Annotated in this window: 55 protein-coding genes and 1 riboswitch; of the genes, 14 read left to right on the top strand and 41 right to left on the bottom strand. The window is 76.5% G+C overall.

Going from position 1 to position 56,490, the window contains the following annotated elements; translation table 11 throughout:
• Positions 1-548, top strand: a 548-nt coding sequence (locus tag BM048_RS18325; RefSeq protein WP_175499593.1) for an HNH endonuclease signature motif containing protein, incomplete at its 5' end; no start/stop codon positions are given.
• A gap of 293 nt (positions 549-841) precedes the next feature.
• Here BM048_RS18325 and BM048_RS18870 read toward each other — a convergent pair.
• Positions 842-2,497: a molybdopterin-dependent oxidoreductase gene (locus BM048_RS18870; protein ID WP_239079018.1), complete on the bottom strand. Its 1,656-nt coding sequence runs from the start codon at positions 2,495-2,497 to the stop codon at positions 842-844.
• A 203-nt stretch (positions 2,498-2,700) separates the two neighbouring features.
• Positions 2,701-3,162, bottom strand: a complete 462-nt coding sequence (locus tag BM048_RS18875) for a hypothetical protein (protein WP_175499594.1) — start codon at positions 3,160-3,162, stop codon at positions 2,701-2,703.
• Positions 3,163-3,329: 167 nt separating this feature from the next.
• Here BM048_RS18875 and BM048_RS16235 point away from each other — a divergent pair, with 167 nt between their 5' ends.
• Entirely contained in the window at positions 3,330-4,253 is a 924-nt protein-coding gene (locus BM048_RS16235; RefSeq protein ID WP_175499595.1) for a hypothetical protein, read from the top strand.
• Between the two features lie 11 nt (positions 4,254-4,264).
• Here the strand turns inward: BM048_RS16235 and BM048_RS16240 are convergent, their stop codons facing one another.
• Positions 4,265-4,729 carry a hypothetical protein gene (locus BM048_RS16240; RefSeq protein ID WP_090034699.1) on the bottom strand — a complete coding sequence of 155 codons (465 nt, stop codon included), beginning with the start codon at positions 4,727-4,729 and terminating at the stop codon, positions 4,265-4,267.
• Between the two features lie 191 nt (positions 4,730-4,920).
• Here BM048_RS16240 and BM048_RS16245 point away from each other — a divergent pair, with 191 nt between their 5' ends.
• Positions 4,921-5,580 (top strand): hypothetical protein, encoded by a 660-nt coding sequence (locus tag BM048_RS16245; RefSeq protein WP_090034700.1) that lies wholly within the window; start codon positions 4,921-4,923, stop codon positions 5,578-5,580.
• 79 nt (positions 5,581-5,659) lie between these two features.
• Here BM048_RS16245 and BM048_RS16250 read toward each other — a convergent pair whose 3' ends face one another.
• Positions 5,660-6,304 (bottom strand): TetR/AcrR family transcriptional regulator, encoded by a 645-nt coding sequence (locus BM048_RS16250; protein ID WP_239079017.1) that lies wholly within the window; start codon positions 6,302-6,304, stop codon positions 5,660-5,662.
• 1 nt (position 6,305) lies between these two features.
• A complete protein-coding gene (locus BM048_RS16255) occupies positions 6,306-6,938 on the bottom strand; it encodes a sugar O-acetyltransferase (RefSeq protein ID WP_090034797.1) in 633 nt (210 codons plus the stop codon).
• Between the two features lie 53 nt (positions 6,939-6,991).
• On the opposite strand from BM048_RS16255, the gene BM048_RS16260 reads away from it, so the two are divergent.
• The gene (locus BM048_RS16260; RefSeq protein ID WP_139224508.1) at positions 6,992-8,371 is read left to right on the top strand and encodes an MFS transporter; all 1,380 of its coding nucleotides are present in this window, start codon (positions 6,992-6,994) and stop codon (positions 8,369-8,371) included.
• A 52-nt stretch (positions 8,372-8,423) separates the two neighbouring features.
• Here the strand turns inward: BM048_RS16260 and BM048_RS16265 are convergent, their stop codons facing one another.
• From BM048_RS16265 to BM048_RS16285, 5 genes are all read right to left on the bottom strand, one after another.
• Positions 8,424-8,798, bottom strand: coding sequence for a DUF202 domain-containing protein (locus BM048_RS16265; protein ID WP_090034799.1), 375 nt, complete (start codon positions 8,796-8,798; stop codon positions 8,424-8,426).
• Positions 8,799-8,838: 40 nt separating this feature from the next.
• Positions 8,839-9,225: a YidH family protein gene (locus tag BM048_RS16270; RefSeq protein ID WP_090034704.1), complete on the bottom strand. Its 387-nt coding sequence runs from the start codon at positions 9,223-9,225 to the stop codon at positions 8,839-8,841.
• A gap of 66 nt (positions 9,226-9,291) precedes the next feature.
• The gene (locus BM048_RS16275; RefSeq protein ID WP_090034707.1) at positions 9,292-9,963 is read right to left on the bottom strand and encodes a hypothetical protein; all 672 of its coding nucleotides are present in this window, start codon (positions 9,961-9,963) and stop codon (positions 9,292-9,294) included.
• Positions 9,964-10,134: 171 nt separating this feature from the next.
• Complete coding sequence (locus tag BM048_RS16280; RefSeq protein WP_090034709.1) at positions 10,135-10,803, bottom strand: response regulator; 669 nt, start codon at positions 10,801-10,803, stop codon at positions 10,135-10,137.
• Positions 10,800-12,050 (bottom strand): sensor histidine kinase, encoded by a 1,251-nt coding sequence (locus BM048_RS16285; RefSeq protein ID WP_175499596.1) that lies wholly within the window; start codon positions 12,048-12,050, stop codon positions 10,800-10,802. Before BM048_RS16285 ends, BM048_RS16280 begins: the two co-directional genes overlap by 4 nt.
• Positions 12,051-12,318: 268 nt before the next feature.
• Here BM048_RS16285 and BM048_RS16290 point away from each other — a divergent pair, with 268 nt between their 5' ends.
• The 3 genes from BM048_RS16290 (at position 12,319) to BM048_RS16300 (ending at position 15,509) form a co-directional block, all read left to right on the top strand.
• The gene (locus BM048_RS16290; protein WP_139224510.1) at positions 12,319-13,110 is read left to right on the top strand and encodes a hypothetical protein; all 792 of its coding nucleotides are present in this window, start codon (positions 12,319-12,321) and stop codon (positions 13,108-13,110) included.
• A 155-nt stretch (positions 13,111-13,265) separates the two neighbouring features.
• Positions 13,266-15,197 carry a putative bifunctional diguanylate cyclase/phosphodiesterase gene (locus BM048_RS16295; protein ID WP_090034717.1) on the top strand — a complete coding sequence of 644 codons (1,932 nt, stop codon included), beginning with the start codon at positions 13,266-13,268 and terminating at the stop codon, positions 15,195-15,197.
• A gap of 114 nt (positions 15,198-15,311) precedes the next feature.
• Complete coding sequence (locus tag BM048_RS16300) at positions 15,312-15,509, top strand: hypothetical protein (RefSeq protein ID WP_090034719.1); 198 nt, start codon at positions 15,312-15,314, stop codon at positions 15,507-15,509.
• Here BM048_RS16300 and BM048_RS16305 read toward each other — a convergent pair whose 3' ends face one another.
• Both BM048_RS16305 and BM048_RS16310 read right to left on the bottom strand, forming a co-directional pair.
• Positions 15,510-16,055 (bottom strand): hypothetical protein, encoded by a 546-nt coding sequence (locus BM048_RS16305; protein WP_090034722.1) that lies wholly within the window; start codon positions 16,053-16,055, stop codon positions 15,510-15,512.
• A complete protein-coding gene (locus BM048_RS16310; protein WP_090034801.1) occupies positions 16,052-16,954 on the bottom strand; it encodes a DUF5996 family protein in 903 nt (300 codons plus the stop codon). The genes BM048_RS16305 and BM048_RS16310 overlap by 4 nt, the downstream gene beginning before the upstream one ends.
• Positions 16,955-17,118: 164 nt before the next feature.
• On the opposite strand from BM048_RS16310, the gene BM048_RS16315 reads away from it, so the two are divergent.
• Positions 17,119-17,832 (top strand): AMIN-like domain-containing (lipo)protein, encoded by a 714-nt coding sequence (locus BM048_RS16315; RefSeq protein ID WP_239079016.1) that lies wholly within the window; start codon positions 17,119-17,121, stop codon positions 17,830-17,832.
• Positions 17,833-17,880: 48 nt separating this feature from the next.
• On the opposite strand, the gene BM048_RS16320 is transcribed toward BM048_RS16315, so the two are convergent.
• The 7 genes from BM048_RS16320 to BM048_RS18335 form a co-directional block, all read right to left on the bottom strand.
• Positions 17,881-18,222 (bottom strand): hypothetical protein, encoded by a 342-nt coding sequence (locus BM048_RS16320; RefSeq protein WP_090034725.1) that lies wholly within the window; start codon positions 18,220-18,222, stop codon positions 17,881-17,883.
• Between the two features lie 153 nt (positions 18,223-18,375).
• Positions 18,376-18,969, bottom strand: coding sequence for a GNAT family N-acetyltransferase (locus tag BM048_RS16325; RefSeq protein WP_239079015.1), 594 nt, complete (start codon positions 18,967-18,969; stop codon positions 18,376-18,378).
• On the bottom strand, positions 18,966-21,218 hold the full coding sequence (locus BM048_RS16330) for a putative bifunctional diguanylate cyclase/phosphodiesterase (protein WP_090034726.1): 2,253 nt from the start codon (positions 21,216-21,218) through the stop codon (positions 18,966-18,968). Before BM048_RS16330 ends, BM048_RS16325 begins: the two co-directional genes overlap by 4 nt.
• Before the next feature lie 59 nt (positions 21,219-21,277).
• Positions 21,278-22,945, bottom strand: a complete 1,668-nt coding sequence (locus BM048_RS16335) for a CYTH and CHAD domain-containing protein (RefSeq protein ID WP_090034729.1) — start codon at positions 22,943-22,945, stop codon at positions 21,278-21,280.
• An 88-nt stretch (positions 22,946-23,033) separates the two neighbouring features.
• A complete protein-coding gene (locus tag BM048_RS16340; protein ID WP_239079014.1) occupies positions 23,034-23,423 on the bottom strand; it encodes a DUF8129 domain-containing protein in 390 nt (129 codons plus the stop codon).
• A gap of 74 nt (positions 23,424-23,497) precedes the next feature.
• Positions 23,498-24,667 (bottom strand): zinc-dependent alcohol dehydrogenase, encoded by a 1,170-nt coding sequence (locus BM048_RS16345; RefSeq protein WP_090034730.1) that lies wholly within the window; start codon positions 24,665-24,667, stop codon positions 23,498-23,500.
• Complete coding sequence (locus tag BM048_RS18335; protein WP_175499597.1) at positions 24,664-25,173, bottom strand: hypothetical protein; 510 nt, start codon at positions 25,171-25,173, stop codon at positions 24,664-24,666. Before BM048_RS18335 ends, BM048_RS16345 begins: the two co-directional genes overlap by 4 nt.
• A 184-nt stretch (positions 25,174-25,357) precedes the next feature.
• Here BM048_RS18335 and BM048_RS16355 point away from each other — a divergent pair, with 184 nt between their 5' ends.
• Together BM048_RS16355 and BM048_RS16360 are read left to right on the top strand one after the other, a co-directional pair.
• Positions 25,358-25,933 carry an OsmC family protein gene (locus BM048_RS16355; protein WP_139224511.1) on the top strand — a complete coding sequence of 192 codons (576 nt, stop codon included), beginning with the start codon at positions 25,358-25,360 and terminating at the stop codon, positions 25,931-25,933.
• A gap of 103 nt (positions 25,934-26,036) precedes the next feature.
• Positions 26,037-26,840 carry a hypothetical protein gene (locus BM048_RS16360; protein ID WP_175499598.1) on the top strand — a complete coding sequence of 268 codons (804 nt, stop codon included), beginning with the start codon at positions 26,037-26,039 and terminating at the stop codon, positions 26,838-26,840.
• A 50-nt stretch (positions 26,841-26,890) separates the two neighbouring features.
• On the opposite strand, the gene BM048_RS16365 is transcribed toward BM048_RS16360, so the two are convergent.
• A complete protein-coding gene (locus BM048_RS16365) occupies positions 26,891-27,892 on the bottom strand; it encodes an aldo/keto reductase (protein ID WP_090034733.1) in 1,002 nt (333 codons plus the stop codon).
• A gap of 121 nt (positions 27,893-28,013) precedes the next feature.
• Here BM048_RS16365 and BM048_RS16370 point away from each other — a divergent pair, with 121 nt between their 5' ends.
• Both BM048_RS16370 and ddaH read left to right on the top strand, forming a co-directional pair.
• Positions 28,014-28,529: an SRPBCC family protein gene (locus BM048_RS16370; protein ID WP_090034735.1), complete on the top strand. Its 516-nt coding sequence runs from the start codon at positions 28,014-28,016 to the stop codon at positions 28,527-28,529.
• 42 nt (positions 28,530-28,571) lie between these two features.
• Positions 28,572-29,402 carry a dimethylargininase gene (gene ddaH / locus BM048_RS16375; protein ID WP_090034738.1) on the top strand — a complete coding sequence of 277 codons (831 nt, stop codon included), beginning with the start codon at positions 28,572-28,574 and terminating at the stop codon, positions 29,400-29,402.
• Between the two features lie 81 nt (positions 29,403-29,483).
• Here ddaH and BM048_RS16380 read toward each other — a convergent pair whose 3' ends face one another.
• The 4 genes from BM048_RS16380 to BM048_RS16395 form a co-directional block, all read right to left on the bottom strand.
• Positions 29,484-30,638 (bottom strand): universal stress protein, encoded by a 1,155-nt coding sequence (locus BM048_RS16380; RefSeq protein WP_090034739.1) that lies wholly within the window; start codon positions 30,636-30,638, stop codon positions 29,484-29,486.
• Between the two features lie 124 nt (positions 30,639-30,762).
• Positions 30,763-31,221 carry an HNH endonuclease gene (locus tag BM048_RS16385; RefSeq protein ID WP_090034811.1) on the bottom strand — a complete coding sequence of 153 codons (459 nt, stop codon included), beginning with the start codon at positions 31,219-31,221 and terminating at the stop codon, positions 30,763-30,765.
• Positions 31,222-31,512: 291 nt separating this feature from the next.
• Entirely contained in the window at positions 31,513-32,358 is an 846-nt protein-coding gene (locus tag BM048_RS16390) for a C40 family peptidase (protein ID WP_090034742.1), read from the bottom strand.
• 3 nt (positions 32,359-32,361) lie between these two features.
• Positions 32,362-32,524: riboswitch (cyclic di-AMP (ydaO/yuaA leader) on the bottom strand.
• A 311-nt stretch (positions 32,525-32,835) separates the two neighbouring features.
• Positions 32,836-33,726: a metal-dependent transcriptional regulator gene (locus tag BM048_RS16395; RefSeq protein ID WP_090034744.1), complete on the bottom strand. Its 891-nt coding sequence runs from the start codon at positions 33,724-33,726 to the stop codon at positions 32,836-32,838.
• A 218-nt stretch (positions 33,727-33,944) separates the two neighbouring features.
• On the opposite strand from BM048_RS16395, the gene serC reads away from it, so the two are divergent.
• A complete protein-coding gene (serC, locus tag BM048_RS16400) occupies positions 33,945-35,075 on the top strand; it encodes a phosphoserine transaminase (RefSeq protein ID WP_090034747.1) in 1,131 nt (376 codons plus the stop codon).
• A 37-nt stretch (positions 35,076-35,112) separates the two neighbouring features.
• Here serC and BM048_RS16405 read toward each other — a convergent pair whose 3' ends face one another.
• The 4 genes from BM048_RS16405 to BM048_RS16420 form a co-directional block, all read right to left on the bottom strand.
• Complete coding sequence (locus BM048_RS16405) at positions 35,113-35,751, bottom strand: LPXTG cell wall anchor domain-containing protein (protein WP_090034750.1); 639 nt, start codon at positions 35,749-35,751, stop codon at positions 35,113-35,115.
• Between the two features lie 302 nt (positions 35,752-36,053).
• Positions 36,054-38,039, bottom strand: coding sequence for a DUF4012 domain-containing protein (locus tag BM048_RS16410; RefSeq protein ID WP_139224512.1), 1,986 nt, complete (start codon positions 38,037-38,039; stop codon positions 36,054-36,056).
• Between the two features lie 22 nt (positions 38,040-38,061).
• A complete protein-coding gene (locus BM048_RS16415; RefSeq protein WP_090034755.1) occupies positions 38,062-39,402 on the bottom strand; it encodes an MFS transporter in 1,341 nt (446 codons plus the stop codon).
• Positions 39,399-39,902, bottom strand: coding sequence for a MarR family winged helix-turn-helix transcriptional regulator (locus BM048_RS16420; protein WP_090034757.1), 504 nt, complete (start codon positions 39,900-39,902; stop codon positions 39,399-39,401). Before BM048_RS16420 ends, BM048_RS16415 begins: the two co-directional genes overlap by 4 nt.
• 122 nt (positions 39,903-40,024) lie before the next feature.
• On the opposite strand from BM048_RS16420, the gene BM048_RS16425 reads away from it, so the two are divergent.
• Positions 40,025-40,630: a VanZ family protein gene (locus tag BM048_RS16425; RefSeq protein ID WP_090034761.1), complete on the top strand. Its 606-nt coding sequence runs from the start codon at positions 40,025-40,027 to the stop codon at positions 40,628-40,630.
• A gap of 101 nt (positions 40,631-40,731) precedes the next feature.
• On the opposite strand, the gene BM048_RS16430 is transcribed toward BM048_RS16425, so the two are convergent.
• The 13 genes from BM048_RS16430 to BM048_RS18990 all read right to left on the bottom strand — a co-directional run bounded on the left by BM048_RS16430 (position 40,732) and on the right by BM048_RS18990 (position 56,440).
• Complete coding sequence (locus BM048_RS16430; RefSeq protein ID WP_090034764.1) at positions 40,732-42,057, bottom strand: UDP-glucose dehydrogenase family protein; 1,326 nt, start codon at positions 42,055-42,057, stop codon at positions 40,732-40,734.
• A gap of 242 nt (positions 42,058-42,299) precedes the next feature.
• On the bottom strand, positions 42,300-43,853 hold the full coding sequence (locus tag BM048_RS16435) for an NCS2 family permease (RefSeq protein ID WP_090034767.1): 1,554 nt from the start codon (positions 43,851-43,853) through the stop codon (positions 42,300-42,302).
• Positions 43,854-43,967: 114 nt separating this feature from the next.
• Positions 43,968-46,313, bottom strand: coding sequence for a LamG domain-containing protein (locus BM048_RS16440; protein WP_090034769.1), 2,346 nt, complete (start codon positions 46,311-46,313; stop codon positions 43,968-43,970).
• A 191-nt stretch (positions 46,314-46,504) separates the two neighbouring features.
• Positions 46,505-46,993 (bottom strand): hypothetical protein, encoded by a 489-nt coding sequence (locus BM048_RS16445; RefSeq protein ID WP_090034771.1) that lies wholly within the window; start codon positions 46,991-46,993, stop codon positions 46,505-46,507.
• A gap of 11 nt (positions 46,994-47,004) precedes the next feature.
• Complete coding sequence (locus BM048_RS16450) at positions 47,005-47,364, bottom strand: response regulator (protein ID WP_090034812.1); 360 nt, start codon at positions 47,362-47,364, stop codon at positions 47,005-47,007.
• A gap of 40 nt (positions 47,365-47,404) precedes the next feature.
• Positions 47,405-47,857 (bottom strand): chemotaxis protein CheX, encoded by a 453-nt coding sequence (locus BM048_RS16455; protein WP_090034775.1) that lies wholly within the window; start codon positions 47,855-47,857, stop codon positions 47,405-47,407.
• The gene (locus BM048_RS16460; protein WP_090034777.1) at positions 47,854-48,249 is read right to left on the bottom strand and encodes a response regulator; all 396 of its coding nucleotides are present in this window, start codon (positions 48,247-48,249) and stop codon (positions 47,854-47,856) included. The genes BM048_RS16455 and BM048_RS16460 overlap by 4 nt, the downstream gene beginning before the upstream one ends.
• Positions 48,246-49,511: a CheR family methyltransferase gene (locus BM048_RS16465; RefSeq protein WP_175499599.1), complete on the bottom strand. Its 1,266-nt coding sequence runs from the start codon at positions 49,509-49,511 to the stop codon at positions 48,246-48,248. Before BM048_RS16465 ends, BM048_RS16460 begins: the two co-directional genes overlap by 4 nt.
• Positions 49,502-50,791, bottom strand: a complete 1,290-nt coding sequence (gene cheB / locus BM048_RS16470) for a chemotaxis-specific protein-glutamate methyltransferase CheB (RefSeq protein WP_203708990.1) — start codon at positions 50,789-50,791, stop codon at positions 49,502-49,504. The genes BM048_RS16465 and cheB overlap by 10 nt, the downstream gene beginning before the upstream one ends.
• Positions 50,792-51,078: 287 nt before the next feature.
• Positions 51,079-51,492 carry a chemotaxis protein CheW gene (locus BM048_RS16475; protein WP_090034779.1) on the bottom strand — a complete coding sequence of 138 codons (414 nt, stop codon included), beginning with the start codon at positions 51,490-51,492 and terminating at the stop codon, positions 51,079-51,081.
• The gene (locus BM048_RS16480) at positions 51,489-54,050 is read right to left on the bottom strand and encodes a chemotaxis protein CheW (RefSeq protein WP_090034782.1); all 2,562 of its coding nucleotides are present in this window, start codon (positions 54,048-54,050) and stop codon (positions 51,489-51,491) included. Before BM048_RS16480 ends, BM048_RS16475 begins: the two co-directional genes overlap by 4 nt.
• A 144-nt stretch (positions 54,051-54,194) precedes the next feature.
• Positions 54,195-55,847: a methyl-accepting chemotaxis protein gene (locus BM048_RS16485; RefSeq protein ID WP_090034784.1), complete on the bottom strand. Its 1,653-nt coding sequence runs from the start codon at positions 55,845-55,847 to the stop codon at positions 54,195-54,197.
• Positions 55,844-56,440 (bottom strand): substrate-binding domain-containing protein, encoded by a 597-nt coding sequence (locus BM048_RS18990; protein WP_275407359.1) that lies wholly within the window; start codon positions 56,438-56,440, stop codon positions 55,844-55,846. The genes BM048_RS16485 and BM048_RS18990 overlap by 4 nt, the downstream gene beginning before the upstream one ends.
• Positions 56,441-56,490: the final 50 nt, after the last annotated feature.

Below are 56,490 nucleotides of genomic sequence, written 5' to 3' on the forward strand. Positions count from 1 at the left end.
CCGTCACCACCCGCCAGCTCCTGGCCGGCGCGACGTGCTTGACCCGCGTCCTGACCGACCCGGTCACCGGGGACGTGCGCGCGGTGGACGGCACGTCCTACCGGCCCCCGGCAGCCCTGCGACGGTTCCTGCAGGCCCGCGACGGCACCTGCCGCTTCCCCGGCTGCGGACGCGTCGTGACCGGGTGCGACAACGACCACGTCCAGGACTGGGCCCGCCGCGGCCCCACCACCGCCGGCAACCTGCTGAACCTGTGCCGACACCACCACCGCCTCAAGCACCTCGGCGGCTGGTCGGCCACCCTGCACCCCGACGGCCGCGCCACCTGGCGCTCACCCCGAGCACGCACCTACACCACCGAACCAGCCTGGACACCACCACCCACCCCACCACCCACCCCGGCGGGCACCACGAGCAGCACCCGGACCGCCGGAACGGGCTCCCCGAACGGGAAGACGTCGCCGGACGGACCAGACGCGCTCGCACCCCTGCCGGGACAGGGCCTGCCCTCGTCCCGGCCCGGGCCGGACGACCCACCGCCCTTCTGACCAGCACCGCCACCGGGCCGCCGCGCCCGGGCGACGCCGCGCCATGCGGTCGTCATGACCAGCCAGGCCGTCGGGACGCCCACGTTGCGTCAGCCGCGCCGTCGGCAAGCGGCGACCGATCAGGCACGCCGTCGGCATGCGGCGCGCCGATCAGGCACGCCGTCGGCATGCGGCGCGCTGATCAGGCACGCCGTCGGCAAGCGACACGCTGATCAGCCATGCCGTCGTCGTGCCGGCGCTCATCAGCCATGCCGACGTCACGGCAGCGTCCCGTCGGCGCTGCGCCCTGCTGGCTACTCCACCGTCACCGACACGGAGTGGTGGCCCGTCGACCCGTCCGGGACGGTGTCGACGCGGTCCGCCGTCTGGACCTCTCCGGTGCCGTCCGTGGCGCGGACCGTGAGCTGGTGCGTGCCCGGGGTGGCGTCCCAGACGAAGGACCACTGGCGCCAGGTGTCGACGTTCGCCTCGTCGGCCAGGGTCGCCGGCTGCCAGTCGCCGCCGTCCACCTTCACCTCGACGGCCGTGATGCCGCGCTGCTGGGCCCACGCCGTGCCGCCGACGGCGACCTGGCCGGCCGGGAGGCGGGCGAACGACCCCGGGACCTCGATGCGCGAGGCCGTCTTGATCGGGCCCTTCTCCGACCAGCCGCGGTCCGTCCAGTACGCGCGGGCGTCGGAGTAGCGGGTGACCTCGAGGTCGACGACCCACTTCGTCGCCGAGACGAACCCGTACAGCCCCGGCACGACCATGCGTACGGGGTAGCCGTGGACGGCGGGGAGCGGCTCGTCGTTCATGCCGATCGCCAGGAGCGCGTCGCGGTCGTCGGTCAGCGCCTCGAGCGGGGTCGAGGCCGTGAAGCCGTCGATGCTCGTCGACAGCACCATGTCGGCACCGCCGGTCGGCCGTGCCCGGGCCAGGAGCTCCCGCACCGGCAGGCCGAGCCACTTGGCGTTGCCCGCCAGGTCGCCGCCGACGACGTTCGACACGCACGTCAGCGTCACCCAGGACTCGACGAGGTCGGCGTCGAGGAGGTCCTGGTAGGAGATCTCGATCTCCTCCTCGACCATCCCGTGCACGCGCACGCTCCACGTCGAGGCGTCGACCTGCGGGATGTCCAGCGCCGTGTCGATCCGGTAGAAGCCGTCGTTGGGCGTGACGAACGGCTCGGCGCCCTCGACGCCGGACTCCACCCCGGCGGGCAGCGCCGGCGCGCGTCGCGCGGGGGTCGGCAGCCGCAAGGCCCGACGAGCCGCCTCGACGCTCTGCGTCGCCTGGCTCAGCAGCTGCGCCCCGGCACCGGCCGCGGCGGCGAAGGCGGCCGTGAGCAGCGCCGTCGCCAAGAAGGTCCGGCGGGTCGAGCCGGTGCCGACGGGCTGGGCCGTCGTCGCGCCGTCCGTCGCGGCGTTCTCGTCGTCGGCGCCGCGGACGCGACGCCCATCCGGACCCGCGAGCGGGCGGAGCTCGTCGGCAGCCGCCACACGGCGTTCGGCGCGACCACCGGGCAGCTGGGAGAGCAGGAGACGCAGGGCGACGAGCCCGACGAGGCCGCCCACGAGGCTCGGGGCGACCGCGAACGTGCCGGCGTTCGCGCGGGTGGCCCCCGCGGTCGCCCCCACGGCCGCCAGGACCACGACGACGGCGCCACCCAACCAGAAGCGCCGCCGTGCGAGCACCCCCGCGACGGCGGCCGCCACCGCGATGACCACGCCCATGCCGATGAGCAGGACCAGTTTGTCGTTGGTCCCGAAGGTCTCGATCGCGAAGTCCTTGAGCGCCGGCGGCGTCGCGTCGATGAATGCGCCACCGACGGCGACGAGCGGCGCCGCCCGGGGCGCGACGAGCACGGCGACGAGCTGCGCCACCGCGAGGGTCGTCGCCGCGGCCAGGACCCCCGACAGCGCCGCCCCCGGCCAGGTGCGGCGTCGCGGCTGACGCGTGGCGGTCACCGCCGACGCCCCTGGGGACGTCCGGCGCCGGAAACGGCGTCGGCCGTGCTGCTCGAGCCGACGAGACCGAGGTGGTGCGTGCCCATCAGGACTCCGTTCCGGGCGGGCGCCCCCGGCTCGCGCCGGGGTGCTGCTGACACCACAGGTTCGGACCTGGGGACCGCCCGGACGGGTCGGCGATGAGCGCCAGGCGGCCAGGTCGCCTAGCCCGGGTCGGTCGCGAGCCCCGCCCACTCCCGCAGCCGGGGCACGAGCACGGACGGCGGCTGGTCGAGGTCCTTGAGCGTGAGCGTCGCGTCGGCGCTCTCGACGAGCGTCGCGTGGGACCACGTGAGCCTGCCGACGACGTCCCCGCGCACGTCCGTGACGTCCTCGCGCCGGACGACGAGCGGCCGCCGCCACCGCTTCTCCAGCCGCACCTCGTCGTCGGTCAGCCGCAGCAGGGCCGGCGGTGCCCCGCGCTGGGCCGCGCCCGTCACGACCGCGCCCAGGCCGCACACGACGACGAGGAGCCAGCGCAGCGTCCCACCCTCCGCGAGCGCCTGCAGCAGCCACGACGCCGTCTGCACCACGAAGATCACCACCAGCCACCACAGCCGGGGCGCGCGCGGCCTCGTCGCGAGCACCTCGCTCGCCTGCGCCGTGCCCCTCGCACCCCAGCCCATGCCGCCGATCCTCCCGCGGGCGGCTCCCAGCTCTCGTCGAAGTGCCGGTCCGGACGCGGGGCGAACGCTCAGGGCGTCCCGGACCGGCGTCTCGGCGGGGGGCGGTGCAAGGATCGGGGGCGCCGGGACAGAGACGGTGCGACGGGGCTCGATCGAGGAGGTGCGTCGTGCGGGTGCTGAGGGCGACGTCGTCGGTGGCGGCGCTCGTCGTGCTGGGGCCGCTCGTCGTCGGGTGCGCGGGCCGGGCGGGGTCGTCGCCCACCCCGCTGGCCACCGCGTCCGGCACCGGACCCGCCATCGCCGCGGCGTGCACGGGCGGCGCCCCGGTGCGGCAGACGGTGGACTTCGGTTCGGAGCCCGTGGTGGAGGACCTCTCGCCGGAGGGTCTCGCCGCCGCCGCGGCCCAGGACCTGGCCGTCGGCGAAGTCCAGCGGCTCGGCGGCGACCGGATCGGTGCGTTCTGGCTCGACGGCGACCCACCGAAGACCCTCGTCGTCGACCTCACCGTCGGGCCGCCGGTGCCGGAGCTCGAGGTCTACGCCGCGACGGCGCCGGTTCCCGTCGAGGTGCGCTACACCGCCGCCCTGTCGCGCGAGGAGCTGGCGACCGCGGCGGACCTGGCACGCGACGCCGTCGCGGGCGATCCGCAGGTCGCGGGCTCCTCGAACGACGAGGTGAACAACCGCGTCGTCTTCTTCGTCCCCGCGGGCGAGGACGGCGGCCGCAAAACATGCACCCGCCTCGCCGCGGCCCTGGACCCCCTGGGCGTGCCCTACGCCTTCGACGTCTTCGACGGGCCCGACGAGAGCACGGTGCGCGGGCCGGTCCGGTTCTCCCCCGCGAACCCCTTCACCGCGGCCGGTTCCACCGAGATCCACGTGCACCCCTCCTCGTGCAACGGCGAGCCCGAGGTGACGCGGCTCGAGGAGAACCACGACGAGGTGCGCCTCGAGATCACCTCGACCACGGCGGCGCCGGGCTGGGGCAGCGACGAGTGCCTCGACGGCCTCGCCGTGACGCTGCAGGAGCCGCTGGGCGACCGCGCGCTCGTCGACCTGTCGTCCGGCGAGACCGTGCACGCCGCTCGCTGAGCGCAGGAGGATCAGACGGCGGGCGGGCGGTCCGTGTCGGCGGGGATCAGCGCGAGGGCCCCGGCGAGGAGACCCGCCAGGACGCCACCGCGGGTGTGGGCCCAGGCGACGCCGACCGCCGCCCGGCGCTCGCCGCGGCGGTACATCCAGCGCTCCCCCGCGACGGTCAGGGCGACGGACCCGCCCAGCAGCAGGGCCGCGGCGCCGGCGCCCGCCGCCTTGCGGGAGGCCGGCACCTCCGCCAGGAGCTGGGCCGGCGTGCGGCTCTCCTCGCGCTCCCACCGCTCACGGGCGGCGGCACGCCCGCGGCGGAATTCGGGGATCGACGACGCCGTGAGGAGCGCCGCGATGCCGGCCTTCGTCCAACCGCGGGCCGTGCGTGAGCGGATCAGGTCGGGGGTGGCGTAGTAGGCGGTCGTCGCGACACCCGTGAGCAGGGCGATCGCGATACGGGCGGGCGTGGGTGCTGCCGTCATGCCCCCATCCTGCCCAGGACACCCTGCCCAGCAGCAGCTGGCAACGCCGTCCCGACGACCTGCTGCCGGCCCCGCTCCCTGCGCCTCCGGCTCTGACCGCGTCGACATGCTCGCCACAGGTCCGGCCCAGGCACGGGCCGCACGGTGAGGGCCTGCTCGAGACCGCTCGAGCCCGACACCGAGGGACCGACATGAAGATCACGCGCACCATCGCCGCCGCCGGCGTCGCCGGCCTGCTGGGGCTCACCGGAGTCGTCGTCGCCGTGGCCCCCGCCGTGGCGGCGACCGACACGGACAGCGGCCTCGGCGGCCGCGTCGCCGCCATCACCGAGGCCCTGGCCGGGCTCGTCACCGACGGCACGCTGACCCAGGACCAGGCCGACGCCGTGGCCACGACCCTGGAGGACTCCGACGCGCTCCGAGGGCCCGGCGGTCCCGGCGGTCACGGGCACGGGGGCGTAGACCTGGCGGCCGCCGCCACCGCGCTCGGGATGACCGAGGACGAGCTGCGCACCGCGCTGGAGGCCGACGGCACGACCCTGGCGGACGTCGCCGCGGCGCAGGGGGTGGAGACCTCGACCCTGGTCGACGCCCTCGTCGCCGCGCAGACGGAGCGCCTGGAGACCGCCGTCACCGACGGGCGCCTCACGCAGGAGGAGGCCGACGAGCGCATCGCCGCGCTGCCCGAGCGCGTCGCCGCCCTCGTCGAGGAGGAGCTGCGTCCAGGGGTCGGGCGGGGTCCCCGCGGCGAGCGTCCCGGCGACGGCGGCACGACCGACGGCGGCCCGACGGACGACAGCACGACCGACGACAGCACGACCGACGACGCCACGACCGCGGACCCCGCCTGACGCCGGGCGGCGCCGTCAGGCCCGGGTCACCGGTGCCGGCCGCCGGGGCGAGCCGAGAAGGCGTGCTCGTTCCGGCGGCTCAGCGCTGGTCGCCCTCGCCGACCACGGCCCGGACGGCGGCGAGCGTGACCGTGCGGTCGACCGGGTCCTCGTCGAGGGCGCGGTGCAGGGACATGCCCTCGATGAGGGCGTCGAGCCGGCGGGTGATGCGCGGGTCGAAGTGGCGCTCGAGCTCGCGGCGGCTGCGGGCCATCCACGCGGTCGTCAGGGCTCGATAGCGGGGGTCGCGGGCCGCGAGCGCGTAGAGCTCGTAGGACAGGACGTTGCCGCGCGTGCTCGTCGGGCCGCCGTCGGAGAGCTCGTGGATGAGGTCGACGACCGCCTCCACCGCCTCCTCGTGGTCGCGAGCCGCCCCCAGCCGCGCCTCGAAGCGCGCGGCCACCGCGTCCGCCAGGCGCGTGAACGCCTCGTGCAGCAGCTCGTCCATGCTGGCGAAGTGGTAGGTCATCGAGCCCAGGGGCACGTCCGCGCGTGCGGCGATCTTGCGGTGGGAGACGCCCGCGACGCCCACCTCGGCGACGAGGTCGAGCGTCGTGGCGAGGATGCGCTCGCGGCGGTCCGGGTCGGTGCGCCGGGTGCGCGCCGTGCCCGTCGCCGGGGCGCCCGGGGCGTGCGCCAGGTCGATCGGGACCTTGTCCGCGGCGGCCACGTCAGAGGCGGCCACGTCAGAGGCTGCGGACCACGCGCGCCGGGCTGCCGACGGCCAGGCTGTTCGGCGGCACGTCCCGCGTCACCACCGACCCCGCGCCGACCACGCTGTTCTCGCCGATCGTCACGCCCGGGCAGACGATGACGCCGCCCCCGAGCCAGACGTTGTCCTCGATCGTGATGGGCCGTGCCGCCTCGAGCTTGTCGCGCCGCGGGCCCGGCTCGAGCGGGTGCGTGGGCGTGAGGAGCTGGACGTTCGGGCCGATCTGGCAGTCGGCACCGATCCGGATCTCGGCGACGTCCAGCGCGGTCAGCCCCGCGTTGATGAACGTGCGGCGGCCGACGTGGATGCGGCTGCCGTAGTCGACCGTCACGGGCGCGCGGACGAAGGCGGTCTCGTCGAGGGTGCCGAACAGGGCGCGGGCGGCGTCCTGGCTGGTGAAGGGGTCCTCGTCGTAGGCGCGCCGGAAGGCGGCGGCCCGGCGGACGGCCTCCGCCTGCGCCGCGAAGATCGCGGGGTCGTCCGCGATGTACAGGTCCCCGGCGAGCATGCGCTCGGCGTTGGTGCGGGGGTCGCCGGCGAAGTGGTCGGGCGTCGGGCTGAGCGACGAGCTGGGCGACGAGGTGGGCGACGAGGTGTCGGACGACATGTGGACGAGCGTACGCGGCGACACCGATCCTCGTCGCCACGGAGCACCCGCCCATGACCACCGCCGCCGGCACCGCTCCCGCGTCCGTGCCCGCCGTCGCCCGCCGCGCCCGCGCCGCGGTCTCGGGCCTCTTCCTCGTCAACGCCGTGCTCTACGCGAACCTCGTGCCGCGCCTGCCCGAGGTCAAGGACCGCCTGGATCTCAGCAACGCGGCCTTCGGCACCGGCATCGCCGCCATGCCGGTCGGCGCGCTGCTGGCGGGGCTCCTGGCACCGATGGCGATCCGGCGGTTCGGGTCGGGCGTCGTCGCCTCCGTCGGCCTCGTGCTCCTGTCCGTCGCCGTGCTCGCGGTGCCGTTCACCGGGTCGTGGTGGGCCTTCGTCGGCGCCCTGGCCGTCGCGGGGGCGCTCGACAGCCTCGTCGACGTCGGCCAGAACGCCCACGGCTTCCGCGTCCAGCGGCTCTACCGGCGCTCCATCGTCAACGCCTTCCACGGGCTGTGGAGCATCGGCGCGGTGCTCGGCGGTCTCATGGGCTCCCTCGCCGCCGGCGCGGACGTCCCCCTGGGCCTGCACCTGGCGGTCGTGGCGGCCGTGTTCAGCACGATGGCGCTCGTGGGGATGCGGTTCCTGCTGCGCGGGCCGGAGGACGCCGAGCGCGAGGTGGCGACGGAGGCGGCTGCCGGCTCCCTCGCCGCGGCCCCGACGGGCCCGCCCGACGAGGCCGGCGGCGCCGCGACGACCGGCACGAACGGCACGTCCTGCGCGTCCAACGCCGTCCGCGACCCGTCCCCCCGCGGCCGTCGCGGGTTCGGCGGCGCGAGCCGGGCGACCCTGCGCCTGCTCCTCGTCCTCGGCCTGCTGGCGGTCGCCGGCGCCTACGTCGAGGACGCGGGCGCGTCGTGGGGCGCGCTGTGGCTGCGCACCGAGGTCGGCGCGGCGGCGGCCGTCGGCGGGCTGGCCTTCGTCGCCCTCCAGGTCGCGATGACCGTCGGCCGGCTCACCGGCGACCGGGTCACGGACCGGCTGGGGCAGGCCCGCGTCGCCCGCATCGGCGGCGTCCTCGTCACGGTCGGGCTCGGCGCGATGCTGGCGTTCCCGTCCGTCGCGACGACCCTCGTCGGGTTCGCGCTCGCGGGCCTCGGCGTCGCGACCCTCATCCCCGCGGCCATGCACGCGGCCGACGAGCTGCCCGGCCTGCCGCACGGCGTCGGCCTGACGGTCGTGAGCTGGCTGCTGCGCGTCGGCTTCCTGGTGTCGCCGCCGCTCGTCGGCGTCATCGCGGATGCCGCGGGGCTGCGGGTGGGCCTGCTGGTGGTCGTCGTGTCCGGCGTCCTCGTCGTGCTGCTCGCACCGGCCCTGCGCGCGCACGGCACGCCGGGTGCCGCGGCCGCGGCTGCCCCTGCGACGACGAGCGGGTCCTCGCGCGGCTGAGGTCGCTCGCCCGGGCAGGCCCGCGGTGGTCGGGCCGCCGGTCGCGCCTCCGCTACCGGCCGCGCTCGAGCACCACCACCGCGACGAGGCACACCGCGGCCCCGACGGAGACGACGGCCGACAGCGCCGCCAGCAGGGCGCCGGCGGCGGGCAGCGCCCCGGACGGCCGCAGGCGCAGCGCGCTCTCGACCGCACGGGTGCGACGCGTCCCCAGCAGGGCCAGCAGCAGCCCGGCGGCCGTCCCGCCCAGGCCGGCGGCCAAGCCCCAGCCGCCCAGCGCCGGCGGCAGCACCCGCAGCGCGACGAGCCCGCCGACCGTGACGGCGAGCCCGGTCCGCCGCCACGCCAGCGCGGTGCGCTCGGGCTGCAGGCCGTCGTCGAGCACCGCGCCGCCGCGGCCTGGTTGCGCGCCCTCGTCGCCCGTCACCACCACCCTCCCCCGCCGCACCCCGGCCTCACGGCCGAGCTCACGGCCCGACGAGCAGCGCGAGGAGGACCAGCGCCGTCACCACCAGCAGCCCGCCGGCCAGCAGCCCCGAGATCCACGCGGACGGCAAAGGGTCGCCGGTGCGCATCGCCCGCTCGGTCTGCCCCCACCGCACCCACACCGCCACCGGCAGCACGAGCGCCAGCACGAGCAGCAGCACCGACGCCGCCAGCCGCAGCCGCGGCTCGAGCGGCAGGGCCAGCGCCTCCAGCGCGACCCCGGCCGCGACGAGGGCGAGCGCGGTCCGCACCCACGCGAGGAACGTGCGCTCGTTCGCCAGCGTGAACCGCGAGTCCGGCTCCTGGCCGTGGCGGTACACCCAGCGCGGGAACCGCCGGCGGTCCGTCGGCGGCGTGGACGGAGGCATGCCGTCAAGGTCTCACACGCCCCGCCCCGGCAGCCCGCGGCGACGGCCGTCGCCGCGGGCACGGGATCACGGGTTCACCCAGTGCTCGAGCACGGCGGGGACCTCCTCCTCGGGCACCGTCACGGTCAGCACCGAGTCCGCGGTGTGCCACAGCACGACGACGTCGGCGCCCGCGCGGACGGTGCGGTACTCGCCGACCTCGACACCGTCCCGGACGACCGCGCCGGTCGCGAGGACGGCCGCGGGGTCCCGCTCGGCGTTGCTGTTCTCCGCCTGCTCCTGGTAGCGCGCGACGACCGCCGTCGGGTCGTCCCACCGGCCCGAGACCAGCACGGCGGTGCTGCCGTTCGGGGCCGAGTACGTGTCGCGCAGGGCCTCGGTCGCGCCCCACACCTCGAGCCACGCCTGTACGGGCTCGCTCGCGGTGAGCGTCCGGCCGGGCAGCGGTGCCGGCAGCGCGGCCGCGAACGCCGTCGCGGGGCGGACGGACGGGGTCGACGGCTCGGTGGTGGGCTCCGCCTCGTCGGCCGGGCGGGAGGGGGACGCCGAGGGCGTCGTCGGTGACGGCATGCCCGGCGCGGCCGTGGTGGCCGATGGTCCCGGCACGCTCGGTGCCGCTGCCGTGTCACCGGTCGACGCGCAGCCGGCGAGGACGGCGACGGTGGCGGCCGCCACGGCCACGGCCCGCGTCAACGGGAAGGGCCGGCGGCGGGCGTGCTGCTGCGTGGGGTGCCCCATGGTCGTGCTACCTCTCGGGGGGGTGGTCCCCGCGCCGGGTGATCCCGGTGCCGGGTGGTCGCCGCCGCGGGCGCGGCGGAGCGCTCGGCAGGACGGGTGTCCTGCCGAGGACGTGGGTGACCGCGCGCCGTCGCGTCGACGGCGCGGTCGAGCAGGGCGGTGCGGGCCGGCTCAGCCGACCAGGCCGCTCTCCCAGGCGAAGGCGATCGCCGCCGGGCGGTCGCGGAGGCCGAGCTTCGTGAGCACCCGGCCCAGGTGGGTCTTGACGGTCGCCTCGCCGAGGTAGAGCTCGGCGGCGACCTCGGCGTTCGACAGCCCGCGCCCGACGAGGCGCAGGACGTCCGTCTCCCGCTCGGTCAGCAGCCCGAGCCGCGGGGACGCGGCCGTCGGACGGGGTCGCTCCGCGAACCGCGCGATGACCCGCCGCGTCACGGCCGGGTCGAGGTGGCCGTACCCGGCGGCGACCCGCCGGACCGCGGCGAGCAGCTCCTCCGGCGGCGCGACCTTGAGCAGGAACCCGCTCACCCCCGCGGACAGGGCGGCGTCGACGTGCTCGTCCTCGTCGAAGGTCGTCAGCATGACCACACGCACCTCCGGCCAGGCGGCCAGCACGCGGCGTGCGGCCTCGAGACCGTCGCAGCGCGGCATGCGGATGTCCATGAGCACGACGTCGGGCCGCGTCCGGGCCACCACGTCGACGACGGCCACGCCGTCGGCGGCCTCCCCGACGACCTCGACGTCCGGCTCCCCGTCGATGAGCATGCGTAGGCCGGCGCGCACCATCGCCTCGTCGTCGGCGAGCACGACCCGGACCGGCCGCCCCGGCGCGGGCGCGCTCATCGTCGCCCCCGCGGCAGGGGGAACCTCGCGGTCACGGCGAAGCCGCCCTCCGCGCGTGGGCCGGCGTCGACCGCACCGCCGAACGCCGTCGCGCGCTCCCGCATCGTCGCCAGGCCGTGGCCGCCACCGCGGCGGGACGGGGCGGCACCGAGCGTGCCGTCGGCACCGGCGTGCCCGACCGCGGCCGCGACCGGCGCGCGGTCGGGCACGGCAGGGCTGACGGACGAGGCGACCGAGGAGGTGACGGGCGCGCCGTCGTCCTCGACCCCGACGACGAGCTCGTCGGGCGTCCAACGGAGCCGCACCCGGGCCCGCGCGCCCGGCGCGTGCCGCAGCACGTTCGTCAGCGCCTCCTGCAGCACCCGGTACGCGGACAGGTCGAGTCCCGGCGGGAGCGCGACGGGCGTGCCGTCGACCCCGACCGTCACGTCGAGCCCGGCGGCGCGCACGGGGTCGAGCAGCTCCTCGAGACGGGCGAGCGACGGCTGCGGGGCCAGCGGCTCGGGGCCGGCGTCGTCGGCCCGCAGGATCCCGACGAGGCGGCGCAGCTCGTCGACGGACTGCCGCCCCAGCGCCTCCACCGCGAGCAGCACGTCCCGCTCGGCCGTGCGGTCGTCGAGCCGGTGCCGCACCGCGCCCACCTGCAGCACCATGACGCTCACGGAGTGCGCGACGGCGTCGTGCAGCTCCCGCGCGATCCGTGCGCGCTCCTCGACGACGGCCGCCCGGGCGGACGCCTCGCGCTGCGCCGCGAGCTCGGCGGCCAGCCGGCGCAGCTGGCCGGCGCGCTCGCGCTCGCGGCGCAGCAGCAGACCGACGAGCCAGCCGACCGTGTAGATCACCGTGTAGAACACAGCCTCCCAGACCGAGCCGAGCGCGATCAGCGAGAGGCCGACGAAGACCAGGCACACCGCCGCGAGCGCTGCGGCGGACCGCCGGGGCCGCACCGCCGCGCCGGTCCACGCGAGCAGCACGAGCATGACGACGAGGTGGGCTCCCCCCGCCGCGTGCAGGCCGAGCGACAGGTTCAGCACGGCCGCCGCGACCGCGACGACGAGCGCGAGCAGCGGCTGCAGCGGCGCGAGGAGCACCGCCGCGCCGGCCAGCACGGCCCACGCCAGCGCCGGCGTGCGCACGTCGCCCGTGCTCGGCTCGGAGAGGACCTCCAGGACGCCCGCACCGGCGAGCAGCACGGCCGCCGCCGTCGCGGTCAGCCACCGCGTCGGGCGTGTCCACCTGGCGCGCATCGCGTCCCTCCCTCCGTGCTCGTCCCGCTGCGTCCGTCCGGGCCGTGCCCGTGCTCGTCGTGCTCCCGACGAGCACAGCGCCGACCGTACCGACGGGCTGCCCTGCCCGGCGTCCGATCCGGAGATGACCCTGGGGCCCTCCGGGTCCACCGCAGATCGGACCCGGACGAGCCGGCACGGGGACGTGGCGGCGGTGCCCGCGTCCCTAGCGTCCTCGCCTGTCGCGCCGCCCGGTGCGACGCCCGCCATCTCGACCAGGAGGTCCGCCATGAGCACCACCACCCCCGGCACCGACGCCGCCACCACCGGTCCCCGCACGAGGCACCAGCCGGTGGACGGCTCGGTGCACGAGCCCGCCCCCGAGACCACCCGCGAGGCCACCCACGAGGCCGCCGACCTGCGGCGCCTCGGACTGGTCGGGGGCGGGGTCGCGCTCCTCGCCTCGGCCGCCCTCATGTGGGTCGGCAACCTCACCTCGCCGGAGCAGACCGCACCGGACGACGCCGGCTACCTCGCGTCGCTGGCACGCGACACGACGCTCAGCGCCGTCTCCGCACTCGCCTACCACTGGTCCTGGACGCTCCTGGCGTTCGGGCTGGTGGCCTCGATGCTGCTGGTGCGGCGCAGGCGCGGCAGGGCTCTCGTCGCGTGGGGCGCCGTGCTGGGGGCTGTCGGCGCCGTGTCGATGTCGGGGCTGCTGCTCTCGGACTGGTTCGGCATGGCCGCGGTGGAGGTGGTCGGCACGGACGCCGCCGTCGAGGTGTTCCGCGCGGCGACCGGGGAACCGCTCGTGGCGGTGCTCTGGTCCCTGCCGGCCAAGGTGCTGGGGCTGCTGGGTCCGGTCCTGCTGCTGGCCGGCCTCGCGCGGGCCGGGGTGCTCGGGTGGTGGACCGTCCCGGTGGCGGTGCTCGGCGTCGTGGCACCGGCGCTGGCGTTCGGCCTGCCGTTCTTCGCGCTGGTCAGCGTGCTCCTGCAGGCCCCCGTCGTGGCGCTGGGTCTGCGGCTGGTGGCCCGGGGCCGTACCGGCCGGGACGCCCGCGACCTGCTGCCCGCGTCCTGAGGACCGGGGTCACCACGAGAGCGGGGCTCCCGTGCAGGTCCGTCGGGGCGGACGCCGTCCCGCGAACCGGTGACGGCGCCCGTTCCGCCCGGGCGGACGAGTGACGGGACGGCCGGTGCGGTCACCGGCGTCGGGGGCAGCCCGATGGGCGTGCTATGCGCATCGGCAGCCTCGTCGAGCCTCGGCACCCCGAGGCCGCGCTGCCGACCGCCGCGGTGCTGTTCCTCACCGGCTCGGTCATCGCCACGGTGCTCTCGCTGCTCGACCCGCCGCACGGCGGCGCGTGGCGAACCGCCGTCGTCGTGCTGGTGCCGGTGCTGCTGCTGGCCACGGGCCTGTTCCTGCTGACCGCGCGGGCGCGCCGGTCGACACGGGCGCTGGTGCTCGGTCCGCTCGTCGGGCTCGTCGCCATCGCCGCCACCGACCTGGCCACGCACGACGCGGGGATCACGGGCCAGGTGTTCTTCTGCCTGCCGGTGCTCTACGCCGCCGCCCAGCTGCGGGTCGGCGCGGCGGCGCTGGTCACCGCGGTCGCGGTCGCGCTGGACCTCGCGGTGTCGCTGGCCCTGCTGCCGACGGGGGAGGCGCTGGTCGCGGCCCTCGACGTCGGGACCGTGCTCGTCGCGCTCACGGTCGTCATCCTGCTCAAGAGCCGGCGGCACGAGATGGCGGTCGCCGAGCTCGAGCGGCACCGGCACCGGCTGCTCCACCAGGCGACGCACGACGCCCTCACCGGCCTGCCCAGCCGCACCCTGTTCCACGACCGGCTGCGGGAGTCGCTGGGCCCGGCGGTGCCACCGGTGCCGGCAGCCTCGTCGCCGAGCGGGGCCCCGACCGCCACTCCCTCCGGTGCCGGGGAGCGCCGGACCGCGGCCGCGCCCGCGTCGATCGCCGTGCTGCTCTGCGACCTGGACGGCTTCAAGCAGGTGAACGACACGCTCGGGCACCGCGCCGGCGACGAGCTGCTCGTCGCCGTGGCGGCCCGGCTGCGGGCGGAGGTCCGCGCCGGCGACGTCGTGGCGCGGCTCGGCGGGGACGAGTTCGGCATCCTCCTGCTGCCCGGCGACGAGGGCGGCGCGTGCTTCGTCGCCGACCGCGTCCTGGCCGCCTTCGCGCAGCCCGTCGAGGTCGCCGGTCAGCGCGTGCACGTGGGCGCGAGCATCGGCATCACGCTGGCCGTCCCGTGCGCGGGCGACGTGCCGGCCACCGGCGGGGAGACCCTGCTGCGGGAGGCCGACGTCGCGATGTACGAGGCCAAGGCGGCGGGACGCGGGACACGCGTCGTCTTCGCGCCGGCGATGCTCGCCGCCCAGGTCGCCGAGGCCTCGCTGACGCAGGACCTGCACGGCGCGGTGGGGCGGGGCGAGGTCGTCGTCGAGTACCAGCCGGTGGTGGACCTGACGACGGGCCGCGTCGACGGCGTCGAGGCCCTGTGCCGGTGGGAGCACCCCGTGCACGGCCGCATCAGCCCGGCGACCTTCGTCCCGCTGGCGGAGCGGTCGGGGCTCATCGACGAGATCGGCGCGTTCGTGCTGACCGCGGCGCTGCGCGACGCCGAGGTGTGGGCCGTGGCGGAGGGGCGGGACGTCAGCGTCGGGGTCAACGTGTCGGCCCACCAGCTGACCGGCGGCAAGATCCTCGCCGCCGTGCCGTCGGGGCGGCGCGGCCGGACACAGCTCCTCCTCGAGGTCACGGAGAGCACGCTCGTGCGCGCCGACGTGCTGCCCGTGCTCGACGAGCTGCGCCGTCGCGGCGTGCGGGTCGCCATGGACGACTTCGGCACCGGGCAGTCCTCCATCGCCGCGCTGCGCGTCATGCCCGTGGACGTCCTCAAGCTCGACCGGGCCTTCACCGTGGACATCGCCACCGACGCCCGGGCGGCCGGGATCGTGCGGGCCGTCGCGGCCATGGCGCACGAGCTCGGCCTGCCCATGGTCGCCGAGGGCATCGAGACGACCGCGCAGCACCACGCGCTGCGGGACATCGGCTGCGGGCTCGGGCAGGGGTTCCTGCTGGCCCGGCCCATGGACGCCGCCGCCACCGGCGCGTTCCTGACGCGCTCGCCCCTGCTCGTCGGCGCCCGCTGAGCCGCCGGGCGGAGCGGGCGGACGCCCCCGTCCCCCCACGGTCGCAGACGGCGCACAACGCGTTCCGTCCCCGTGCCGACGCGGGGCAGGGGTCCGGCTCCCTAGCGTCGTGCCATGTCCACCGGAGCCCACGCCGTGCCCCTGACCACCACCTCCTACGCCGCGACGGACCGCCGCCTCCTGCGCGTCATGTCGGTCGCCGCCGCCGCGGTCCTGGCCCTCACCGCCGTCGGCAGCACGGCCACCACCGGCCCGGGCACGGCGGAGCCGGTTGGCGGTCAGGTGCCGACCCAGGTCGCCGTCGACCGCTGATCAGCCAGGCGGCCGCTCGGGGTCCTCGGACCACCGTGACGCCTCCCCGACGTACCCCCGCCAGGGCACCGGCCGTGCTCCCGGCCGCGGGCGCAGGTGCCTCCGCGCGACCCCGTTGCCGTACGCCATTCCGGCCGCGCCCGCAGCGACGAGCGCGAGCGGACCGGCGGCCGCACGCGCCGGAGGATCCGGCAGCAGCAGGGCCGCCACCGCCACCAGACCTGCGACGACCGCGACCGCAGCCGCCGGCAGGACGGCCGGGACCGTGACCGACCAGCGGCGGGCGAGGTGCTGGTCCGCCTGGCGCAGCGCGGTCGACGCCGTGCGCAGCGCCCAGACGACGGCCAGCGCGACGGCCGCGGGGACCAGCAGGACGGTCGACGCGCCGCCCATCACGCCGCTCGGGACCACGAGGAGCACGGCCAGGACGACCAGCACGGCCGAGAGGACGTTCGCGGCGCGGCCGCTCACCCGGTCCGCACCCGGCACCCGCACGACGTCGTCCGCCTCGTACGTCGCCGACCGCCACTGCGGCTCGACCGTCACGATGCCCCCGGCCAGGCGCCCGTGCGGGCCGCGGCGGTGTGGGTGGCCTCGAGGAACGACAGCAGGTACGCGTCCGGGTCGTCGGCGCGGCGGACGTCGGCGTAGGGCAGGACGAACTCGCCGAGGCCCGCGTCGAACCGCGCCTGCGCCGGCACGACCGCGCTCGTCCGGTAGCCGTCCGGCTCGGGGTAGGCGTAGGCGTAGAACGCGCCCTCGTCGGCGCCGCCGGGCCAGTAGCCGCAGCTCGACACCTCGTCGCTGTAGGCCTCGAGCATCACGTGGTCGGGGCAGTGCGGGACGCCGCCGGGGTGCGGCGGTGCGCCCCGGCCGGAGAAGCGGGTGACCGCCAGGTCGAACGCGCCCCAGAAGAAGTGGACCGGGCTCGCCTTGCCGCGGAAGGCGCCGCGGAACGTGCTGAGCACCCGGTGCGCGCTGACCAGCGAGGTCCAGAACCGGTGCACCGCCTCGGCGTCGTAGCTCGCGTGCTTGGTGTCCTCCGCGAAGGGGATCGCCACCTCCACCTCGACCGGCACGGGGTGGATCGGCGCGTCCACGCCGAGCTCGCGCAGGTGGGACAGCAGCTCGGCGGTGAAGTCGGCGACGCTGCGCGGCTCGAGCGCCATCCGCCGTCGCTCGCCGCGCGTGGTGAGCACGAGCAGCTCGTGCGCGGTGAGGTCCAGGACGATCTCCACGCCGGCGCCGCCCGTCGGCATGAGCGAAGTGGTGAGCCCCCGGGCGTCCACGTACAGCGGCACGTGCCACCAGTGGTTGACCGCCGGTGAGAGCGCCATCCGCACCTTCCCGACGACCTGCGTCCACAGGTGCAGCGTGTCCCGGGTGTCCTGCCAGGCGGCCACCGGCAGCGCCGGCCAGGGGTCGAACGTCGTCGCGTCGCTCACGCGCCCGATGCTGCTGCACGACCGCGTCCGCGCGCCAGGTCCGCGGCGCCGGTGGCCGCCCATGGGCCGGTCGGGTGGTGCGGCGGCGTGCCCTGTTGTCGTCGTACCGCGCGCGCGAGACCGTGGGCGCGGGCGGGCCCGCCGCCCGTGATCGGAGGACCAGCGTGCGCACCCGGCGAGCCCCGTCCCTGCTGGCCCTCGGGGCCGCGACCGCGCTCGCCCTCGCGGCGTGCGCCTCAGGTGGCTCGACGGCCGGCCCCTCGGGGAGCAGCGGCTCCGGCCCCGCGGACGGCACGCCGACCGCGACCGCGAGCAGCGCGCCCCCGAGCAGCGCGTCCCCCAGCACCTCCCCGACCGCCGGCGGGGACGACGACGGCGTCGAGCCGACCGCCAGCCCGCTGCCCGCCGACGACCCCACCGACGACCAGCCCTTCCCCGCGGACCTCGCCCCCGACCTGCAAGAGGCCGGCGGTGACGCGCGGCTCGGCCTGACCGGCATCCGGGTCGGGCTCGGCGAGGGGTACGAGCGGGTCGTGCTGGACCTCGAGGGCACCGGGCAGCCGGGCTGGGACGCGCAGTACCGGACGACGGGTCCGGCGCAGGAGGGCTCGGGCGACCCGGTCGAGGTCGACGGCGACGCCGTGCTGTGGGTGACCGTCACGGGCCTCGCCTACCCCGGCGACGGTGTCACCGACGTCACCGCCGCCCCGCGCACGGACCCGGAGGGCACCGAGGTGGTCGAGGAGGTCGTCTACGACGGCGTGTTCGAGGGCCAGGCCCAGGTGTGGATCGGCCTCGACGAGCAGCGGCCGTTCCGGGTGTTCCGGCTGGAGGACCCGGCGCGCGTCGTCATCGACGTCGTCGGCACGGACGGCTGACGGGACCGGGCATGCGAGCCGGCACACGAGCCGGCACCCGCAGCAGGCTCAGCGGGCGCTTCCCGCCGCGGACCGGGTCGGTCGGACCTGGTCGGCGATGACGCGGAGCTCCTCGCCGCCCTCCAGCAGGACGTAGTAGACGACCTCCGGCAGTCGGTCGACGCGGGTCGTCACGAGTCCTGCCGCGTCCCCGGACGCCGTCCGCACGCGGACGGCCCGCCCCGGTGACAGGAGCGGACGGCGGCGGACCGCACGGGTCATCTCGGCGGACACCGACGCCGCGTCGTCGACGCGCACGCTCGACGACGCGACGCCCGGAGGCTTGACCGGTGTCGGGAGGTGGGCCGGGAGCACGTCGGGGGAGACACCGACGACCGGGTCGAGGAGCACGGCACACCTCCGGATGCTGGAAGGACGTGGTCATGCTAAGGCCACGCGACGAGCGGCAGAAGACCGCACTCCCTTCACCGGATCGCAAGGATCACCCGACCGTGTGCACGCCGGTGCCCGTCCGACGGCCGTAGCGTCCGCCCGGACGACCCCCTACCGCCCCCGGTCCGTCGCCAGCACCGACATGAGCAGCGCGTCCGTCCACTCCGCGTCCCACCACAGCGCGTCACGCCGGCGCCCCTCGACGACGAACCCGCAGCGCTCGTACGTTCGCTGCGCCCGCGGGTTGAACGCGTAGACCTCGAGCTCCACGCGGTGCAGCAGCACCACCTCGAAGGCGTGGTCGAGCACCGCGCGGATGGCCTCCGGCCCGTAGCCGTGGCCCGTCGCGGCGTCGACGAGCCCGATGCGCAGGCTCATCGACCGGTTGTGCGCGTCGAGGTCGTTGAGCACGACCTCCCCCACGTGCCGCCCGTCCGCGCGCGTGACCACGGCCCAGTCGAGCCGGTCGTCGGCGGCGTCCAGGCCCGCGAGCCACCGCTGCACCTGATCGTGCGTGAACGTCGCCGTCGTGCCCGTCAGGCGTCGGCTCGGCACGTCCTCGAGCAGCTCCCACGTCCCGGTCAGGTGCTCCGGCCCGAGGGGCTCGAGGTCGAGGCGGTCCGTGCGGAGGACCGGTCGCGGCCGCAGCGGCCCGAGGGGCGGCGGCGTCCCCGGCCCTCCGCCGTCGGTGGCGCCGGCGCTCACGACGGCGTCCCCACGCGCGTGGCGGCCAGCCAGGCGGCGGCGTCCTCGTCGAGCAGCGGACGCGCGTAGAGGAAGCCCTGGGCGCGGTCGATGCCGGCCCACCGGGCCCACTCCGCCTGGTCCTCGCGCTCGACGCCCTCCGCGATGAGCCGCAGGCCCAGGTCGAAGGTGAGCTGCCGCACGGCCCGCACGATGGCCTGCACGCGCGGGTCGTCGATCTGCTGGAGGAAGCTGCGGTCCACCTTCACCTCGTCGAGCGGGAGGCCGGCCAGGTACGACAGGGAGGACCAGCCGCGCCCGAAGTCGTCGATGCTCGTGCCGAAGCCTTCCTCGCGCAAGCCGGCCAGGGTGCGGGTCGCCTTCGCCTGGTCGCGGAGCAGCGCGTCCTCGGTCAGCTCCAGCACGACGGCTTCCGGCGGCAGGCCGTGCCGCTCGACGAGGGCGCACAGCCGCGACGTGAGGTCCGGGTCCAGCAGGGAAGCCGGCGCGAGGTTCACCGCGACGTCGAGGTCGTGGCCGTCCGCGCGCCACCGCGCGCACGCGGCGACCGCCTGCTCGAGCACCTCCTCGGTGAGGGCCGGCATGAGGCCGGCGCGCTCGGCCACCGCGAGGAAGTCCCCGGGCTGCAGCAGCCCGCGCTCGGGGTGCCGCCACCGCACGAGGGCCTCCATGCCCAGCGCCCGCGGCGGCCCGGCCAGCGTCACCTGCGGCTGGTAGGCGACGACGAGCTCGCCCGCGCCGATGCCGCGGCGCAGCGCCTCGACGAGGCCCAGCCGGTCCATCGCCTGGTGGTGGGTGGCGGCGTCGTAGGTGACCGTGGCGGAGGAGTCCTTCGAGTCGTACAGCGCGACGTCCGCCCGCCGCAGCAGCTCGTGCACGTCGTGCTCGCCGTCGGTGACCGCGATGCCGAAGCTGGCGCCGACGTGCACCTGCACCTCGTCGTCGAGCCGGACCGGCTCCTCCAGGCGTCCCCGCAGGCGCCGGACCACGTCGGCGGCGACGTGCTCGTCGGCGCCCACGCAGGCGACGGCGTACTCGTCGCCCCCGAGCCGCGCGAGCAGGTCACCCGTGCGCAGGACGCGCTGGAACCGGCGGCCGACGGCCGTCAGCAGCCGGTCCCCCGCGGGGTGCCCGAGCGAGTCGTTGACGTCCTTGAACCGGTCGAGGTCGATGAGCACCAGCGCGACGGGGCCGCGGGTGCGCGCCTCCTCGACCGCCTCGATGAAGGCGCGCCGGTTCGGCAGTTCCGTCAGCTCGTCCGTGCGGGCCTGCGCGCGGCTCTCGGCCAGGGCCTGCGCCTGCACCGCCAGCCCGATGGTGCGGAGCATGCCCAGCACGATGGCCGTGGAGGCGCAGAGGACGACGACGAAGGACTCCTCCCAGGACGTCGCGGCGATGAGGACGAGGCACACCGTCGTCGCGGCCAGCGGGACCGCGACGCCCCAGGTGCGCCCCGGCAGGCCGCGCGGCTCGCGCGAGGGGGCCGTGGCGCAGCCGGTCGCGATGAGCGCGGCGGCGAGCACCCAGCACAGGTCGACCCATGCCCCGCGCTCGAAGGTCTCCTGCGCGGAGGTGACGAGGTACGCGAGGTCCGCCACCACGAACGCCGCCATCCCGGCGCCGATGAGCGCCCACGACGGCGTCGGCCGCCACCCGCGCAGCCCCAGCGCGACGAGCACGAGCGCGACGAGCACGAGGTCGAGCACCGGGTAGAGGGCCAGCAGCGGGGGCAGATCGACCCCGTCCAGGACGTGCTGCACGAAGCCGAGCACGAGGGCGACCGCGGTCAGGGTGGCGATGCCGCTGTCGAACAGGAAGCTGCGCGACGCGCCGCTGAAGAGCCGGCGCAGGTGCCGCAGCAGCGCGACGTACGCCAGCACGTAGAAGGCGAGGAAGAGGGGCTCCGTCAGCGGCACGCCCGCCACCTGCGGCAACGTCGACGACCAGGCGCCCAGGACCGTGACGACGAACCCGCCCGTTCCGTAGGCGGCGAGGCCGGCCCCGAGGCAGAGCCAGGAGACGCGGTCCGGCGGGTCGACGACCGCCCGGTGCAGGACGAGCGCGGCCGACAGGTACCAGGCACCGAGGTACAGCACGTCCTCGAGCGCCTGCGGCAGCTCGACCGTCGTCAGCGCGTGCACCGCGAAGAGGGCGACGACCACCCCGAGCACGCCGAGCGCCACGGCGGTGGCCGCGCGGCCCTGCTGCGGGCGCACCTCTGCGGAGGGTGCCTCCGGTGCGCTCGTCATGGCCCCATCCTCCCCGACGCGGGGGACCCCCGTCCCGGCGGAGGCCCCGAGCCCGTCGCTCAGCCCATCGTGCCGCGCAGCCGGCGCAGCGCGCGGCGGGCCGGCTCGACCGCGGCCTCCGCCGCCGCGGCCCGGTGGCCCTCCTCCGCGTGCAGCCGGCCCAGCGCGAACGCGGTGCCGCGCGGCGTCCGCGACCGGGAGGCCAGGGCAGCGAGGCGCTGCCGGGCGACGACGGCGTCGTGCTGGTCGCCGAGGACCCGCTGCAGCGCGTGAGCCCGCCGGGCGACGCGGCGTCCCGGCGCACCGAGCGCCGGCGCACCCGCCTCGGCCGCGTACCGCAGGCGCTTGGCGGCGCGGCGGGCGGCGTGCAGCGCGTCGTCGCGGGCGTCCCCGGGGGCGGCCCTGCGAGCGCGGTCGAGGCGGGCCATCGTCCTCCCGATCTCGGCCTCCACCAGCGGCGGCAGGGCGCGGTCCGCCCGGCGCCGGGCCCGGCCCCGCAACGGCGGCTCGGCCACGAGGGCGTCGAGGCGGTCCAGCAGCGCGCGGTACCGGTCGTCGTCCAACGCCTCCGCCAGTGCCGCGCGGGCGTCGGCGGTCTCCTGCGCCAGGGCCGCGTCGAGGGCGGCCAGCGCGGGCGCGTCGGCGTCCTGGCCGCCGCCGGACGCGTCCGGCTCGACACGGCCGAACCGCTCGCGCAGCACCTCGGCGTCCCGCGCACCGCCCAGCGCGTCGCCGAGCCACGCCAGCTCGTCCTGCAGCCCCGCGACGGCGTCGTCGCGCAGCAGGCGGCGGTGCGTCCTGAGCGCGGACCTCAGGCGCCGCACGGCGACCCGGGCGTCGTGGACGGCACCGGGCGCGCCCAGGCGGACGTAGGGGTCGTGGCCCCGCAACGTCTCGAGCTGCTCCGCCAGGTGGGCGACGAGGACGTCGCCGGCCGGGGACCGCCGGCGCAGGCGACGGGGCCGGTCCCGCTCCACGCCGTCGCGGCGCTGCCCGGGCCCGCCGTCCGCGCGCCGCCGCAACGGCCGCAGGTCGAGTGCGCGCGCGAGCTTGCTCGGCTGCGCCGCGGGCAGCAGCCCGGCCGCCCGCAGGCGCACGTCGAGGGCGTCCGCGAGCGCGGGGTCGCCGTCGACGAGCTCCAGCTCGGCCTCCCGCCAGGCGCGCGGCTCGTCGGCGTCGCCCGGCTCGGCACCGCCGCGCACGGCCGCGACGCGGTCGTCGGCGAGCTCGACGAGGACGGTGCCGTCGGCGGCGACCAGCCGCCGCACGTGCCGGTCGACGGCCAGGCGCACGACGGGCCGGACGGGCGCGGTGCCGGTGCGGGCCCGCACGAGGCGCAGGAGCTCCGCCGGCGGGTCCTCGTCGTCGGTGAGCGGGCGGTGCACCTCGGTGCGGGTCTGCTCGTTCCCGTCGCCGCCGCCGCGGGAGCTCGAGTCCCTGCTCGCGCCCGTGCTCGCCGGCAGCTTCACGTGCCAGCCGTCGTCGGCGCCCCCCTCGCGCCGGCGCAGCGTGATGCCCGCCGTCGCCAGTCGCAGGTCCTCCGTGTCGAGGTAGACCGTGCGCAGGGCGTACCGGTCCGTCTCGACCCGCGCCCCCGTCACGACCTCGCGCAGCCGCTCCGGCAGGTCCGGGACCGCCTCCGCCGCGAGCGCGGCCAGGTCGGGCAGGTCACCCCCGTGGCCCACGTCGTAGGTGCGCTCGCGCTCGGTCTGGACGCCGTCGGTCATGCGTCCTTGTGTAGCCCAGCGGCCGGTGCGCCGCTCCTCGTGGGCGCACCGGCCGTCGTCGTGCGTCGGTGCAGGGTCGGCGCCGAGGTCAGCCCCGCGGCTGGGACGGGTTCGTCGGGTCGCCGTGGGACGGCGGGTTCTGCGGCGGGCCGACGGTCGCCGGCGACGCCGGGCTGCCGCCGGAGGGCGGCGGTGCCTGCTCGGGGGCGAGGCCCGCGGCGTCCCCGGCGGACGGCTCCGCGCCGTCGGCGAGCTCCTGGAGACGGGCGTCGAGGACCGCCAGGACGGGCACGCGCGCGCCGTGCTCCTGCTCGTAGGCGACGAGGACCGCGAGCTCGTCGGCCTCGAGCGACCGGATGCGGTGGCCGAGGCTGCCGACCGGCAGGTGGTCGTAGTCGGGGATCGGCAGGTCCTGCCCGGTGGTGACGGTCGGGGTGCTGGCGTCGGTGCTGGCGTCGGTGCCGATGTCGTCGGTCACGCTGTCCTCCTCGTCGTGCGGGTGGTGGGACGGGCCGGGCGGCTCGTCGCGGCGGGCATCTCGGGGCGCGCCCGTCAGGGCGTGAAGACCGCCCGGACGCAGCCGTCCTGCTTGTCCTTGAACAGGCGGTAGCCCTCGGGGGCGTCCTCGAGGGGCATGACGTGGGTGGCGAGGTGGTCGGGGACCAGGTCCCCACGCTCCATGTGCTCCAGCACCCGCGGGATGTAGCGCGGGCCGTGCATCTGGGCGCCGCGGACGGTCAGACCCTTGTTCATCATCGCGCCGACCGGGAACTTGTCCGCGAGCGCCGCGAAGACGCCCAGCACGAACACCGTCCCGCCCTTGCGGCACTGGTAGATGGCCTCGCGCAGGGCGGTGGGCCGGTCGGTCTGGAGCCGGAGCTGCTGCTTGACCTGGTCGTAGAGGTAGTCCGGGCCGGGCGCGTGCGCCTCCATGCCGACCGCCTCGATGCACACGTCGGGGCCGCGCCCGCCGGTGGCCTCCAGCAGCTCGGACCCCACGTGCTGGGTGCTGTAGTCGATGGCCTCGGCACCGACCTGCGTGCGCACCTGCTCGAGCCGCTCGGGGACGCGGTCGATGACGAGCACCCGCTCGGCGCCCTGCAGCTGCGCGATGCGGGCGGCCATCTGCCCGACGCCACCGGCGCCCCACACGGCCACCGTGTCCCCGGGCCGGACGCCGCCGAGGTCGACCCCGGTCCACGCGGTGGAGCACGTGTCGGACGCGAACAGCGCGCGCTCGTAGGAGACGCCGTCGGGGATGCGGAATGCGCCGACGTCCGCCATCGGCACGCGCACGTACTCCGCGTGGCTGCCGGCGTTGCCACCCATCGCGTGCGAGTAGCCGAAGCAGCCCCCCGGTGCGAAGCCCCACAGCGCCTCGGTGATGTCGGGGTTCGTGTTCGTGTTGTCGCAGAGGGAGAACTCCTCGTGGCGGCAGTGCCAGCACCGCCCGCAGGCGATGAAGGAGGACACCACCACGCGGTCGCCGACCCGGTGCCGTCGCACGTCGGCCCCGACCTCGACGACCTCCCCGACGAACTCGTGCCCGATGACGTCACCGGCCCGCATGAAGGGGATGTACCCGCCGAGCAGGTGCAGGTCGGAGCCGCAGCTCACCGTGCGCACCACCCGGACCACGACGTCCGTCGGGCTCTCGATGCCCGGGTCGGGCACCGTCTCCACCGACAGCTCGTTCACGCCCTGCCACGTCAGCGCCCTCACAGCCGCCCCGCCTCCCGTCCGTGCCGGATCGCCAGCTCCAGCGGCAGCGACGTCAGCGTGCGCCGGGTCGTGCCGAGGTCGTCGGGCTGGGCGACCTCGCCGGTCTCCAGCAGCGACCGCGTGCGGCGCAGCGCGGCCCGGATGCGGCCCTCGAGAGCCGGTCCGCCGCCGGCCTGCCCCGCCGCCCGCGCCCGCAGCTCGGTGCCGTGGTCCCCGGTGGCCTCGCGCAGGTCGACCCGCACCTCGTCGCCCAGCTCGACGAGCGGCGCGCCCAGCGTGCCGCTCGGCCGCCCGGACGTGCCGCCGGACAGGGAGAGCGCCGCGGCGACCTCCTCCAGCGGGCGGTCGACCGTCACGGCGTGCCAGCGGTCGGGCCGCGGCGAGGGGCGCGCGGACCGCACGGCACGGGCTGTCGCGACGGCGGCGCCGCCGACGCCGACGAGGCCGACGAGCGCGGGCGCCCACCGACCGCCGGTCGAGGGGCTGGACCTGCGGGGGGACGGCACGGGGCGACCTCCGGTGCTCGGTGGGGGTGCTCGGGCAGGTGCTCGGGCGGGTGCTCGGACGGCGGGGCGCGAGGTCTGCACGCCTGCCCGTCCAGCATGGGCGCGCGTGCCGGGACCCGCACCCCGGGCACCTCGTCGCGGGCACCTCTCCCCCGCCGCCCCGCGTGGTGGGACGATGGCCGGCATGAGCCAGGACGCCGCGACGCAGGACGTGCAGGACCAGGACGGGCAGGACGTGGACGTGCAGGACGTGGACGTGCAGGACGTGGACGTGCAGGACGTGGACGTGCAGGACGTGGACGTGCAAGACCTCACGCGCGACCCGGGCAACGCCGAGAGCACCGCCCTGTGGGTCGAGCGCACCGGGACCCGCGCCTACACCGGCCGCAACAGCCGCGGCGCGGAGGTCTCCATCGCGTCGGTCGGCACCCCCGGGGCCTTCTCCCCGGGCGAGCTCATGAAGATCGCCCTCGCCTCGTGCTCCGGGCTCGCGTCGGACTTCGCGCTCTCCCGCCGCCTGGGCGACGACGTCGACGTCACCATCCGCGTCTCCGGCCCGACGGACGAGGCCGAGGACCGCTACCCGGCCCTGTCCGAACGGCTCGTCGTGGACCTGTCCGGGCTCGACGAGGCCGCCCGGGCCCGCCTCCTGCAGGTGGTCCAGCGGTCGATCGACGAGCACTGCACGGTCGGGCGCACGCTCGACCAGGGCGCGCGCGTCGACCTCGAGGTCGTCGACGCGGTCCCGCCGCACTCCTGAGCGCCGCCAGCACGCCCGAGGGCTCGTCCGCACCTCCGAGCGCTCGGTCGCGACGGCGGCGCCCGCCCCGGCGGGCGTCGGGCCCGCGTGCGACGATCGCGGCATGAGCTTGCTGGACCAGGCGCTGGACAAGGCCGTCGAGATCCCCTCGGCCCGGATCGACGCGCACGTGGCGGCGCTGCGACGGCGCAACCCCGAGGCGGACCCGGCGCGCGTCGTCGAGCTGCTGGAGAAGGAGTACCTGCTCCTCGTGCAGGGCGCGGGCGGTGCCGTCGGCGCCGCCGCCGCGGTGCCAGGCGTCGGCACGGGCACCGCCATGGCGCTGACCGTGGGTGACGTGGGGACGTTCCTCGCCGCGTCGGCCGCCTTCAGCCTCGCGGTCGCGAGCGTGCACGGCATCGGCGTCGAGGACAAGGACCGCCGGCGCGCGCTGCTGCTCACGACCGTCCTGGGCGAGGAGGGCGCGAGCACCGTCGGGGACGCGCTCGGCGTCGGCGGGGCCAAGGCCGCCCGGCAGCTCCTCACCCGCATGCCGGCGTCCACGGTCCGCAACGTCAACACGCGACTCGCGAAGCGGCTGATCAAGCGCCAGGCGGCCAAGCAGGGCGGGCTCGTGCTGGGGCGGCTCGTGCCGTTCGGCGTGGGCGCGGCGGTCGGTGTCGCCGGGGCCCGAGCCCTGGGGAGGACGGTCGTCGAGGGGGCACGCGCCGCCTTCGGCCCGCCGCCGGCCCGCTTCCCGACGGTGCTGGAGGTGGTGCCCACCTCCACCGCGCGCCGGCTGGGCGGCGGCGCCGACGACGCGACGCCCGTGCAGCGACCCTCACCGCTCGCGACGCCTCCGTCGGACGAGCGGGACGGCGGCGTGCGCGGGCTGCTCTCGCGGCTGCGGGACCGCGACGGCCGCTGACCGACGCGGCGCCCGGGCGGGGTCGCCCCCGCCCGGGCGCCGCCGGGCCGTCACCAGCGGTCGTGCACGTGCTCCCGGATGCTGCGGTCGTAGACGTCGCGGAGCGCGTCGAGCGTCGCGGCGTCCAGCGGCGCCAGGGCGGCCGCGGCCGCGTTGGCCCGGGCCTGGTCCGGGGTGCGGGCGCCGGGGATGACCGTGCTCACGCCCGGCTGGTCGACGATCCAGCGCAGCGCGAGCGCCGCCGTGGTCGCGCCCGCCGGCGTCAGCGACGCGACCTCCCGCGCCGCCTCCACGCCGACCTCGAACGGCACGCCCGAGAACGTCTCACCCACGTCGAAGGCCTCGCCGCGGCGGTTGTAGGTGCGGTGGTCGTCCGCCGCGAAGGTCGTCGTCTCGTCGTACTTGCCCGACAGGAGGCCGCTGGCCAGGGGCACGCGCGCGATGATGCCCACGCCCGCCTCCGCCGCCGCCGGCAGCACCTGCTCCAGCGGCTTGCGCCGGAACACGTTGAGGATGATCTGCACGGAGGCCACGTGCGGGCGGGCGATGGCCGCCATCGCCTCGTCGACGGTCTCCACCGAGACGCCGTAGGCGGCGGTGCGCCCCTCCTCGACGAGGGTGTCCAGCGCGTCGTACACGGCGTCGGTGCTCAGCACGGCCGTCGGCGGGCAGTGCAGCTGCACGAGGTCGAGGGTGTCCACGCCGAGGTTCTCCCGCGACCGGTCCGTCCACGCACGGAAGGCGTCGAGCGTGTAGGCCTCCGCCACGTGCGGGTCCGCACGCCGGCCCATCTTCGTCGCCACCGTGAGCCCGGCGTCCCCGCCGCGCTCGCGGGCCCGCTCCGCGACGAACGCGCCGACGAGCCGCTCCGAGCGCCCGTCGCCGTACACGTCCGCCGTGTCGAGGAACGTCACGCCGGCGTCGACCGCCGCCGCGAGCACCCCGTGCGCGGTCTCCTCCGTCACCTCGCCCCAGTCCGCGCCGAGCTGCCAGCAGCCCAGCCCCACCACGCCGACCGACCGTCCGGTCCGGCCCAGCGTCCTGCTCTCCATCGTCGTCGACATGGCGGCGACGCTAACCCAGCCGACGAGCCCTCGCGCACGTCCGTCCGCGGCGTCCGTCCGGGTGCTCGTCCCGGTCGCCGGGCCAGGGCGCCGTGCCTAGGCTCGGCGCGTGCCCGACGAGCCCACGACGCCCCTGCCCGCCCCCGTGCGCCGGAGCCGGTTCCTGCCCGTCCCCGTGGCGGACGCCTGGGAGCTGCTGGCCGACGGCCGCCACCACGACCGGCTCATCCCGCTGACGGTCGTCACGGGCGACGAGCCCGGGCTGGGCGGGCAGATCCGCGCCGTCTCCGGGCCCGGGGCCTCCCGCGGCTGGGGCCTGGTGGACACCATGCGGATCGACGCGTGGGACCCGCCGACGGACGGGTCCGGCGGGCGCGCGAGCTTCACGAAGCTGGGGCCGATCCTGCTCGGCACGGCCGACATCGAGGTCGTGCCCGCCGCGACGATCGACGGCCAGGAGCGCTGCCGGGCGACGTGGACGGAGCAGGTCTGGCTCGCCGGTCCGCTGCCGCCGGCGGTGACGGGTCCGCTGCTGCGGCCCGCGCTGGACGCGATGCTGCGGTTCGCGCTGGCCCGCGCGGAGACGTGGCTCGTCGGGCACCGCGGCCTTCCGCGCGGACGCTGACGCCCGTCGTACCGTGGGGCCACCCCCCGACCGAGGAGCCCCATGCCCCGCAGCGCGCCCGGCGCCACCCCCCGCCGGTACCTCATGTGCGAGCCGACCCACTACACCGTCTCCTACGAGATCAACCCGTGGATGGACCCGACCCGGGCGACCGACACCCAGCGGGCCGTCGACCAGTGGCGGCGGCTGCGGGACGTGTACCTCGAGCTCGGCCACGCCGTGGAGACGATCGAGCCGCTCGAGGGCCTGCCCGACATGGTCTACGCGGCCAACGGCGCGACCGTCTACGGGGGCGTCGTGTACTCGGCGCGGTTCCGCTACCCGCAGCGCGGCCCCGAGGGTCCCGCGTACGAGAAGTGGTTCGCCGACGCCGGCTTCGTCACGCACACCGCGGAGGAGGTCAACGAGGGCGAGGGCGACATGCTCGTCGTCGGGGACGTGCTGCTGGCCGGCACCGGCTTCCGCACCGACCGCGCGGCGCACGACGAGGCGGCCCGCGTCCTCGGCATCGAGGTCGTGCCCATGGAGCTCGTCGACCCGAGCTTCTACCACCTCGACACCGCGCTGACCGTGCTCTCGAGCGACCCCGCCGACCCGCAGGTCGCCTACTACCCGCCGGCCTTCTCCGACGCCTCGCGCGCAGAGCTCGAGCGGCGGTTCCCCGACGCGCTGCTGGCGACGTCCCGCGACGCCGCCGGCCTGGGGCTCAACGCCGTGTCCGACGGGGAGAACGTCGTCGTCGCCCCGGCGGCGGTCGACCTCGCGGAGGCGCTGCGCGAGCGCGGCTACCGGCCGATCCCGGTCGACACCACCGAGCTGCTCAAGGGCGGCGGCGGCGCGAAGTGCTGCACGCTGGAGATCCGCACGGCCTGACGGCCCGGCCCGACGGCCGGCTCGTGGGTCGGCCGGCTCGTCGGGTTCGCCGCCGGGCCGACCGGTCGGGGACGGCGCCCGTCAGAACGGCGGGACGTCGTCCGACCGGTCCGTGACGACCATGACGGGGCAGCGGGCGTGGTGCAGGACGGCCTGGCTCGTCGAGCCGAGCAGCAGGCCGCGGAAGCCGCCGCGCCCGCGGGAGCCCACGACGACGAGGTCCGTCGCGGTGGAGAACTCCGTGAGGAGCTGGGCGCCCGTGCCGTCCAGGACGATGCGCCGCACCGCGAGGCCGGGCCGGTCGCCCAGCACCCGGTCGACGACCGCGTCGAGCTGCGCTCGGCTGTCCGCGAGGATCTGCTCCTGGTCCACGACCGCGGGCAGCCAGGCGAGCACGCCGTTGGCGGCGGCCAGCGGCACCGCCGCCACGGCCGTGAGCTGCGCGCCCCACACCTCCGCCTCGCGCGCGGCGTACCGCAGCGCCCGCTCGGCCTGCCGGGACCCGTCGACGCCGACCACGACCGAGCGCACCGGCCGCAGCGCGCTCGCGGCGGCGCTCCGGCCGTCCGACCACGGCACGGAGAAGCCGGCCAGCGCCGACGCCCCGGCGGCCGCCGGACCGGCGCCGAGCGGGGCCGACGGCTCGTCGACGACCGGCGTCGCGCCGGACGTCGGCCGGAGCGTCCCCGCGGTGCCGACCGTGGGCGCCGGGGTCGTCGTCGGGGTCCGCACGGGGGCCGGGCCCGGGGCGGTCGGCCCGAACAGCCCGCCGACCGCGTCCTCCGGCTCGCGCGGCACCTCCCCGCGCAGGGGCACGACGACGGTCGGCGCGTGCGCGTGCGCCGGCAGGGCCGACGACACCGTGCCGAGCAGCCGGTCGGCGAACCCGCCGCGGCCGCGCGTCCCGACGACGGTGAGTGCGACCTCCTTGCTCAGCCCGACGAGGACGCCGGCGGCGTCGCCCGTGGCGAGCTCGCCGGTGACCTCGAGCCCTTCGTCGCCCACGTGCGCCAGCGCCTCGTCGAGGACGGCCCGGGCGCCGTCGCGGATCGCGCTGTCGTCGACGTAGGCGTACCCGCCGTCGAGCGCCGCCGTCGCGAACGACGGCAGCGCGTACGTGCAGACCAGCCGCAGGCTCCAGCCGTGGCGGTGGGCCTGCTGCACCGCCCACCCCAGGGCGCGCCTGCTCGGCGCCGACCCGTCGACGCCCACGAGCACCGTGCTGTCGCGACCCATGGCACACCTCCACCCTCGGGCGACGGCGCACCGGTCCGTTCCGGCCGCCCCGTCGCAGCCCGCCGGACGCGCCGGCAGTCCCAGTGTGCCGTGTGGAGGGCCGGTTGCCCAGGGACGGAAGGCCCTAGGCGGCGAGGTAGGGGGACCAGGCGGGTTCCGCGCGGGCCGCCGCCTGGCCGAAGGCGAGCGACCAGCGCGGCGCGTGCGGGGTGAAGAGCAGGCTCCACCCGATCTCGTGCAGCAGCCGGTCCGCCTTGCGGTGGTTGCAGCGCATGCAGGCGGCGACGACGTTGCCCCACTCGTGCCGACCCCCGCGGGAGCGCGGGAGCACGTGGTCGACGGTGTCGGCGACGCCCCCGCAGTAGGCGCAGCGGTGGCCGTCGCGCTGCAGCACGGTGCGCCGCGTCGGGGGCACCGAGCGGCGCACCGGCACGTGCACGTACCGCGTGAGGGACAGCACCACGGGCAGCGGCAGGCTGAGGTGCTCGGCGTGCAGCACGCCACCCTCCTCCACCACCGCGGCCTTGCCGCTCATGAGGAGCACCACCGCGCGGTGCACGGACACGATGCAGAGGGGTTCCATGCTCGCGTTGAGCAGGAGCACCCGGGGGGTCGCGGACACTTGCACGGCGGCACTCCTGACCTCGGTGCGCGGACCGGCTGGGTGCCGGCCGCCTCGGTAGGGCAACAACGTGGTGCCGTCGCGGCGACCGGGACCCGTCCGCCGCGGCGTGGTGCGGTGGTGCGAGGTCAGGGTATGCCACAGGGCCCCGGCGACCGGTGGTCGTCGGGGCCCTGTGGGTGTGGTGCGCGTCGCGGCGGCTCAGCGGCGGTGCAGCGACGGTGTGCTCAGCAGGTGTGCCGGCGGGTGTGCTCAGCCGATCCGGAGGTACACGGGCGAGCTCTGCCAGATGGACCGGAACTGGATCGTCTTGCCGGGGCGCGGCGCGTCGATCTGCTGGCCGCCACCGGCGTAGATGGAGATGTGGCCCGGGCTCCAGATGAGGTCGCCCGGCTGCGCCTCGGCCGCCGAGACGACCGTCCCGACCGACCTGATGCCCGACGACGTGCGCGGAAGCGAGATGCCGAGCTGGGCGTACACGTAGCCGATGAAGCCCGAGCAGTCGAAGCCGGCGGGCGTCGTGCCGCCGTAGACGTAGGGCACGCCCACGTACTGCGCGGCGATCTCGATGACCGAGGAGCCCGCGGCGGCGGCGGGGACAGCAGCGGCGGCGGCCTCCACGGGGGCGGCCTCCGCGGCGGCGGCCTCGGTGCTCGCGGCGGCGCTCTCCGTGGCGGCCGCGGCGGCGCGGGCGGCCGACCGCGACGTCGAGCTGGCGCGCTCGACGACGGGCTCCGGCTCGGGCTCCGGCTCCGGCGGGGGCGGCGGGGCGACGGCGGTCAGGGCCGGCGCGTCGAACGTCCACGTCGCCTCCTGCGGCGCCGTGACGACCGGGGCGGCGGCGAGCACGGCCCGCGCGGACGCGGTCAGGACGTCCGTGTCGACCGCGCCGAGGGCGGGGGCGTCCCCGGAGGCGGGCGCCGCGGCGACCGCGGGGGCCGCCAGGGTGCTGACGACGAGGGCGGACGACGCCGCCACGACGGCGGTGCGCTTGCCGACGGTGCTCATCTGCCCGGTGGCGACGGTGGCGAGCTCGGACAGGGGCGTCGACGGACGACGCGCGGCCCGGTGACGGGCGCGGGTGGTGCTCACGGACACGCGAAAGCCTCTCCTGGATGCCTGCGAGGTGAGCTGTCGGGTTCGGGTGGGAGTGCACCCGGCCGGGGCCGCGGACTGACCGCTGCACCGGCTTCACCCCGAGGACGTCCGTGGACGCCCGGTGGTGGTTCCCCCGTCCCTGCCAAGGGTTCGGTCCGTTCCACGACCGGTGGCAGGGCTCGGCATGCCGGTCACGGGCTCCGGGAGGAGGGTTCCCGAGGCGGGACGACGGTACCCGAGCGCGGACGCGGAAGTCACGTTCCGGTCACGACGTGTTCGGGCGCCGGACGGGCGGCGTCGCCGGGCGCGGCGGACCGGTCGCCGTGACCTGCGACGACGAGCGGCGGTCGTGAGCAGGGTCACAACGCCGTCGGCGCGTCGGCGGGCGGCCGACCGGGGGACGCCGGGACGGGCGGTGCGGGACGCCGCGCCAGGCCGCGCGTCACGCCGTGCGCCGGGCGTGGGCCAGGCCGTGCGTCAGGCCGTGCGGGAGCCGACGAAGACGTGCCGCGCGACCTCGTCGTCGAGCTCGAGCACCTCGCACGCACCCGGCGTGCCGGCGTCGTCGCCGGACGCCCCGGCCACCGTCACCTCGACGTAGCCGTCGACGTGCCGCACGTGCACCCGGGCGCCGGGCACGAGCCCGGCCTCGGCGAACCGCGCCAGCAGCTCGACGTCGACCTGGAGGGGCTCCGCGATGCGCGCCACGACCGCCTCGGCACCCTGCCGGCCGTCGGCGGCCCCGGCCGTCGACGCCTCGTCGTGCGCCGCGCTCGCGCCCGCCCCGGGTGCGCCCACGACGAGCGGGCGCCGCCCCGCGCCCACCGCGGCACCCCGCAGGGTGCCCGCGCCGCGCTGGGGAGCCGGCGCCGCGACCGCCGCGGCGGCGGGCCGCGCGAACTCCGACAGCGGCACGACCCCGTCGAGGAAGGCCTCCGGCGCCGCCTCCTCGCCGATCTCGTCGAGCCCCGGGATCGGGTTGCCGTAGGGGTCGTGGTGGGGGTGGTCGAGCAGGGCCGCCAGCCGGCGCTCCACCCGCTCGCTCATGACGTGCTCCCAGCGGCACGCCTCCTCGTGCACGTACGCCCACTCCAGGCCGATGACGTCGGTGAGGAGGCGCTCGGCGAGACGGTGCTTGCGCATGACCTGCACGGCCTTGTGCCGGCCCGCGTCCGTCAGCTCCAGGTGGCGGTCCCCGCTGACGACGAGGAGCCCGTCGCGCTCCATGCGCGCCACCGTCTGCGACACCGTCGGGCCGGAGTGCCCCAGCCGCTCGGCGATCCGTGCGCGCAGGGGGGTGCGGCCCTCCTCCGTCAGCTCGTAGATCGTCTTGAGGTACATCTCGGTGGTGTCGATCAGGTCGCTCACCGTTCCGCCTCCCGGGCCGTCCGTCGTCCGCCACCGCCGTCAGGGCGCAGGTCCACCCGCAGGGTAGTCAACGGCCGCCCTATCCTCGCCGGGTGACCGCGCCCGACCCCGCGCCCTCCGCTGCGCCCACTTCTGCGCCCACTTCTGCGCCCACCCCTGCGCCCACTTCTGCGCCCACCCCTGCGCCCAGCCCTGCGCCCGACCGGGGCCCCTCCCGCGTGCCCGACGTCGCCATCCCGCGCGACCTCCTGCCGCGCGACGGGCGGTTCGGCTCCGGGCCCTCCAAGGTGCGCGACGCGCAGGTGGAGGCCCTCGCGGGCGCCGGCCGGCACCTGCTGGGCACCTCGCACCGGCAGGCACCGGTGCGCGGGCTCGTCGGCCGGGTGCGCCGGGGGCTCGCGGAGCTCTTCGCGCTGCCCGACGGCTACGAGGTGGTGCTCGGCAACGGCGGCTCCACCTTCTTCTGGGAGGTCGCCGCCGCGTGCCTCGTCGAGCACCGGTCCCAGCACGCGTCGTTCGGGGAGTTCGGCGCGAAGTTCGCCGCCGCGGTCGCCCGCGCCCCGCACCTCGCCGAGCCGTCCGTGCGCACGGCGCCCGCGGGGTCCGTCGCGGTGCCGGAGGCCGAGGACGGCGTCGACGTCTACGCCTGGCCGCACAACGAGACGTCCACGGGCGCGATGGCGCCGGTCGTCCGACCGGCGGGAACGTCCGCGCGGGACGCGCTCGCCGTCGTCGACGCCACCTCCGGCGCCGGCGGGCTCGCGGTCGACGTCGCGCAGACGGACGTCTACTACTTCGCCCCGCAGAAGTCCTTCGCCGCCGACGGCGGGCTGTGGCTCGCGCTCGCGTCGCCGGCGGCGGTGGAGCGGGCCGCGCGGCTCGAGCGCGACCGCCCCGACGGCCGGTGGGTGCCCGAGGCGCTGTCGTTCACGACGGCGCTGGCGAACTCGCGGCAGGACCAGACGCTCAACACGCCCGCGGTGGCGACCCTCGTGCTGCTGGCCGAGCAGGTGGAGTGGCTGCTGGCGCAGGGCGGCCTCGCGTGGGCCGCGGCGCGCACGGCCGAGTCCGCCGACGCGCTGTACGGGTGGGCGGACGCGCGCGCGTGGGCCGCGCCCTTCGTCGCCGACCCCACGCACCGGTCGACCGTGGTGGGCACGGTCGACCTCGACGAGGCCGTCCCCGCCGCGACGGTGCTCGCGGTCCTGCGCGCGCACGGGGTCGTCGACGTCGACCCCTACCGCCGCCTCGGCCGCAACCAGCTCCGGGTGGGGATGTTCCCCGCCGTCGAGCCCGACGACGTGCGCGCCCTCACCGCGTGCGTCGACCACGTGGTGGGGCGCCTGTAGCCGTCGGCGCCCGACGACGTCGGCGCGGGGCGTGACGTCAGCCCTGCTGCGCCCGGCGACGACGGCCGGTGACGACCGCGGCCGTCCCGACGGCCACGAGCCCGGCGCCCGCGAGCGCCGCCGCGGCGACCTGGGCGCCCGTGCTGGCCAGCACCGTGGCGCGGACCTGGCGCACCCCGCCGGTCGGTTCGGACGCGCCGGTCGTCGTCGTGGTGGTCGTGGTGGTGGTCGTCGTGGTGGTCGTGCCGCCGCCGGTCATCGGGGTGCCGGGGTCGGCCGGGTCGCCCGGGTCCCCGGGGGTGCCGACGCACGTGCCGGCCGGGTCGGTGGTGGCCACCGTCGTCGAAAGGCCGCCCGCCGCCAGCTCGACGAGGACCGTCCGCGACGCGACGTCGCCACCCGGCAGCCACGGCGTCGACGCGACGAGCGGCTGGTCGGCCAGCGTCAGCAGCACTCCGCCGTCCTCACCGCGGACGGTCACGTCGACCGTCGGGTCCTCGACGCCCAGGAGGCGCACGTCCCACGCGAGCTCCGCAGGGCCGTCCCCCAGGCCGTCCTGCGTGCCGTCCTGCGAGCCGTCCTGCGCGCAGGCGATCGCCGTCACAGCCGCGATCTGGCACGGCTGGTCCGCCACGTAGCCGTCGCCCGGCGCGCAGGCCGCCGGCGAGGTCGGCACGCTCGTCGGGAGGCCCGCCGGGACGGGCCCGCGACGGCGGCGGACGCGACGCCGGTCGTGGCGGCGGCCGCGAGGAGGAGGGTCGTGCAGGTCCGGGCGAGGGGCGACATGGGGTGCTCTCCGTTCGGGTGGGCGTGCCTCCACCCTGCAGGCGCGCGGCGGCCCGTGTCGGCCGTCCACAGGGTGATTCGCCCGTTCCACCTGCGGTTTCACCCGATCGCCCCGCATGTCCCGGTCCGCCGCACCCGTCCGGGTCGTCCGGTTCGCGTCCGGCGTCCGGTTGCGCTCGGGGCCGGCGGCCGTCAGCCGGGGCAGGTCGCCCCTGACGTCCGGTCGCCCGTCAGCGTCGGCGTCGACCACACCTGCAGCGCGAGCGGCGCCGCGACCGTCTCGTCCGCCCCGCCTGCCCCGCCGGCCCTGTCCGCCCCGCCCGATGACGACGACACCGCCGGCCCTCCCCCGGTCGACGCCGCCGCCAGGGGCACGAAGAACCGCACGGTGTGGCGCTCGCCCGGCGCGAAGGACAGCCCGACCGCCTGCACCTCCCGTCCCGCGTGCGTGAGCGGCGTCCCCGACGTCGTCGCCCCGTCCACCTCGACCGCCGGCAGCGCGGCGCCGACCGGGGCGTAGGCGCGGACCGTGAGCAGCGCCGTCGTCGGGTCGCGGTCGCCGGGCGGCCCGACGACGTACGGCGGCAGCGAGGCGACGTCCTCGCCCGGGTCGTAGGCGAGGTCGACGCGGACGGTGGCGGTCGGCTCCGCGGCGTCGCACCGCAGGTCCTCCACCGACACGTCGGCGCGCAGGTAGTAGTCGAGCTTGCCGCCCGTCGTGTCCTCGAGGAACACCCCCGCGGCGGCCCGCTCGTCGGGCCCGCCGCTGAGGAAGGCGCCACCGGCCGCGGTGCCCACGAGCGCCGTCTGCTCCTGCGCGTCGGCGGACCAGACCTTCAGGTGCCCGTCGGCCACGGCGCGCCAGACGGCACGGGCCAGGTCCTCCCCCGTCCCCGCGCCGCCCGCGACCGCGGACAGCACGGTCGCGGTGACCTCGGCGAAGTACCCGTCCGACCCCGAGCCGTCCGGGAACCGGCGGTAGGCGTCGCGCAGGAGGAGCCGCGTGACGTCGGCGGCGGCGAGCGTGCCGCCGTCGGGCAGGGGCAGCGGCCCCGTCGCCTCGAGCAGCGCCGCGAGGGCCACGGGGTCGGCCGCCACGACGCCGTCCACGGTGTCGTCCGGCCGGGCGACCTGCCACCGCGCGGCGACGAGGGCCGCCGTGCGCGGGAAGTCCGGCGTGGCCGTCGCGTTCTGCACGAAGGTGCCCAGGCCCGTGCCGAGCACCGCGACCTCCTCCTCGGTCAGCTCCAGGACCGGCTCAGGGGTCCGGCGCAGGTCGACCGTGCTCAGCTGGTCGCCGACCCGCAGCGCGCCGCCGTCCACCCCGAGGGCACGCACGGCGCCGACGATCCCGCCGCCCGCCCGCAGCTCCGCGGGGTTGACGGACGCGACGAGGTACGTCCGCGGCCCGTCGGCGCCCAGCAGCCCGGGCAGGAGGTCCAGGACGTCGGCCGCCGAGCCGAGCGACGCGGCCAGCGTGGCCAGCCCCGGCGCGGCGGCGTCGACGCCCTCCGCCACCGGACCGACGAGGCCGTCCGGCGCCAGCGCGGACACCCGGCCCGACGCCGCGGCGGCCACGTCGGCGCCCGCGCGCAGCCCGGGCGCGACGTCCGCGAGGACCTGCGGGTCGACGAGCCGCGTGGTGCCGGGCCGGCGCGCCTGGGTCAGCGCGTCGACGGCGTCCAGCGCGGGCGGCAGCGCCCGGGCGGCCACGTCGTCGAGAGCGGTGGCGACGGTGCCGACGGCGGCGAGCTGCCGGCCCGCCCACGGCAGGTGCTCCGCGGCCCGCCAGACGCCGTCGCGGGCACCGGTCGCGCGCGCGGCGGACGCCTGCAGCGCGTCGACCGCGGTCCGTGCGGCGGCGACGTCCCGCCCCTCGACGGCCGCCTGCAGGTCCCGCACGTCCCCGCGCGCGTCCCGCAGCGCGTCCGCGGCGGTCAGGGCCTGCCGCGCCACCCAGGCGCCGGCCGCGAGGAGCAGCACGACGAGCACCACGACGAGGAGCGCGACCACGCGGCCGCGCCGGCGTCGGCGGACGGCGTCGGGGGCGGTCGCGCCCCTCGGGTCCGTCCCCGCGCCCGGATCAGCCGGCCCGGACGGACCGACCGGGCCGCCCGGTCCCCCGCGGCCGGCCGTCCCGGCGTCCCCGGTCGTCGCTGCGGTGCCGGCGTCGCTCACGGCGCCGATGGTCCCACGGCGGTCAGGCGGCGCGGGCCCCCGCCTCACCGGCGCCGACCCGGGCGCGGGCCTCGTCGGCGGGCACGGCCTCGTCGGACGGCACCTCGAAGGCGTGGGACACCTCGAGGTGGGGCCGGGACCGCACGTGGTAGTGCACCTCGACGTGCCAGGCGCGCCGCGCCCAGAGGGCGGCACCCGTGGCGACGAGCAGCGCGGTCACCGACCCGATGCCCACGGCCCACCGCGCGCCGAAGGTCTCCCCCACCCAGCCGACCAGCGGCGAGCCGATGGGCGTCGCGCCGAGGAACACCATCATGTAGAGCGCCATGACGCGTCCCCGCATGGCGGGCGTCGTGCCGGTCTGGATCGTCGTGTTGGCGGCGGTCATCATCGTCAGGGAGGCGAGCCCGGTCGCGACGCCCGCCACCGCGTAGCTGAGGAACGTCGGCATGAGCGCCTGGACCCCGGTCGCGACCCCGAAGGCGAAGGCCGAGCCGATGACGAGCCGCACCCGCGGGCGGTCGCGCCGCGCTGCCAGCAGGGCGCCGGTCAGGGACCCCACCGCTAGCACCGTCCCGGCCAGCCCGTACTCCGTCGCGCCGAGGCCGAACTCGGTGCGCGCCATCATCGCGCTGGTGAGCTGGAAGTTCAGGCCGAAGGTCGACACGACGCCGACGACGACCATGATGACGACGATGTCCGAGCGGCCCCGCACGTAGGCCACGCCCTCCCGGATCTGCCCGCGGGCGCGGCCGGCGCTGGGCAGGGGACGCAGCTCGGAGGTCCGCATCGCCGACAGCGCCAGGAGCGTGGCGGCGAAGGTGACGGCGTTGAGCACGAACACCCAGCCCGTGCCGATCGCCGCGATGAGCAGGCCGGCGACACCGGGCCCGATGAGCCGCGCCGCGTTGAACGACGCGCTGTTGAGGCCCACGGCGTTCGACAGCTGGCCCTCGGGGACGAGCTCCGCGACGAACGTCTGCCGCACCGGCCCGTCCACCGCCGACACGCAGCCGAGCAGCCCGGCGAACACGTACACGTGCCACAGCTCGGCGTGCCCGACGAGCACGAGCACCCCGAGCCCCGCCGCCAGCACGCCCTGCGCCGCCTGCGTGGCGGCCAGCAGCCGCCGGCGGTCGAGCCTGTCGGCCAGCAGCCCCGCCCACGCCGACAGCAGCAGCGTCGGCCCGAACTGCAGGGCCGTGGTGATGCCGACCGCGAGGCCGGACTCGTCGGACAGGACGGTCAGCACCAGCCAGTCCTGCGCGACGCGCTGCATCCAGGTGCCGACGTTCGCGACGAGCGCGCCGGCGAACCACAGCCGGTAGTTGCGGTAGCGCAGGGACGAGAAGGTCTTGCTCACGAACGGGCGATCCTCCGCAGCAGGTCGGCGGCGCGGGCCAGGGTGTCCCGCTCCTCGGGCTCCAGCGCGTCGAGGCGCGCGCCGAGCCAGGCGTCGCGCCGGCGGCGCGTCTGGCGGACCTCCGCGCGGCCGGCGTCGGTCAGGGTGACGACGACCTGGCGGCCGTCGGTCGGGTGGCCGGACTTGGCGACGAGGCCCAGGTCCGCCAGGCAGGACACCGTGCGCGTCATGGCCGGCGCGGCGATGTGCTCGAGGTCGGCCAGCCGGCCCGGTGTCATCGGGCCCTCGCGGTCGAGGATCGCCAGGACGTTGAACTGCGGGTCGGACAGGTCGGCGTCGCCGCGCTCGGCCTTGAGGCGCCGCGCGGCCCGGGACAGCGCCACGCGCACCTCCGCCGCGAGGGCGAGGGTGGGCGCGTCACCGGCGTGGCCGTCCGCCGCGGGGCCGGTCGTCGCGGGCACCACCGGGGCGGGGGGCTCGCCCAGGGAGGTCGTCGTCATGCTCTCAGGCTAGTCGTTGCCCGCGGTCATGACCTCCGGTCAGGACCGGCCCGCACAGGATCTCCACCGGGGACGCACGCGAGCGCGGCCTGCGGGGCCCCGCCGGTCCGTACCGTGGGCGGATGACCTCGCCGCACGCGTCCGCCGGCCGGGACGCCGCGTCGGCCGGTGGCCCGGTCGGCGCACGTCGCGGGGCACGGGGTCGCGCGGTCGACGGCCGCTCCACCCGTCCGGTGCTCGTGGGCCTGCTCGCCGCCTGGCTGGCGGCGGTGGCCTGGGTGACGCTGCGGCCGGCCCCGGCCGAGCCGGGCACCTTCGACGTGGTGCGCGCGGTCATCGCGCGGCTGGACGGCTGGGGGCTGCCGGTCACCTACGACGGCGTCGAGCGCGCCGCCAACGTCGTCATGTTCGTGCCCGGGGGGCTGCTGCTCGCGGCGCTGCTGCTGCCGGGGCGCGGCGCCGGGACCGCCCGCGGCACGACCCCCGAGGCGGACGCCGCCGCGCCCACCCGACGCCCGTCCCTGCGCGTCGTCGTGCCCGTGGTGCTGGCCGGTGCGGCGCTCTCGTCGGCGGTCGAGCTGTCCCAGGCGGCGTTCCTGCCCACGCGCGTGCCCACGGTCGTCGACGTCGTCATGAACACGGCCGGCGCCGCGGTGGGCGCGCTCCTCGCGCCCGTGGCCGTCCGCCTCCTCGCACGCGTCGACCTGCCCGGCGCGCGCCGCCGGTAGGTCCCCCGGCAGCACGCCCCGGGAACGGCACCGCCCGCCGCCGGAGGACCGGCGGCGGGCGGTGGGACGTCACGGGGCGTGGCGCAGGGGCGACGCGCGCGTCAGGGGCGGCCGAGCGCCCGGTAGGTCCAGCCGGCGGCGCGCCACCGGGCGGGGTCCAGGACGTTGCGCCCGTCGAGGATGCGGCGGTGCGCGACGACGCCGGCCAGCGCGGCCGGGTCGAGCTCGCGGTACTCGGCCCACTCCGTGGCGAGCAGGACGACGTCCGCGTCCCGCGCCGCCTCGACCGCCGAGTCGGCGAAGTGCAGGTCCGGCCACTTGGCGCGCGCGTTGGCGACGGCCTCGGGGTCGGTGACCGTCACGTGCGCGCCCTGGAGCTGCATCTGGGCGGCCACGGACAGCGCCGGCGAGTCGCGGACGTCGTCGGAGTCCGGCTTGAACGCCGCACCGAGCACGGCGACCTTGCGCCCGACGATGGAGCCGTCGCAGACCTCGCGCGCCAGGTCCACCACGCGCACGCGGCGGCGCATGTTGATGGAGTCGACCTCCCGCAGGAAGGACAGCGCCTGGTCGACGCCGAGCTCCCCCGCGCGGGCCATGAAGGCGCGGATGTCCTTGGGCAGGCAGCCGCCGCCGAAGCCGAGACCGGCGTTGAGGAAGCGGCGACCGATGCGGGCGTCGTAGCCGATGGCGTCGGCGAGCCGGGTGACGTCGGCCCCCGTCGCCTCGCACAGCTCGGCCATCGCGTTGATGAAGGAGATCTTCGTCGCGAGGAACGAGTTCGCGGCGACCTTGACGAGCTGCGCCGTGGCGAAGTCCGTGGTGACGAGCGGGGTGCCCTCGGAGAGCGTGCGGGCGTAGACCTCGTCGAGCGCGGCCTTGGCCTTCTCGCCCTCGGCGGTCGGCACGCCCTCGTCGTCGGTCGGCAGGCCGTAGACCAGGCGGTCCGGGTACAGCGTGTCCTTGACCGCGAAGCCCTCGCGCAGGAACTCGGGGTTCCAGACGAGGACGGCGCCCGTGGGGGCCAGCTGCTCGGACAGGCCCTCCGCGGTGCCGACCGGGACGGTCGACTTACCGGCGACGACGTCGCCCGGCTGCACGTGCTTCACCAAATCCGCGAAGGCCATGTTGACGTACTTCATGTCCGCGGCGAACTCGCCCTGCTTCTGGGGGGTGCCCACGCAGAGGAAGTGCACCTGGGCGCCGGCGACGGCCGCCATGTCGGTCGAGAAGTGCAGGCGGCCCGTCTCTCGGGCCGAGGTCAGCAGCTCCGGCAGGCCGGGCTCGAAGAAGGGGGCCTGCCCGTTCTCGAGGGCCTCGACCTTGCGGGGGTCGACGTCGATGCCGATGACGTCGTGCCCCAGCTGGGCCATGCAGGCCGCGTGGACGGCGCCGAGGTAGCCGCAGCCGATCACAGAGATCCGCACGCTTCGCTCCAGTCAGTCGGGAGATGAGGGTCGGGAGGGCGTCCGGCGGGTGACCGGGGACCTCGTCCGTCCCGGAGGCTACCGGGACGCCCCCGGCGTCCGGACCCCTTCGTCCCTGTTCGTCCGGTCACCCTCGTCACACGCAGCGGCGGTGCGGCGCCGGTGTGACGAGGGCGACCCGTCCGGGTGACGGCCGGACGGGGGTGCGGACGGGTCTGCGGCAGGGCTGCGGGCGGGCGGGCCTAGATGCCGGCCCACGCCCGGATCGGCCCCAGCAGGAAGTACGCCGCGAAGAGCAGCGCGACGACCCACATGAGCGGGTGGACGGCGCGGGCCTTGCCGAGCGCGACCTTGAGGACGACGAAGGAGATGACGCCCGCGCCCATGCCGACGGTGATGGAGTACGCGAACGGCATGAGCACGATGGTGAGGAACGCCGGCACGGCCACCTCGAGGTTCTTCCAGTCGATGCCGGAGACCTGCATGACCATGAGGAACCCGACGACGACGAGCGCCGGCGTCGCGGCCTCGAACGGCACGACGTCGACGAGCGGCGACAGGAACGTGGCCAGGAGGAACGCGATGCCCGTGGTCACGGACGCCAGCCCCGTGCGCGCGCCGTCCCCGACGCCCGCGGCGGACTCGACGTAGGACGTGTTCGACGAGACGCCGCCGGCGCCGCCCGCGACGGCCGCGAGGGAGTCCACGACGAGGATCTGCCGGGTCCGCGGCGGGTTGCCCTCCTCGTCGAGCAGGCCGGCCTCCCCGCCGATCGCGACCATCGTGCCCATCGTGTCGAAGAAGTCCGCCAGCAGGAGCGTGAAGACCAGCAGCACGACGGCGACGACGCCGATCTTCTCCACCGACCCGAACAGGGAGAACTGGCCGAGCAGGGAGAAGTCCGGCGCCTGGACGAGGCTGTCCGGCAGCGCGGGCACGTTGAGCGCCCAGCCCTCGGGGTTGACGGTGGTGCCGTCGGTGCGCGGCCCGATCCGGCCCACGGCCTCGACGACGAGGGCGAGGACGGTGGCGGCGACGATGGCGATGAGGATGGCGCCCTTGACGCCGCGCGCGACGAGCACGACGGCCAGGAGCAGCCCCACGACGAACACGAGCAGCGGCCAGGACCCGAGCGAGCCGCCGATGCCCAGCTCGACCGGGGTGGCGAGGCTGGCGGGGATGCGGACGAACCCGGAGTCGACGAGGCCGATGAAGGCGATGAACAGGCCGATGCCGACGCTGATGGCCACCTTGAGCTCGGCCGGGACCGCGCGGAACACCGCCTCGCGGAACCCGGTGAGCACCAGCACGAGGATGATGAGCCCCTCGAGCACGACGATGCCCATCGCGTCCGGCCAGGTCATGCCCGGCAGGAACGCCACGGAGTAGGTCACCACGGCGTTCAGGCCGAGACCGGCGGCCAGCGCCAGCGGGAACCGGCCCACGACGCCCATGAGGATGCTCATGAGGCCGGCGACGAGGGCCGTCGCGGCGGCCACCGCCGGGAGGTCCGGGGCGTCGCCGCCGCCGAGGAAGGCGCCCTCGCCACCGCTGCTCGCGACGGTCCCGATGATGAGCGGGTTGAGCACGATGATGTAGCTCATCGTGAAGAAGGTGACGAGCCCGCCGCGGATCTCCGTGGCGACCGTCGAGCCGCGCTCGGTGATCCGGAAGTAGCGGTCGAGGGCGCCGCCGGCCCCGCGCGGCGCGGGGCGTCCGGCGGCGGGTGCCGGGGCGGCCCCGGGGGTGCGGCCCGGGGTGGGCCCGGGGGTCTGCGAGGGCGTGCGTGCGGCCATGCGCGCAGTGTGGCGCACCTGTGGGGGTGCACGACGCCCCCGGTCACCGGTCGGTCCGGTGCCCGGGGGCGTGCGCGGGGTGCGCCGTGTGCAGCGGCGCGGGAAGGCCGGAGGTCAGGACACCGGCACGCCGAGCGCGTAGTGACGGGCCACGGCGGCGGCGTCGAGCGCCACCGGCCAGACCGTCACCTCGTCGATGGTCCCGGTGACCCAGGGCTGCGTGTCCCAGCTCGCGTCACCGCCGACCCGCCAGTAGCCCGTGCCGGCCTGCGCGCCGGTCACCGTGGAGGACGCGACGAGCGAGCCGTCGACGTAGAGGCGCTGCCCCGCCGACGACTGCGTGGCGACCACGTGGTGGGGCCGGCCGTCGTTGTAGGGCAGGCCGCTGGAGATGATCTGCCGCCCGCCGCTGTACGTCCCGAAGCTGATCCGGCCGTCGGCGCCGAGGATGAGGTGCCGGTCGTGCGACGTGGACAGCGACGTCGCGCTCGATCCGAAGCCGAGGAGCGCGCCGCCCGTCCGCGAGGTGCTGGAGAACCACAGCTCCTCGGAGTACGTCGAGGGCGCGGTGCGGGCGGCCGACGACGCCACGTACTGCGCGTCGCCGTTCAGCGCCACGCCCTTGCCGTCCGTGCCCTGCACCAGCCCGGCGACGCCGCGGGCGGGCGAGCCGTAGTAGGTGCCGGTGACGCCCGCCGGCGAGGAGTCGGCCGCCGTCGCCCCGGTGTCGCCCAGGCTCCAGTGGAAGGTCGGTTTCGCGGCCGCGAGCGCCGAGGTGTAGATCGTCGCCGCGCCCGAGCTGCGGACCGTCGTGGACACCGTGGACGACGTCTTCGTGTTGCCCTGCGGGTCGCTGACGACGACCTTGTACGACGCGGTGCCGCCGGCCGTCAGGCCCTTGTCGTCGAAGACGCGGGTGACGGGCTTCCAGAACGGCGTGGTGATCGTCGCGCTCCACACGGGCGTCGTCGACGAGCCGCGGTAGACCTTGTAGGTCAGCGTGCGGTTGTCGGGGTCCCGGGCCGTCGTGACGCCGACGCGGACCGTGCCCGCCGTCGTCGCCGTCGCCGTGACCGGGGCGGCGGCCAGGACCGGGCCCAGCTTGTCGGGCGCGACCGCGGAGGCGGCGAAGCGCACGAGGCCCTGCTGCGGGGTGCCGTTGACGCTGAGGAACTCCCCGGCGTAGACGACGTACTGGCCGGCCGCGGCGACGGCCCACGACGCCTGGTTCTGGCCCGAGGCCGTGCCCTTGGTCATCGTCGGGAACCACTCGAGCGAGGAGGGTGCCGGCTCCCCCGCGTGCGAACCGTGGCCGGTGGTGATCGCGGTGTTGACACCCGTGGCCGCGACGGAGAAAGCGGTGGCCTGGCGCTCCACGCGCGGCGTCTCCTCGGGGAACCCGCCGATGTTCGCGCAGGTGTGGGAGTGGCTGGAGACGTACACCGCCGAGCCGAGCCGGGCGATGCCGTAGGAGTCGCCGTAGCAGTCGGCGACCCAGAGGACCTTCCCCGTGGCCGGGTCGAGGCGGAACGTGCCCTCGACGTTGCCCGTGCCGCCGTTGCCGGCCTGGCTGTAGGCGCTGCCGTAGATGCCCGTGCTGTCGGCGGACAGCTGCGTGACGGCCGCCGACGACGTCGAGGTCCGGATCGTGCTCGACGCCGGGAGCGCGCGGGACGCGCCGGTGGCGGCGTCGACCCAGCCGAGGCCGGACGCGCCGACGCCCGACAGCCGGGTGAAGCGGCCTCCGACGACGAGCTTGGAGCCGTCGGCGGTGACGGCGACGGCCGTGACGGGCTGGTCGGTGTCCGCCCGGAAGGTCGAGACGGCGCCCGTCGACGCGTCGAGCGCGAGGAGGCGATTGCGCGTGACGGCGGTCCCGCCCGGCTTGTTCGCCGCCGTGGTGAACGCCCCGCCGACGTAGACGCGCGTCGCGCTGGCGGCGACCGCGTACGCCGCGCCGCCCAGCGACCCCGTGAAGGTGGTGACGAGCTTGCCCGTCGCCAGGTCGATCGCGGCGATGCGGCCCTTGTACGTGCCGTCGACGCTCGTGAAGTCGCCGGCGATGTAGAGCCGCTTGCCGTCCGGGGAGGCCGCCATGCTGCGGATCTGCGCGTTGACGGCCGGCTTGAACGTCGTCGACAGGGCGCCGGTCGTCAGGTCGTAGGCCAGGAGGTTCGAGCGCGGCGTCTCGTTGGTGCCGGCGGGCGAGCCGGCGGGCCGCGCCGAGGTGAACTTCCCGCCGACGTAGACGGTGTTGCCGACGACGACCTGCGTCCAGGCGACACCGTTGATCTGCGCGGTCGGCAGGGCGTCGGCGCTGACCGTCACCGGCGTGGCCGGGTCCGTGGGTGCGAGCGGGGCGGTGTCCGCGTGCGCCGGGACCCCGAGGGGGCCGAGCGGCAGCGCGAGGGCGAGGGCGGCGAGGACGGCGACGACACCGGCCCGGCGACGGACGTGCATGCGGGGGGACCTCCCGGGCGCGACGGCCCTGGCCCCGGGGCGGGACCTCGTCGACCAGGGTGCCCCACGCGTCCGATTCGTCGGAAGTCACGGACGGGTGATCCCGCAGTGACGTCCGGCACGACGACGGCGCCCGCCACCCCGGGGCGGGGTGACGGGCGCCGGGCGGTCGGGCCGGGATATGCCCGGGGCTAGAGCACGACGACCGACAGGTTGCCGGAGCCGTAGCCGGCGACGCTGACCTCGAGGTCCAGGCGCCGGACGTAGGCCAGGACCCACCCGGCCAGGTCGTTGGGCAGCCGCTCGCCCTTGCCGTGCACGCGGTCGAGCTTGAGGTGCGGCGCGTCGTCGTGGTTGAACAGCGACGCCGTCACGTTGAGCACCTCGCCGGCGTTCTCCGCGAGGTCGGCGGGCAGGTCGCCGTCGGCGACGGCCGCCTGCGCGGTGCGCGCCGGCACGAGGCCGATGGCCGCCCCGAGGTAGGCCGCGAGCCCGCCGTCGACGAGCACGAGCGCCTGCGCGGTCATCCGTGCGTCGACGTACACCCCGGTGAGGGCGCCGAGGGCGGCGTTGGGGTCGACCATGGCGGCGCCGGTGGCGACCTCCACGTCACGGCCGACGAGGGACTCCAGGAGGTCGCGGACCTCCTTGGCGTTGGGCAGCGGGTTCGCGTCGGACATCAGCGCACCCCTCAGGCCAGGACAGGCTCGATCACGTCGCGGAAGGACTCCGCCGTGAACGGCTTGGCGATGAGGAACAGGGCGCCGGCGGCGTCGGCGGTCTCGCGCATCTCGGCGGAGCCCTCCGACGTGACGAACCCGAACGGCGTCTCGAAGCCCTCCGCGCGCAGGGCGCGCAGGAGCTCGATGCCCGTCATCTCGGGCATGTTCCAGTCGGACAGGACGACGTCGGGCTCGTCCTCCCGCACGGCGGCCAGGGCCTGGGCGCCGTTCTCGGCCTCCCGGACGTGCCAGTCGTAGCCGGCCTGCCGGAGGGTGCGCACGACGATCTGGCGCATGACGCGGCTGTCGTCCGCGACGAGCACTCGGATCACGGTTCTTCTCCTGTTGAAGCGGTTCGGTCCCGGCTCGTCAGCCGACGAGCCAGATGGTCACGACGATGAGCTGCCCTCGCCAGGACAGCCGGAGCTCCTGCGCCACGTGCCCCTCGGCGGCGGGCGGGTGGCCGTGCGCCACCTCCGGCAGCCCGAGGGTGTCCTGCACGGGCAGGAGCGACTTCACGTTGCCGCCGACGACGTTGGCGATCTCGCCGAAGGCGTCGACCAGGTCCTGGTCGTCGACCTCCTCGTCCGCCTCCATCATGAGCAGCGCGCGGGTGAGGTCGTGGGCGGTCGCCGCCTCGCACACGAGCGCGGCCCGGCCGGGCAGCTCCCCGTGCAGGTCGACCCACGCGGAGAGGGGCTCCTCGACGAGGGGCAGGTCGCCGTACCAGGGCGTCAGCAGCCCCTCGTCGCCGTCGATCATCGCGGCGAAGACGGCCGCCGCGACGGCGTAGACCTGCTCGGTGTCCACCGCGGTGCTCATGCCGGCTCCTCCACGGTCCAGGCCGGCGCCGTCAGCCCGAGGAACTCGAGCTTGTCGCGCAGGGCGTCGGGGGTGAACGGCTTGATGAGGTACTCGTGCGCACCCGCCGCCAGGGCCCGCACGATCTGCCCCTGCTCGCTCTCGGTCGTGACCATCATGAGGGTCACCGAGCGCCAGCGGGGGTCCGCACGGACGCGGCTGACGAACGTCAGGCCGTCCATGACGGGCATGTTCCAGTCGATGCAGCAGAGGTCGACCTCGAGGCCGCCGTCCAGGAGGTCCAGGGCGTCCTGCCCGTGCTCCGCCTGGTAGGTCTCGAAGCCGAGCTGCTGCAGGTTGCCCGCGACGATGCGACGCATCGTGCGCGAGTCGTCGATCACGAGCGCTCTCATCGCTGTGCTCCTCGGGTGGGTGGCACCGGGGTGGCTGCCGGTGTGGGTCGGTCGTAGGTGGTCCGGTCGAACGGGCTCCGGCCCGGGGGGTTCCGGTCGGAGGCGTTCGGCAGGGGGCGCGCGCCGCGGGCGGCGCCCGACGCCGCGGCCGGGACCGGCCGCGGGGTCGTCGCGGGCCGGGACTGGCCCGGCACGAGCGGCTGGGCGGCGGCGGGGCGCGGGCGCGGCAGGAGCGACCCGGCCGTGCCCGCGGCGGCGACCGCCCGGCCGAGGGGCGCACGCGCCGCCAGCGAGGCGGCTCCCGGCGGTCCCCCGGCGAGGGCCGCGGCGGGTGTCGCGGCGGGGGCGACCCGCGGCGACGGCAGGCCGCCGGCCAGCGGTCCACCGGCCGGTCCACCAGCCGGTCCACCAGCCGGTGCTCCGAAGGGCGCACCCCCGGCCGCACCCGCCCGCGACGGCGTGTAGACCGACCCGGTGCCGACGGGCACCCGCTGCCAGCTGTCGTCGATGCCGATCGTCGTCTCGGCCGCCCCCAGCACCAGCGCGCCGTCCGGCGCGAGCACCCGGCGGACCCGGTCGAGGATCGCCTTCTTCGTCGCGGCGTCGAAGTAGATGAGGACGTTGCGCAGGAAGACGATGTCGAACCGCGCACCCGCGGGGGGCGGGTCGAGCAGGTTGTGCGCCCGGAAGGTGATCGTCCGGCGCAGCCCGTCGGAGATCTGCCACTCCGCGCCCACGCGCGTCAGGTGCCGGACCATGAGGGGCGCCGGCAGGCCGCGGTTGATCTCGAGCTGGCTGTACCGGCCCGAGCGGGCGCGGGTGAGCACCTGCTCCGACAGGTCCGTGGCGAGGATCTCGAACGAGGCCCCGGGCGGGAGCGCGTCCGTGAGGGTCATCGCCAGGGAGTAGGGCTCCTGCCCCGTCGAGCAGGCCGCCGACCACACCTTGAGGTGGGCCACCGACCCGCGCGTCGAGAGCAGCTGCGGCAGCACGTGCGTGCGCAGCGACGTGAAGGGGCTCGAGTCGCGGAACCACGACGTCTCGTTCGTCGTCAGCGCCTCGACGATGCGGCCGTGCTCGCCGTCGTGGCCGCCGCCGCGCACGCGCTGGACGTAGGCGTCGACGTCACCGCCGGTGAGGTCGCGCGCGAGCGGCAGCAGCCGGCTCTCGACGAGGTACTCCTTGCCCCCGGCCAGCTGGATGGCGCTGCGGCGCCGCACCAGGTCGGCCACCCATGCGAACGACTCCTGGCTCAGCGCCACGACGCACCTCCGGCACGCACTCGGGTGGCACCGGCGCCGAGCACGCGCTCGACCGTCGGGGCCACGTCGTCGAGAGGGACCACGCGGTGGGCCAGGCCCGCGGTGGCCACGGCCCCCGGCATGCCCCACACGACGCTCGTCGCCTCGTCCTGCACGACGACCGTCCCGCCGGCCGTCACCACGTCCTCGCACCCCGTGCGGCCGTCCGCGCCCATGCCGGTGAGGACCACGGCGAGCAGCTGCCCGCCGTAGGCCTTCACGGCGGAGCGGAAGAGCACGTCCACGCTGGGGCGGCAGTAGGAGACGGGCGGGCCGTCGGTGAGCTGGGCGAAGGCCTGCACGCCGGACGTGCGGACCTCCAGGTGGTGGTCGCCCGCGGCGACGTGGATGCGCCCGGGCAGGAGCTCCATGCCGTCCGCGGCCTCGACCACCGAGGCCACGCTCCCGCGGTCGAGGCGCGCGGCGAGCTGCTTGGTGAACACCGGCGGCATGTGCTGCACGACGAGGACGGGCACCGCCGGCGGCGCGGTGAGCGCGCCGAAGAACCGGGACAGCGCCTCCGGCCCGCCCGTGGAGGACCCGACGAGGAGCGCGCGCACGGGGTGCGGCGCCGGCTCGGGGCGCAGCGCGAAGCCGCGGGGGCCACGGGCGGAGGCACCGGCGGGGGCACCGGCGGAGGCACCAGCGGGGACGGCCCCCGGGGCGGCGGACGCCGTGCGCGGCGCGGGGAGGCCCGGGCGTGCCGCCGCGGCGCCCGCCGAGCCCGCGCGGGCGGGACCGGCACCGGGGCGGCCCGGGCCGCGAGGGTCGAGGCCGCGGGGGTCGGGGGCGGTGGGGCCGCCGGGACGAGCTGCCACGGGACGCCCGACGCGGCCGGCCGTCAGCGCGACGATCTTCGGGATGAGGTGGTCGGCCACCTGCCGCATCGACTCCTGGACGGAGCCGACGTTCGCGGGCTTGGTGACGTAGTCCGTCGCGCCCGACGAGAGCGCCTCGAGCGTGGCGACCGCGCCCCGCTCGGTGAGCGTCGAGAACATGATGATCGGCATGCGGTGGCCGGAGGCGCGCAGCGCCTTCACGGCGGCGATGCCGTCCATGTCCGGCATCTCGACGTCCATCGTCACCAGGTCGGGCGCGAGCTGCTCGACCTTCGACTGCGCGAGCCGCCCGTTGGAGGCGGTGCCGACGACCTCGATCTCCGGGCTGCCGGCCAGCACGTCGGTGACCAGCCGGCGGACGACGACCGAGTCGTCGACCACCAGGACGCGGATCCGGGTCACGGTGCCTCCGGGGGCTGGGGGTGGTGGGGCCGCCCCCGCGGGCGACCCGTCGGCCGGGGCGGCGCCCGCTCGACCAGTCCACCTATCGGCGGTTGGGTGCCGGGTGCGCAGGGTTTCGGCCATGGCGTTCGGGTGGCGTCCGGGTGGCGTCCGGCTGGCTGCCCGGACGTGCGTGCGGGTCAGGGCGCGCGGGTGGTGCGCGGGACGCACGACGGCCCCGGGACGCGTCGTCCCGGGGCCGTCGTGGTGGTGCAGGTCGTGCGAGGGGGTGGCGCGAGGTGCTCGCGTCAGGCCGCGGCCTCGTCGACGTCGAGGACGAGGAGCAGACGGTTCTCCAGCTTGTGGGCGCCGAGGATGAGCTGGCGCACCTCGCCGGTGAGGGTGTCGGGCGGGGACTCGAAGGACCCGGGGCCCACCTCGACGACCTCGCCGATCTCGTCGACGAGCAGGCTGACGGGCTCGCCGTCGACCTGCACGACGACCATCATCGGCTCGACGTCGCCCTCGCGGGGCGGCATCTCCAGCCGCGTCCGCAGGTCGATGGTGAGGACCACCTGACCGCGGAGGTTGACCAGGCCGGCGACGGTCGCCGGCGCCAGCGGCACCTGCGTGCGCGTGTGCGAGCGCAGGGCCTCCAGCACCCGGGTCACGTCGACGCCGTACAGGTTCGGCCCCAGCGTGAAGGTGACGTACTGGCTCATCGGAGGGCTCCCGCCATGGCGTAGGTCTCGTCGGAGATGGTGGCGTCGTAGAAGGCCGCGTCCGCGGCCAGGATCGCCTGGCGCACGTCGAGCAGCTCGGTCACGCGCCCGCCGAGGACGGTGGAGCCGACGAGGCCCGTGTCCTCGATGTCGGAGTGCCGGGCCACGACGTCGTCGACGATGTCGACGATCTCGTGCACGACGAGCCCGACGCTGCGGTTGCCGTGGCTGTAGACGACGACGAGCAGCTCGGCCGCCTCCTCCTCGCCGTAGGCGCCCAGCACCCGGTCGAGCCGGGCCAGCGGCAGGATGGTCCCGCGGTACTGGACCACCTCGCGCCCGCCGACGAGCTCCACGTCCTGCAGCTGCACGTGCTCCAGGCGGGCCACGGACGCGAGCGGCATGGCCACCCGGCGGCCGCCGCCGATGCCGGCGACGAGCACCTGCTCGACCTCGCTCGTCGCGGCCGCGTCGGCCAGCGCCCGGCGCTGCGCCTCGTCGGCCAGCGCGTCGGCCTCCCCCGCCAGGCTGCGCCGGGCGATGGACTGCACGTCGAGGATGAGCGCGACGCGCCCGTCGCCGAGGACGGTGGCGCCGGCGTAGATGCCGATGGACTTCAGGCGGGCCGACAGCGGCTTGACGACGATCTCCTCGGTGGAGAGGACCTTGTCGACGAGCAGGCCGAACCGCCGGCCGTCGGCCTGCATGACGGCGACGACCGCACCCTCGCCCTCGTCGTCGCCCGCACCACCCGTACCGCCGGCGGGGGCCGCCGGGAGCTGGAGGACGGACGCGAGCGAGACCAGCGGGAGCAGCTCCCCGCGCAGCCGGTAGACCGGCGAGGAGTGCACGAACTCGATGCCGGACTGGTCGCGCTGGCCGTCGATCGCCACGAGCTCGAGCAGGTTGACCTGCGGGACCGCGTAGACGTCGCCCGAGCAGACGACCGTGAGGGTCGGCATGATCGCCAGCGTCAGCGGGATGCGCAGACGCCAGACCGTGCCCTGGCCGACGGTCGACTCGACCTCGACGGTGCCGCCGGTCGCCTCGATCTTCGTCCGCACGACGTCCATGCCGACGCCGCGGCCGGAGACCTTCGTGACGGCCTCGGCCGTGGAGAAGCCGGGCAGGAACAGCAGCTGCAGCAGGTCGGCCTGGCCGAGGCCGGCCACCTGCTCCGGCGTGCGCAGGCCCTTGCGGACCGCGGCCGCCGCGACCTTGTCGGGGTCGATGCCGCGTCCGTCGTCGGCCACCTCGACGACCACCTGGCCACCGGCGTGGTAGGCCCGCAGCGCCAGCGTGCCGCGCGGGGTCTTGCCGGCGGCGACGCGGTCGGCGGGCGGCTCGATGCCGTGGTCGACCGCGTTGCGGACGAGGTGGGTCAGCGGGTCCTTGACGGCCTCGAGCAGCCCACGGTCGAGCTCGGTGTCGCCACCGACCATCTCGAGCTGCACCTCGCGCTGGCAGGCGGCGGCGAGGTCGCGGACGATCCGCGGCATCTTCGACCACACGTGCTCGATGGGCTGCATGCGCGTCTTCATGACGCCCTCCTGCAGCTCCGCGGCGATGAGGTTGAGGCGCTGCGCGGACCGGGTGAGCTCCGGCTCGTCGGTGCCCTGCGCGAGGCGGCTGATCTGGTTGCGGGCCAGCACGAGCTCGCCGACCTGACGCATGAGGGCGTCGAGGACCTCGACGTCCACCCGGATCGACGTCTCCGCGGCACCGCGCAGGCCGGGGCCGGCCTCCTCGGGAGCGGGCTCGGCCGCGGGTGCGGCCGGGGCCGGGGCCGGCACAGGGGCCGGCGCAGGGGCCGGCGCAGGAGCCGGGGCCGGCACGTCCTCGGCCGCGTGCCGCTGCGCGGGCACGGTCGGCACGCCGGGGCCTGCGGGGCCCCCGGTGGCCGGCGCCGGGGCGGCGACGGGCTCGTCGAGCAGCGTGGCCACGGCCGAGCCGCCCTCCTCGCCGTCGGGACCGCCGGCCGGGTCGCCGTCGGCAGCACCCGCGGCACGGGCGGCGCCGACCTTGCGGGCGACGACCTTGCGGGCGGGCTTGCGCGCCGGCCCCGCCGCCTCGGCCTGCGCGGCCGGCTCGGCGACCGGCTCGGCGGCCTCCTCCGCGACCGGCGCGGCGGCGGGCGCCTCCGCGGCGGGCGCCGCAGCCGTGGCACCCGGGACGTCCGCGCGGACGGCCTCGATCGCGGCGATCGTCGCGTCGATCTCCACGGAGCCCTCGGACCCCGAGCCCTCGATCGCGCCGAGGATGTCGCGCACGGAGTCCGTCAGCGCCAGCAGCACGTCCGTGGTGCGCTGGTCCATGGACCGGCGCCCGTCCCGCAGCTCCACGAGGAGGTTCTCCCCCGCGTGCGTCACGCGCTCGAGCCGCGAGAAGGCCAGGAAGCCGCTCGTGCCCTTGATCGTGTGGATCGTGCGGAAGATGCTGCTCAGGAGCTGGCGCGACCCGGGCGACTCCTCGAGCGCGACGAGGTCGCGGTCGAGCTGGTCCAGGTTCTCGTAGCTCTCGACCAGGAACTCCCGGACGATGTCGTCGATGTCTCCCACCGGGTCCTCCCCCGTCGGGGTTCGTCCCCGACTGCCTCTCGTCCCATCGGTCGGCCGCCCGGCGCCGTGAGGCGTCCGTCGGCCGGCTGTCGTGCCGTCCCCCGTGCGGCCCTGGTGGGCCACGGGGCGGGGGACGGCACCGCGTCAGAAGGTGAACGCGCGCACCCGTGCGGTGAGGTCGGCGGCGAGCGTCGACAGCTCGCCGACCTGCACCTCGACCTCGTCGACGACGCGGCTGCTCGCGCCCGCGGCCTCCGCGACCGCGCCAACCGTCCGGGCGATCTCGCCCGAGCCCTCCGCGGCCTCCGCCACACCCCGCGACATCTCCGAGGTGGTGGCCGTCTGCTCCTCCACCGCCGCGGCGATCGTCGTCTGGTAGTCGTTGATCGAGGCGATGATGTGCTCGATCTCGCCGATCGCCACGACCGCGCCCGCGGTGTCCTGCTGGATGGCCTCGACGCGGCGGGCGATGTCGTCCGTCGCGCGCGCGGTCTCCTGCGCGAGCTCCTTGACCTCCCCGGCGACGACGGCGAAGCCCTTGCCGGCCTCGCCGGCACGCGCGGCCTCGATCGTGGCGTTGAGGGCGAGCAGGTTCGTCTGCTCGGCGATCTGCGTGATGGTGCGGACCACGACGCCGATCTCCTGGCTCGACACCCCGAGGCGCGCCACCTGCTCGTTCGTCCGGTCGGCCACGTCCGTCGCCTGGGCGGCGACGGCCGCGGCGGCGGCGGCGTTCTGCGCGATCTCGCGGATGCTCGTGCCCATCTGCTCCGAACCGGCCGCGACGGCACCGACGTTGCGGGACACGGCCTCGGCGGTGCCGGCGACGAGGTCCGCCCGGCGGCTGGCCTCGTGCGTCGCGCCGGCCGCGCGGGCGTTGGCGCTCGTGAGCCGGTCGGCGGCGCCCGACACGCCCTCGGACGTCCGGACGACGGCGGTCAGCGTGTCGCGCAGCGCGGCCTGGGCGCGGGTGAGGGCGGCGGCCATGCGGCCTGCCTCGTCGCCGGAGTCCACGGGCACCTCGCGCGTGAGGTCGCCCTCCGCGAGCGCGACGAGCGCGCCCTCGACGGTCCGCATCGCGGCCGTCACCCGGCGCACGACGAGCACCGCGACGACGACGGACGCCGACGCGCCCACGACGAACGCCGCGAGCAGCGCGAGGATCGTCGCGCGGACCTCGGCGCGCCCGGCGGTGAGGATGGACTCCACCTCGGCGTCGACCTGGCCCTGCGCCAGCTGGAGCGCGCGGCCGGCGCTGTCGGGGTCGGCCGCCACGTCGGCGCGCACGGCGGCCGCGAGGGCGTCGACGTCTCCGGCCTCGACCAGCGGCAGGAGCACCGCGTCGCGGTAGCCGGTCCACGCGTCCCACCGGGTGAGGAAGTCCTGCCACTGCGGCGTCCCGGACTGGGGGAAGGCCGAGATCGTGCTGATCTGCTCGGCCACGTCCCCGTCGACCCACGCCAGGTCGGTGAGGAGCTGGGCGCGGACGGACTCGTCGGGGGCCGTGGCGGCGCGCTGCACGAGGAGGTGGCTGCGCGCCTGCGCGGACCGGAGCTCCGCCATCGCGGCCTGGAGCTCCGAGGTCAGGCGGGACATCTCCTGCAGGTGGCCGCCGGCGCGGGACAGCGCGAGGGCGCCGGACCCGCCGACGAGGGTGAAGACGAGCAGGAGCAGGCCCACCGCGGCGCCGAGCTTCGTGGCGACGGGCCGGTCCCAGAACCAGCGGGCGCGGCCGCGGGACCCCGTGCGCGGGGCGGCGGTCGGGCGCGGGGTCGGGGTCGTCGTCGTGGCGCTCACGCGCCCACCTCCTCGGCGGTGTGGTAGCCGCCGTCGACGAGGACGGCCAGCAGGTTGTCCGCCGTGACGAGCTGCGGCGTCAGCAGGTAGGCGGGGACGACGCCCGCGCCGTTGTCGTAGGAGGTCGTGTCGTTGACCTCGGGGTCGCGGTCCGCCAGGAGGTCGCGCGTCATCTGCACCGCGACCTCCGCGAGCTGCCGGGTGTCCTTGTAGACGGTCGAGTACTGCTCGCCGTCGAGGATGGCGCGCGCGCTGGCGACCTCCGCGTCCTGGCCGGTGACGACCGGCAGGGCCGGGCCGTCCCCGCCGTAGCCGAGCGTCGTCCGGACGGCGTCGAGCACCGCGACGGAGATGCCGTCGTAGGGCGACAGGACGCCGTCGAGGTGGCGGCCGCCCGTGTAGGCGGCGGCGAGGCTGCCGGTGAAGCGGTCGGCGGCGGTCTTCGCGTCCCAGGCCGGCGTCGCGGCCGCCTCGAAGGTCGTCTGCCCGGAGGGGACGACGAGCACCCCGGCGTCGAACCAGGGCTGCAGCACGCCCATCGCGCCGTCCCAGAAGACCCCCGCGTTGTTGTCGTCGGGCGACCCGGCGAACAGCTCGACGGCGAAGGGGCCGCGCGCGCCGGTGGGCTCGCCGGCGCGTCGAG

It is taken from the genome of Cellulomonas marina, from assembly GCF_900111925.1.
Taxonomy (GTDB): domain Bacteria; phylum Actinomycetota; class Actinomycetes; order Actinomycetales; family Cellulomonadaceae; genus Cellulomonas; species Cellulomonas marina.

Bases quoted from the DNA above. Each gene is read 5' to 3' on its own strand.
- BM048_RS18875 (WP_175499594.1), bottom strand. From the start codon at position 3,162: ATGGGCTGGGGTGCGAGGGGCACGGCGCAGGCGAGCGAGGTGCTCGCG.
- BM048_RS16240 (WP_090034699.1), bottom strand. From the start codon at position 4,729: ATGACGGCAGCACCCACGCCCGCCCGTATCGCGATCGCCCTGCTCACG.
- BM048_RS16245 (WP_090034700.1), top strand. From the start codon at position 4,921: ATGAAGATCACGCGCACCATCGCCGCCGCCGGCGTCGCCGGCCTGCTG.
- BM048_RS16255 (WP_090034797.1), bottom strand. From the start codon at position 6,938: ATGTCGTCCGACACCTCGTCGCCCACCTCGTCGCCCAGCTCGTCGCTC.
- BM048_RS16260 (WP_139224508.1), top strand. From the start codon at position 6,992: ATGACCACCGCCGCCGGCACCGCTCCCGCGTCCGTGCCCGCCGTCGCC.
- BM048_RS16270 (WP_090034704.1), bottom strand. From the start codon at position 9,225: ATGCCTCCGTCCACGCCGCCGACGGACCGCCGGCGGTTCCCGCGCTGG.
- BM048_RS16275 (WP_090034707.1), bottom strand. From the start codon at position 9,963: ATGGGGCACCCCACGCAGCAGCACGCCCGCCGCCGGCCCTTCCCGTTG.
- BM048_RS16280 (WP_090034709.1), bottom strand. From the start codon at position 10,803: ATGAGCGCGCCCGCGCCGGGGCGGCCGGTCCGGGTCGTGCTCGCCGAC.
- BM048_RS16285 (WP_175499596.1), bottom strand. From the start codon at position 12,050: ATGCGCGCCAGGTGGACACGCCCGACGCGGTGGCTGACCGCGACGGCG.
- BM048_RS16290 (WP_139224510.1), top strand. From the start codon at position 12,319: ATGAGCACCACCACCCCCGGCACCGACGCCGCCACCACCGGTCCCCGC.
- BM048_RS16295 (WP_090034717.1), top strand. From the start codon at position 13,266: ATGCGCATCGGCAGCCTCGTCGAGCCTCGGCACCCCGAGGCCGCGCTG.
- BM048_RS16300 (WP_090034719.1), top strand. From the start codon at position 15,312: ATGTCCACCGGAGCCCACGCCGTGCCCCTGACCACCACCTCCTACGCC.
- BM048_RS16330 (WP_090034726.1), bottom strand. From the start codon at position 21,218: ATGACGAGCGCACCGGAGGCACCCTCCGCAGAGGTGCGCCCGCAGCAG.
- BM048_RS16335 (WP_090034729.1), bottom strand. From the start codon at position 22,945: ATGACCGACGGCGTCCAGACCGAGCGCGAGCGCACCTACGACGTGGGC.
- BM048_RS16355 (WP_139224511.1), top strand. From the start codon at position 25,358: ATGAGCCAGGACGCCGCGACGCAGGACGTGCAGGACCAGGACGGGCAG.
- BM048_RS16360 (WP_175499598.1), top strand. From the start codon at position 26,037: ATGAGCTTGCTGGACCAGGCGCTGGACAAGGCCGTCGAGATCCCCTCG.
- BM048_RS16365 (WP_090034733.1), bottom strand. From the start codon at position 27,892: ATGGAGAGCAGGACGCTGGGCCGGACCGGACGGTCGGTCGGCGTGGTG.
- ddaH (WP_090034738.1), top strand. From the start codon at position 28,572: ATGCCCCGCAGCGCGCCCGGCGCCACCCCCCGCCGGTACCTCATGTGC.
- BM048_RS16380 (WP_090034739.1), bottom strand. From the start codon at position 30,638: ATGGGTCGCGACAGCACGGTGCTCGTGGGCGTCGACGGGTCGGCGCCG.
- BM048_RS16385 (WP_090034811.1), bottom strand. From the start codon at position 31,221: ATGGAACCCCTCTGCATCGTGTCCGTGCACCGCGCGGTGGTGCTCCTC.
- BM048_RS16420 (WP_090034757.1), bottom strand. From the start codon at position 39,902: ATGACGACGACCTCCCTGGGCGAGCCCCCCGCCCCGGTGGTGCCCGCG.
- BM048_RS16425 (WP_090034761.1), top strand. From the start codon at position 40,025: ATGACCTCGCCGCACGCGTCCGCCGGCCGGGACGCCGCGTCGGCCGGT.
- BM048_RS16435 (WP_090034767.1), bottom strand. From the start codon at position 43,853: ATGGCCGCACGCACGCCCTCGCAGACCCCCGGGCCCACCCCGGGCCGC.
- BM048_RS16440 (WP_090034769.1), bottom strand. From the start codon at position 46,313: ATGCACGTCCGTCGCCGGGCCGGTGTCGTCGCCGTCCTCGCCGCCCTC.
- BM048_RS16445 (WP_090034771.1), bottom strand. From the start codon at position 46,993: ATGTCCGACGCGAACCCGCTGCCCAACGCCAAGGAGGTCCGCGACCTC.
- BM048_RS16455 (WP_090034775.1), bottom strand. From the start codon at position 47,857: ATGAGCACCGCGGTGGACACCGAGCAGGTCTACGCCGTCGCGGCGGCC.
- BM048_RS16460 (WP_090034777.1), bottom strand. From the start codon at position 48,249: ATGAGAGCGCTCGTGATCGACGACTCGCGCACGATGCGTCGCATCGTC.
- BM048_RS16475 (WP_090034779.1), bottom strand. From the start codon at position 51,492: ATGAGCCAGTACGTCACCTTCACGCTGGGGCCGAACCTGTACGGCGTC.